Here is a 57,671-nt window from a genome sequence, read left to right on the forward strand (position 1 = left end):
AGGTGGCGCTAGTTGTATCACTGCTTCAAATGGCATCGTTTATTGCGGAGGTCAGTACACCGAAGGAAATACCAATTATAGTTGTTACTGGAAAGGAACATCACTATTCAAACTTGAAAAAAAGCCCTTTCAAACTCATCTAAAATGCATAGGTGTAACTGAGTCAGGTACAGTTTATTGTGCAGGTAGTGCAGAGGCAGAAAGCTATGGTTCTCCATTTTACTGGAAGGATACAACTTTCCATCATTTGTCAAGACAAGATGTTTGGGTGAATTGGGCTGGTGAATACTGGCATCATGATGGAACTGTTTACAGCATGGATATAAAAGGAGAAAGAGTCTATTTCGGAGGCTGTGGTGATGGTAATGACCATGGTTCCAATCCCTGCTTCTGGGAGGATGGCTCTGTGGAAATGACCTATTTGCAGGAAGCAAGAGGTGAATGCCATGCTGTGAGTGCCAGCGGGAGTATATATTATGGAGGTTGGTACTATCCCAACCAAAATAGCGGCCCTAGAGCTTGTTATTGGCCTCAGGGTGGGGAAGTCGTCCAACTGCCTGAAGGTGGGAGAGTCATGGCGATTGGTAGTCGTAATACTACAATTTATTGTGTGGTATTGGATGTTCCGGGAAAAACATATCCTGTTTATTGGGACGGTTCTTTCTGGTACGATATGGTTGGTTCTGCAGATATGAGCAAATCTGAGATTCGTTGTTATGCAATTGCCAATTAATGACTAATTTGTTAAATAGTACAAAATCAATCAGTTATGAATAAACGATTTTTATTTATTGCCACAATTCTGGGAATTTTATTCTTTGGATGCAAGAAGGAATCTGATCCTGAAGGGTCGGATCCTTCTGAAAAAACCAGCAGTTTTGAATGGGTAAAACAAGCAGGTGGCACTAACACCGATTATGGTCATTGCATTGCAACAGATGACCAGGGAAATATTTATACATCAGGATGTTTTACCGGAACTGCAACTTTTGGCTCCTTTTCTCTGCAATCAGATGGGAATAATAACATATTCATCACTAAAATGGATGCCAGCGGTGAATTCAAATGGGCAAAAAAGTGTGGAGGAAACTCCTTGTTTACTGACCAGGAGAGGATGAATTCAATGGCCCTGGATGCAGATGGTAATGTTTATGTCTGCGGAACCTTCAGCGATACTAGCTATTTTGATACTACTGCGCTTTACACCACAAATAATGACATTTTCATAGCAAAGTTGAATAGCATTGGTGATTTCGTTTGGGCAAAACAGGCGGGAGGTGGCGGAAATGGCGATTTTGCATTTTCAATAGCTGTTGATAACCTGGGTGGCGTTTTCCTTGCAGGTGCATTTTACCACGAAGCGTGGTTCGGAGATATTTCCTTGAAGGGCCCGGCTCCTGGTTCATATTCCTTTATTGCCCGAATGAGCACTTCTGGTCAGTTTTCATGGGCAAAGATGGTTGCTGAAAGTACCGTTGTTGGTATTAGAGCAATTACAGCTGATTCGGAGGGAAATGCTTATTTCACCGGATTTTATAACCATTCTGCAACCATCGGGCCATTCCCGGTAGAAGCTATTAACCAGTTTTCAGATATTTATGTTGCCAAAATAACAGCAAGCGGAATTTATGAGTGGGTAAATATTGCTCAAGGAGCAAATTACGATGTTGCAGAAGCCATTTGCGTTGATAATCAACAAAATGTATGCATAACCGGAACTTTTATTGATAGCATCCAATTTGGAACAGATCGGCTGCTGACAAGTGGCAAAGATGCTTTTATTGCAAAGATGAATTCTTCTGGCAACTGGTTATGGGCAAAACAAGGTAAAACCACGAAAACAATTCCCGAGAATCTTTCAATAGGCACTTCCGTTAGTGCAGATAATAACGGCAATGTTTATGCAACAGGCTATCTTATGGGTACCTCCATATTGGGTGCCGACACGATTATTTCTAATGGGCATACCAATGCATTCATGATTAAACTCGATCCCAACGGGGATTTTGTTTGGGTAAATCATTCCACAACCAAGGGTAATTCGGCGGGGGCATGCATTGTCCCTGATAACTCCGGGAATTGCTATGCTACAGGCTATTTCAGCAATAGCACCACTTTTGGTGATCAAGTATTACCCTGGTCAGGGAGCACAGATATTTTCATTGCAAAAGTAAAAGAGGTCAAAAACTGAATTAATCAAAAAGGGAATGGCCATGAAAACAATCTGGTTTTTTCAGGCATTGGTATTAATTGCATTGCTCTCATGTTCTTCCGGTGGAACTTCTGACAGTTCTATAAACCCGGAAGAATTTGCTGGAGAGAAGCCCATGGTATTTAAATTAAAGAATGAACCCAATGAGCATGCATTTTCCTTCTTGTTACCCGAAGGATGGTCTGTTACCGGAGGTATCACACGTGTCGATCCTAATACAGCAGGTGGCTCAGGCAATTCCATTGAAGCTAAGCTTTATATGAAGCTCCGGGCACCCGATAACAAGGCTGAAATCGGATGGCTGCCAGATACCCGCTTTTTCGATATGCGCCGCTACCAGGGTGTAAATCTTGCCGCTCCAATGTTCCCCGATGGCAGCAACTATAATGGCATGACAGTGATGCCAATCCCTTCTCCGGAACAATTTCTCCGATCGGTGGCTATCCCTTTTGCTCACCCGCATGCACAAGGGCTGACTATCACTGACATAAAACCTCTTCCTGCCCTGGCAGAAGAATATGGTAAGATGTCGGCTCGCATATTACAAGGCTACCGATTATCCTACCAGGCCGCAATTCTCACTTTCGAATACAGCGAAAATGGAATCCATTTCATGGAAAAAATGGTCTGCACCATCGAGGATTTTGGTCAGCTGGGAGCAGGCCTTTGGGGTAATAAGGAGTGCTGGTATGTAAGGGCAGTAAAAAGTGACTTTAACAAAATGGCCCCGGTTTTTGCCACCATCGGTCATTCAGTAAAAATTAACCCCGAATGGATCGGGCGCGAAATCCGCAGTCAGCAGGTTAACAGCAATATCGCCCTGCAAACTCAGCAAGCCATTGCTCAAATCGACAAGGAAATCACAGAACACCGGGCTTTGACAAATTCAGAGATCAACAACAATATGTATCTGAACCTCACGGGGCAGGAAGATTACACTAATCCATTCACAGGCGAAACTGAGAGAGGTACAAATGAATGGAATTACCGATGGGTGAATGAGCATGGAGATGTGATCTGCTCCGATAATCAGAATTATGATCCTAATAAAGATGTGAATATAAAAATTCAGGGATTTAAAAAATCTCCGGTCAGAAAAAGGTAAGTAAAACTGAAAACTATGAAAACTAAGAACAGTTTACTTGTTGTGCTGCTGTGGTGGATGTTGTGTGGAAGATGTGGGCCCCCCCATTTCTGTTGTGCTTTGCTTGTGAGGAAGTTCATAAAGAAATAAATCAAATTAAATAATACACCAAACTATGAAGATAAAAACAAACCCTTGGATGATTCTAGTGGCTGCAACAGGTATTGCCTTAATACTGCTTTCAGGCAGCAGTTGTACTAAAGAAAATGATGACAATACCATTCCCACCGGCACTTTTACAGACCCCCGCGATGGCACTGTTTATAAAACAGTGACAATTGGGAACCAAACATGGCTGGCAGAAAATTTGAAATATTTGCCGGCTGTATTCGGCCCTGGCACAGGTTCTCAGACAGAGGCCCGGTATTATGTATATGGATACGATGGCACTATCGTTGCCGAAGCTAAAGCTACAGCCAATTACTCTACTTACGGTGTCTTATACAACTGGTCAGCAGCCATGAGTGCTTGTCCGTCAGGCTGGCATTTGCCAACTGATGCAGAATGGACACAATTATCAACATTCCTGGGTGAAAGTGATGCTGGTGGAAAGCTCAAGGAAACAGGAACAACTCATTGGAATGATCCCAACTTTGCAGCGACCAACGAAACCGGCTTTACTGCCTTGCCGGGTGGATATTGTTTCAGCGGTGTATCATTCACTGATATGGGAATTGCAGGTTGCTGGTGGAGTGCAACAGAGGCTAACAGCAGCGGGTCCTGGTATCGGGGCATGGGCAGCAGTTACAGCGAATTAATCAAGATAAGCAACTTTAAAGAATTAGGGTTCTCAGTACGCTGTATTAAGGATTAATCCTCTGAATCCCAATCATGTATTTCCGGACTTTCTCTTAAAATGTTAACATACAATTTCTAATCAAATGAAAACAAAATCTAATTCCTGGATGATTATTGTGGCAGTCACAACTATTGCCATTCTATTGACAGTTAACAGTAGTTGTAAAAAAGATAATGATGATGATAATACCATCATCGCCGGCACCTTTACCGACCCCCGGGATGGCACTGTTTACAAGACACTGACAATAGGTGGCCAAACATGGTTGGCAGAAAACCTGAAATACCTGCCATCAGTAGTTGGCTCCGGCTCGGGTTCGCAAACCGATACTTACTATTATGTTTTTGGTTATCAGGGTACTTCTGTCACCGAAGCTAAATCTAACTCCAATTACACTACCTACGGTGTCTTATACAATTGGCCGGCAGCTATGATTGCATGTCCGGCTGGTTGGCATTTGCCAGGCGATCAAGAATGGAGTCAATTAATGGATCATTTGGGGGGACAAGACATTGCAGGTGGAAAACTAAAAGAAAGCGGAACCACTCATTGGAATGATCCAAATACCGGGGCTACCAATGAAACCGGCTTTTCTTCCCTTCCGGGTGGCTACCTGAATGGCGATGCCGAATTCCTTTACACCGGCTTTAATGGATATTGGTGGAGTTCTACTGAGTTTGGCTCCTCTGCAGCCTGGGGCCGTGGAATGTATTACAAAAGCGAAGCAGTCTCAAGAGATGCCAGCTATAAATCCTATGGTTTTTCTGTCGTTTGTGTGAAGGATTAATTCCGGTGTGTGCTGGTATTGATCAGTGAAACAAATTAGACATCATGAACAGCCATGAAAAAACTACTCTTCAATTTGCAATTTGCAATTTGCAATTTACACTTTGCATTTTGCATTAAACATATGTATAGGTCTTAAACCTGAGGTGCGAAGCTCCACGAAGGAAAAGATGCGGATTAGGGCTATATTGCTTTCCGGAACAATTACAGTTTAAAATGAACATATTTAAAAAACTAAATGTTTATATTTTAGGAATCTAAAATTTTTTTCCGAACGGAAAGAATTGGAAAAGATTTGACACTAAAACACCCTCCTAAAAGCTATCGGGATGCACCAAATGATAAAACAACCTGGTGATTCCTGGTGAACTGATCGCTATCGGGATTCTACTTTGCTGTAAAGAAGTAAAAAGCAAGGCCCCCGTTATCATAAATTGCTCTAATGCGCTATTCTCAATCATTTCAATGCATTAGCAAAACTTTTCCCAAACACTAGTGCTTTAAAATGTAGTTTTATGAAAACAATTTACGCCCTTCTTGTTTTGGCTTTTACTTTTTTACTTTTTTCTTCTTGTAAAAAAGAGAGTAATAATAGTGATCAATCTTCAAAAGAAGAACTCCTTTTTCAGTCCTTTCAAATGATGAATGCTGCATCTGTTCGCTTTATTGAAATTGGCGACTCTATGAATATTACACCACCGGAGGCGCTCTATTATACCAGCTTATGGGTTCAAAATCAACCTGGCGTTGCAGAATGTTTCACAATGGACAGCACTTACCTCTTCATACACATGGCGAGCGGGTATAAGAGCACAATAAACCTGCGTGAGATGACTCCCGATGGCTTGAGCGTATACCGCGGCAGCGGTGCAGGTACAGGGAAAATGACAGCTGCAGTATCATCTGCCGGTGGCACATGTTCCAATAAACTGCAAAATAAAAAAGTATTGCTCTATTCTGCTTTTGTAGCTCAGTTTTATTGGGGGAACGAATTTCAAACCGATGTTGTTGATATGATTGAAAATGGCGATGTAGATGTAGAAGTCACCGTTCTGAAAAACGAACAATGTACCATTGATGCGTTGCTCACCTGCGATCAGTATGGCTTGGTTATTCTTGACACACACGGGGGGCAGTCGGCAATATATACAGGTATTGGTTTTACTCTTGATGCTGGGGATATTCCTGATAATCTAGACGACTATCTTACCTTTATAGGACAGAAAATAGGATCACAGCATGTACAGTCCATCATAGATAAAAAAGTTGAAATCGCTCATACATTTGAATATGATCCTCAGCTTCAGAATCAGGAACAATGGGATAAGTATAAACAAAATCTCGATGTTACCTATGAAGTAGCAGTCACCTCAAAAGGTATTCGCGAAATGATGCCCGACTTGAGTAATACGATTGTTTTCGCTAATGCATGTTTCAGCGGGTTTACTGCCACTTCATATATGACTACCAACCCTAAGCCTTGGGAAGTAAAAATTCCCGACCCTATCAAGGTAGCCTGGATGACCAGAAATCCTTTAACCTATTATGGATATGAAGCAAACGATGGAGTATCCTACAAAGCCCCGAATGATGAATTATGCAGACCTGTCGAAGACACGCTAATTAAATCCTTTTTTTATGATGGTGACAGTACCGGCAATGCGCACATGCAGGAAGGCGGTGGTTCACCTATTATGGAATATCCCTGGGATCATAGTGTTGCAATGTGGAATGATCATGGCCCTCTCAAGTTCAATCAATATGGAAACCCTACATGGTGCTATGGTACGTGTGGCGAACCTATAACCGATGCGCGCGATGGTCAAAAATATTCTACCGTGTGCATCGGGGAGCAGGTATGGATGGCTGAGAATCTGAGGTACGACGCTCCTGGCAGTCTTATAGCTAATGATGACCCAACAAAGTTGTTAACCTACGGCAGATTGTATGATTATCCAACGGTTTCTGCAGGACAAGGTGTAAGTCCCGGAAATCAGGTCTCAACAGTACAGGGAATTTGTCCAGATGGCTGGCATTTGCCCAATAACTATGAGTGGGAATTACTGATGTCTTCTTTCGGAATACCCAATAGCAATGATCTTGCAATTCAACTCAAATCGCCATACGATTGGGTGGGAGATGGTTTTACGTCAGCCCCGAAAAGAAACGCTTCTGACTTTGATGCATTGCCTTCTGGCGGTGCCCTTAAAACAATTTCAACTGGGGTAATAGAATATTATGCACAGTATAATTTTTTTGGAATGTGGCTTAGTTCTTCTAATTCGGATTGTCCATATCCAAATTTTGCTGGAGTAGCAAGGCTTCTCTCAGCAGATGCAACTGTGCAATACAACTGTGGACCATTAAACCCCTATGACGGCACTTACCAGGCAGTGAGTTATTCGAGCTGCCGCTGTGTGAAGGATTGAATTTCGGGTAATAAAACAATTTTTCAAAAAACAAAAAAAACTTCCTATGGGATCAAGAATATATTTTCTCGCTGCCCTGTTAATTATAATGTTTGCTGCTTGTAAAAAAGACGGTGACAATAACAATACCAATGAAGAAACTGTCGACAAACTTACTACCATTTGGAATGTGGGAGAAGGTGCCATGCAAGTATTCAGCGACACGCTGGAAGCCACGCATGATACCGTGGCTGCCATCAATGCCGCAGGCCACTGGCTGGTAGACCAGCCTGAAGTAGCGGATGCTTATTACTGGAGCAAACAACTCATAGAAATACGGTTTAAGAATGGCTTGCGAAGCTCGGTTAGCTTTACGTGGGAAGACGATAATGGACAGCATCTATCACGTGGCGGAAGCACTGGCAGCTCTAAATTATTCAATTATCATGGAGTAACTTCAAAAGAAGCAATTAAAAACGAAAAAGTATTAGTATTGAATCCTTATACAGATGAATTTAATACTAATGGTTACAATAAGCGCAACCAATTTAATGGCGGCCCTAAAGTACTGGAAGTTTCTATCTTTAATGATGAGGCAGTCACCTATGACCTCCTGAGTACTTTTGGCGATTATGGATTTATTATTCTCAATACACATGGCCTGCCATGGGGGTTTTTCATTAATTCTATGATTGCAGTGGCCGGCGATGTAGACTTCCGGGACTGGACCCGGGAAGATGTTCTCAGTGTGCTGACAACTTGGTTCGGGCCCAATATCCCCCTGGAAAAATTTGAGAACGGAGAACTCGAAACTGGTGTCAATGCCATTTTTCATGATTTCACACATACTAAAACATATATACAACTGCTTGTCACAGACAAGTATATACGTAACTCCACTTTAGACCTGAACGGAACCGTTGTTTTTAATAATTCATGCTATAGCGGAAATACCAAACAAGGGCCTACAATCGACAATCAACCTGAAGCTTTTAAAAGCAAAGGGTGTATTTCCTATTATGGATATGCGTTTTCCGATAATAGTTCCGGTTCCGCTCCAAACGATTTTGCAAATAAAATGGAAGATTCGCTTATTGCAAACCTAGTCAGAAGAGGTGATACAACTGCAGTTGCACATCTGATAGATGATGTCACACTTCAATATTCCATCGAATCAAAAACAAAGGATCATGACGACATACCTATACATGTCACCCGCGAAGGACTGGTATTTAAACCCACTCCTCCGAATGTTTATCATAAACTTTATTTTCAACATTTCTTTGAGCCTAACTATTGTTATGAAAAATGCGGAGACACCCTGGTTGACAGCCGTGATCAGCAAAAGTATGCGACCGTTTGTATCGGAGACCAGGTGTGGATGGCAGAAAACCTTAACTATGCAGACGGGGGAGCCTGCTATGATAACAACTCTGCGAATTGTAATACTTATGGACGGATTTATACCATCAATGAAGTTACAGGACTTAATACATCAGAAACCAATCCCAGTGGCATTCAAGGGATTTGTCCTGAAGGCTGGCATGTCCCTTCAAAAGCGGAATGGGAACAATTGATCGCTTATGTCGGTGGAACTGCAGCGGCATCTACGCAATTGAGATCTACAACAGGATGGCCCACACCCAATGAGAATTCAAATTTATCAGGATTCAATATGCTGCCTTCCGGGCATTTTGCAGCAGATAATATGAACAGTTTATTCCGGTTCCTTGGACAGGATGCCAAGTTTTGGACAACCAGCGCATCGGATGGTTATTATTATGCAGTAAATGCCTACCATCCTGATTTAAATATAAGTACGTATAGTTCACCCCCCTCGATAACCTTTAAATTTTCTTGCCGCTGTGTAAAGGATTGAATTTTACATAATATAAAACTCTATTACACTACAATTCTTTCATATCGATTTCATGCTGTAAAAGGCTGATGACAAGGATTGCGCCCAGGTTACTCATTTCGAGATCGTGAAGTATCATCAGAAATTGCAAAACCAGGTTGATTGCGATTAAGCACTTAAAAGGTATTCCTGTTAAGGATACAACTTCTGGTCTGTCTCACAATAAATGGGGGATTCTCCTGAATTATTCATAAACCACCAACTTTTGAATACCTCTTTTACCAGGTTTTTCTAGACTTATAATATAAACTCCCCCCACAAGTGCTGAAAGATTCAGGTAAATGTATTTTTCCGGCACCAGATTGAGTTTTATTTTCATGACTTCATTCCCTAACAAAGATTGAATGGTGAGTGTTTCCGGAATAAAGGCAAATGTATCCCACTGAATTTTCACTTCTCCGTTTGTGGGATTAGGTGAAATCCGCATTGTATTGTAATCTGTTTTTGAAATTCCTGCCGGATCATAAATCAGGGCCGCATAAGCATTAATTCTCCCATAACCATAATATGGATCCCATCCCGGGGTATCCTCTGCTTGGTCCCCAACCTGGTCTTCAGATGTATTTTGAATAATCGCTTTAATATCGGCTGGTGTCCTGTCAGGATCCTGTGAAAGTAATAATGAACTTAATCCTGCAACATGCGGGGCAGCCTGTGAAGTGCCACCCCAGTAGGAGTTGTAGCTGGTATTGCTATTATAACTAAGCCCGTAAATGTAATTTCCCGGGGCAATTACCGAAATGTGCGACCCATAGCAACTGCCACTCGTCCCCGACCAAAAAAATGGATTCGACCTCGTATCATCAGGATCAGTCGCACCTACAGCAATTACCCCGGGATAGGATGCCGGGATATAAGGAACATCGTTATTGGCATTCATCATCGAGGCTACCACTATTACATTATTTGATAGGGCATTGGCTATCGCATCCTGTAACCCCTGCGACGGGTCAGTACCCCCTAAGGAAAGATTGAGTACATTAACTCCTTTATCTACTGCATAATTGATCCCGGCAATCCACCAGGAATAATATCCCCAGTTGCTGCTGTTTATTCCTTTCAGAATCATGAGTTTGCAGTGCCAGTCAACTCCGGCAAAACCTAAAGAATTATTCCCATTACACCCAATGATGCCTGTTACATTGGTCCCATGACCAAAATCATCAGTGGGATTATTATCAGTATTCGCAAAATCCCAACCCCTCCAATCATCAACATAAGTATTCCCGTCATCGTCAATTCCATTCCCGGGAATTTCCTGGTAATTCACCCATATCCGGCCATTTAACTCAGGATGATCCAGCTTACAACCACTATCAATGATTCCAACAATAATATTGGTATCCCCTTGCTCAACAATCCACGCCTCTGTCATATCAATATCTGCATCTGCAACTACGGGTGCTGCCCAAAAACTACCATCATTGTAGAGTGACCACTGTAAATTAAACTTGCTGTCATTGGGAATGAGGGAATCATTCCCAATCCCCTGGACACTTCCCAGATAATCACACTCAACATAGTTAAACACGCCACTCGATCTGTATGCATACATGAGACCTTCTGTAATCCTGGCATCCTCGAACTCAAAACAGTATATAGGTATATTGCCTGGCGATAATTGAACTACTTCTGCTTTCCCATAAATCTGGCCTAAAGCTTCCAATTGAGGTATACTTTCAATAATTTGAGAAACCGCTCGATGAGATATAGATTGGTATACCTCATCCGTTAATCTTGCAATCATCCTGTTCGGGGCATAATTATTGCCCTCTTGAGCAAGTAGGAGATTGACACTTGCCCAAAATAAAATGAATAATAAAGGTCGCATCTTGTTAAAGTTTTATATATCGAGACTGAATATCTAAAATTAGTCCAAAAAGCAGAAAAAGGCAAGTATTGCTCACAATTATAACTATACTGTGCCTACTTCTAGGTGGATATCCCAGATGTCTGGATAGTATTTTTTTCCGGAGTAATCTCAAAAACTAAAATTGCAGGTAAATCGGCATCACCTGGTCCGAACATTTTATCTGGTAAAAAATGAACATAAATGCCAGGAAAATCAGGATAAAGGTCGCAAAATTGAATTTTTCCATCCTCATAACTATTCCATCACTTATCCGCTGTGGAATAAAGTGTAGTGCAAAACCAAGAATCATCATCAGGAATACGGTATCATACCCGGCATACAATACCTGGATGGCTCCGGCATCAAAATTATACCATATCTGCTGAAGTATTACTACTGAGTCATGCAGCGATGATGCCCTGAAAAAGATCCAGGTAAATCCAACCAGGTGGAAGGTAAATAATACTCCTAATACTCTCAGATACCATGTTTCTTTCACCTTTCGAAATAAGGCAATCCTTCCTTTGTCAAGGGCTAAAGCTGTTCCATGCATACCTCCCCAGATAATAAAGTTCCAGCTGGCTCCATGCCATAATCCCCCTAATAACATGGTTATGGCTAAATTAATGTATTGCCTCACTTTCCCTTTCCTGTTCCCTCCCAGGGAGACATATAAATAATCTCTTAACCAACTGGAAAGGGATATATGCCAGCGCCTCCAGAATTCTGTGATACTGGCACTCTGATAGGGTGAATTGAAATTGATGTTTACATTAAAACCCATCCAACGGGCCAGGCCTATTGCAACATCTGAATATCCTGAGAAATCACAGTAAATAACCATGGCATATCCATATACTCCTAAAAGACACTCAAGTCCTGTATGCTTCGATGGGTCATCAAAAATGTAACCTACATAATTCACATTGATATAATCCGAGATCACCAGCTTTTTAAATAACCCGGTTACAATGAGAAAAAAGCCTAATGAGAAATCATGCGGACTCACATTATATTCTTTCCTGATCTGGGGAATAAAATCTGCCGCCCTTACAATCGGTCCCATGACGAGTTTAGGGAAAAATGAAAGGAAAAACAGGTAATCCAGGAAACTTTTTACCGGTTTGAAATGGCCTCGGTAAACATCAATGGTGTAACTCAGATTTTCAAAAGTATAAAAGGAAATTCCAATGGGTAAAATCAGGTTTAAAGGACTTATTTCACTGAAATTCAAATCATTCACAATGGAAATGAAGAAATTGGTGTACTTGAAATAAAAGAGTAACCCGAGGTTTAAAACCAAACTCAGGACCAGGAGCGCCGTTTTTCTTTTTTTTGTTTTCTGAATGTAGATGAGGTTGGAAATAGCAAAATCAACCACAGCCGATAAAAGGATGAGGGAAACAAACCATCCGCATGCCTTATAAAAGAAGTAAAGTGAAAACAGGGTGAAAACGGCTGTCCGCATCCTGTGATGCCGCCTCACTGCATAATATAGCAGAATGAAAAAGAACAGGAAATAGACAAAAAAGCCTGAATTAAACAGGAGCGGATTCTCCGGATCGTAAAGGAGTTGCTTTAGAATACCGTCAATTATTTCCTTCATTCCTTAATGCTGTTTTGTCCGTCAAGTACATCCTTTAATGCCATAACAAGTAACCTTGCCTGCAACCGGTATCCTTCCCTGGTCAAATGTATCATGTCACCTTGTGCATAACCAGCCTTATTCCAGTCCCTGATAGAATCTTCACCTCCCATCACAGGGAAGAAATTCCATACTGCAACATCCATCTTTTCAGGTATCTGGTTGTAATAGTCTATCACATCCACAAGGTATTCATTGGTTTGGTAATTAACCACCCGCTTATATCTTTTCTTCTTCTTCGAAACCCGTACTCTTGTATAATATCTTTTTAGCCCATCTCCTGGGGTCGTAAGTACGATGTCACAGGTGGGAGCATCTCGGAACACTTGCTGAATGAGTGCCTCCTGGTAAAAAGATAAGGTGTCAAGTGACAATCGGTTATAAGCCTCATTTGTGCCCAGTGAAATGATTACCAGGTCAGGACTGAATTGCTGAACTATAGTATCAGAATAAACAGAGTTCAAAATAATTTTAGCAGTGGCTCCGTTTCTGGCCATAACCTGGAGCTTTACAACAGTTGAGTCAGAATCATGCACAATTACCTTTGCCGTATAATTTCGGATAATTGAGTCAAGTAGTATCGCAACAGTTTCTGCATAGAATCCCGACTTCACATGGGAGTCCCCAATATGAAGGACTCGTAATGGCCTCGACACACTATCTTGAATGGAATGGAAATATTGTTTCAGGTGGTTAAGTGCAGTATCATTTTCTATGTAGTTGTAATCAAAGTTCAATGGTAGTTGTGTCGAATCCGGTACCTGGGCTTCAGATACCACGCGAAGCAGCAACATACCTGACAATAGGCTGAATTTGAGAGCGCGAAGCAGCTTCCGGGTCATAAACTTGTATGAGTTTGTCAAATAGTGTTTTGGCCACCATAGTGGCACCTTTATGCGTTAGATGTGTATAATCAACATTTGCTAATGGGGGATTGGATTTTACCCAACGGATCATCGAATTTCTGCCTCCCATCGCATTGTATAAACTCCAGAAATTGGTTTGTGTTGCTAATGCAACCTTGTGCTGAATATCAATTAATGGGAGTACTCCTTTCTGAGTCCTGTATTCTCCATCATACCTGCTTGCTTTGTCAGCCGAACCAACTACCAGGATACTTGCATGCGGGAAACACTTCTTGAGCGAATGAATTGCCCTCGCAAGGGGCTTCTCATACCAGGAGAAATCAATGAGATCGGGCTTGAATAGCAGGTTTGGGCCGTATTGCAAAATAATAAGGTCATAAGGATGGGAATCATTGATGCTGCTAAGCATCTCCTCTGAAATTCGCTGTAATTCAATGCCACTGATTCCTCTGAAAGAAAAATTGTCTACAAAAATTCCTCTCTGACTTTCAAATGAAAAACCAAAAAGCTGGTTCTCTCCTCCATTAAACCTGGCTTTTAAACTCTTTTGATCAGTCGCTACAAGTTGCTTATTGAAAACCCCTTCTCTGTTGAAAATGATCATTGAATCATTCACATTGAAAGTGGATGTGCTGTCAGTTTTTCCATAAAGCAGATAACACTCACTGAATGTATTTAGATGTGACCGGTTAACTCCTGAAAAGGAAACCGCTGAGCTTTCAGATGGAATAAAACTATGCCCGGACAGAAATAAATCACCTGCTTTAGAAGCAGCCGTATTCAGAAAATTTCTGTCTCTCCAGCTTTCACTGAAACTATGAATGATCGTCTGCCTGAAACCGGCAACTATTGATGTAATTGGAACATACCCAACACCATTCCCGCCAAAATAATCCTGTAATTGGCGGCGAACATCCTGGGTTACAAGGTCTCCCTCTATCATCGAATCACCAAAATAGGCTATTCTAACCTTCTTCCGCTTTCCATCCCTTAATTCATGCAGAGCTTTGATAAATGCCTGAAGAACGCCTCCTTCTTCATAACCCACAATAGCATCACTGCTGTGATAATCTGGAACCGCAGGAATCGAATCCGCTAAAACAACCGGCTCGACAAATGCTATTGTGTCTTCATCAACCTCTTGAACCAGGTCACTTACGATATTGATGTTCTTAAACTGGAGCCCAAAAACAGTAAATGATTTGCCTAAAAAGGATATAGAAAGCACAATAATAAAAGTGACCAAAATAAAATAAAATGGCTTTGAGGTAGATGACATTTGAGAATGCAGGTTTTTAAACAAGGATGGCAAAGATACTAATTCCAATATACTCAATCGCAATGAATTTGCCCCAAAGGGGAGCCTTTGGTTCAAAGCAAGATTCTTGCAGATTGAGTTATGCCGTTGCGCTCAGGTATCCTCCGCCAGCCGGCGGATCGCAAAATGATTCAGCAACGGTATAAATAGTTTTTGCCCGGATGAGTGGTCGAATGATGTTGTCTAAACTGCTTCCAAATGGTTTTTATTTACCAACAATCATGAAATTATTCATACATATGACATATATATAAAATAACAATATATTAACAGGTATTTGGTTTGACTATAAATTATTTACCTTTGTGTTATGTTGCAGAAATTTCGCACGTTCATTCAACGAAACCAGCTTTTCAGGCAGGATCATATGATCTTATTGGCTATAAGTGGAGGTGTTGATTCTGTTGTAATGTGTGAGTTGATGCGCCAGGCAAAATTTAAGTTTGCGATCGCTCATTGCAATTTCCTTCTACGGGCCGAAGAATCAGATGCAGATGAAGCCTTCGTTGAACACCTGGCACTCGCAATGGATGTCCCAATTCACATCAGGCATTTTGAAACTGCAGCATATGCCAGGGAAAATGGAATTTCTATTCAGATGGCTGCCAGGGAATTACGATACGCCTGGTTTGAGGAGCTAATGGACCAACATGGTTATAAGTATGTAGCCAATGCACATCATCTCGACGATCAGGCTGAGACATTCTTTATTAACCTGCTTAGAGGTACTGGCCTTAGTGGTTTACATGGCATTATGCCCAAACAAGGAAGGATTATCAGGCCACTCCTTTTTGCTACAAGAGAAGAAATTGCTGAATTTGCATTCGTCGAAGGACTCAGTTGGAGAGAAGATTCATCAAATAAAAGCAAAAAGTACCTCAGAAACAGGCTTCGGCACGAAATAATGCCACTTCTCAAGGACATAGACCCTTCTTTCAGCAAATCTCTCAACAATACCATCAGGATTATTCGGGAAACTGAGACAATTTATCGCCAAAAAATTGATGAAGGGAAAGCAGACCTTATTGAAACAAATAAAAATGATGTCAGGATTCTCATTAGTTGGCTCGAAGAATTCAGTCCAATGGAAACATGGTTGTATGAATTACTGAGACCCTACGATTTTTCATTTGCTGTAGTAGAAGAAATTGTAAACTCTCTCGGTTCTATCTCCGGAAAAATATTCTTCTCCTCAACACATCGCCTGATTCGGGATAGAGATTACCTGATCATTGAATCGTTCAGCCAACTGGATCAGAAATCAACAGAACCAATAGTAGCCTTCGACCCTCTTCTTCAAAAACAACCACAACTTCCTATCCCTCTTTCATTTAGTATCGAAAGGGCTAAAGATTTCGTGATACCGGAAGGCCAGGAAATCGCCTGCCTCGATTACGATAAACTCCATTATCCTTTGATGTTAAGAAGGTGGAGAAAAGGGGATTTCTTTTTTCCTTTCGGAAGCAGTGGGAAAAAGAAAATGAGTGACTTCTTTGTCGATAGGAAAATCTCGATCGATGAAAAAGAAAGCATTCTGCTGCTTACATCAGGTGAGGATATCATCTGGGTCACAGGAATGCGAATGGATAACAGGTTCAGAATAACCGAATCCACCAAAAAAATCCTGGTAGCTACCCTCGAACTCCCCCCGGAACCCAAAGGTTGTTTTCTCGGGATTCAAATCTAGTGTTATACTCAGGTTAAATTGCTGTAAACAAACAGGTTACTATCCTGAATTCTTTTTATTTTGACCTTTGCATTTTGCATTTTTAAAGGAGCTGATTACCTGAGGAAAGAAGTTTATCATATTCAACCAATTAGCCAATAGCCGTGATCGGTGATGATCCGTCCACCAGCCGGCGGATCCGCGTTCCATTTGCCGTGCTAAGGCCAGTTGCCCCAAAGAGAAGCCTCCAACTCATTTTAATTTTGCATTTTGCATTTTACATTTTACATTTTACATTTTACATTTAACATCACCCATTCATCCACATTTTAAAGTCACTGGTTCTTAATTTGCTCACCACAACATCCTCATCTGAAATGGGTGAAAGATCCAGTTTAAGCTTGTAATTGAAATAATGGTGCACCTTTTTGATCGCATGTACCGAAACAAGGTATTGCCGGTTCACCCTGAAGAATTGTTTTGGATTTACTCTATTCTCTAAATCATCAAGGGTATAATTAACAATGTATTTCGACCCTTCCGATTTAACAAGGAATACAACCTTGTCCTCTGCATAAAAATAGGCAACCTCTTCTGCCTGGACAGGGATTAGTGAATCTGCCTTGCTAACCAGGAATCGACTCTGGTATTGCTTTTCCTGTTGCGATTTAAAAGAAATCAACAACTCATTAAGAAAGGCTGAAGTCTCTCCATTGCCGTAAACTTCCTTCATCTTCTTAAATTTAAGCAGTGCAGTCTTTAGCCTTTCCTGATGAATGGGTTTTAATAGATAATCCACACTGTTTAACTCAAAAGCCTTCACAGCAAACTCATCGTAAGCAGTGGTGAAAATCACCGGATTATTGATATTTATCTGTTCAAATATGGAAAAGCTTCTGCCATCAGCAAGCTGAATATCCAGGAAAATTAGATCATAATCCATCTTCTCCTGTAAATGCAAAACCGAATTTTTGATGGTATCCAATGGGCCGTTTATCTCAATACCAGGCTCCAATTCCTTTAACATCTTTGATAACCTCAGAGCTGCATGCTCTTCATCTTCAATGATCAATACTTTCATACCTGCTAACTTAATGGCAATAAAACCGAAAATTTGTTTTGATCCTCCTGGATTATGATCTGCTTTCCTAAAAGAATTAAATATCGATCCCTGATATTCTTCAGTCCGATTCCGGTGGAGGGTTCTGAATCAATTTTTCTCTTCAAGGTATTCTCTACAACCAGGTTATTTAATCCATCCACAAAGACCTTGATATTCAAGGTGTTTTCATTTGAGATTTCATTATGCTTTATAGCATTCTCAATTAACATTTGTAAGGTGAGCGGAGGTATCATCTTCTCATGGTAAACTTCAGAAACTTCAAAAGAAATCATCAATCTCCTGGGAAACCTGCTCTGTTGAAGAAAGGAGTATTGTGCTGCTACCTCCAGTTCTTCTTTCAGACTCACACCTTGCCTTTCCCTGTTCTTTAATATATACCGCATGAATTCAGAAAGATTCTCAATATATCTTTCAGCATTTGCATTTCCCTCAACAATACTGAGCAATGTGTTGAGGCTGTTGAAAAGAAAATGCGGATTGACCTGGTTCTTCAGCGACTCATATTGGGCTTCAATAGTAGCTTTCTCTAATGATTGCGCTCTGATTAAATTCTGTTTCCATTGCATAAAAAATCCCACTGATGCATAAATGGAACTGATCAGGAATGTAATCAATTGAGTGGTGATGATGAGTTCCATCTTCGTAGCAAAGGGTAATTCTATGCCGGTAAACCATTTCATCGACATAATCTCTCCTTCAGCTACCAGGTATACAAATAAGGCCAGGGTTAAGAACTGTGCCGCCAAAAGCCTGATGGGCTGCTCAAAAATTGAATACCTGGTTGTCCAGTAGTTTATGATGAGCATACTCCCATGCCATAAGGCTATGGTACGTAGCAAGGATATGATGAACAAACCCAAATACTCATCTGATCTGAAATCATATCCGAAAAAAACAAGCGGTGAGAGAACTGAGAGGAATAGAATGGTCAAAAACCGGATCACAACCTCCCTGTAATGAAATGATTTGGGAGAAGGGCCTTCAAAGATGAAGTCTTTTGGCTTGCTCTTAATAGGCAAAAAGAAAATCGTTTGGAAACATTTGTTTAACATAATACACTTTTTCCTGTCAATAGAGTAAATGTAGTGTTTTCACCCGAAATAGAAACGGCACAATTAAAACCTTATCCTGTACAACATCATTGGAAATACTCCTAACTGATAGGTACTGCTGATCTCATTCTTCGATTTACTGTAGGATTGTAAAAGGATATTCTTGTGATTCGTAAAATTCTCTACATAAAACTGCCATTCCTGAGATACTCTTTTACCGTTTAACCTGTATCCAACTTTTATATCAGCTTTTAGGAAAGGATCATACTTAAGGCTAAAGGCTTCATCTTCCTTGTATTTTGTTTCCCCGGCACTCTGGGAAGCTGCCAGATCAATGGGAGTATAATAGCGTCCACCGGCTACCGACATTTTAAAATCAAGCGTAAGTGCCGAACGCTCACCAATAGTGAATTCTTTGCCAACTAAACAGTTAAGTACATAATTACTGTTAAAGGCTGTATTCCTTTCTATTCCATCACTTCCCTTATACTTCGATTGGAATAGGGAAAGGGTCGCGAGGTAATAATAATTCCTGCTGAAAAACTTTTCAAATGTAACTTCAAGCCCATAGTTCCTTCCAAATCCTTCATTTACCATACTATCCTGTGCTCCAACTCCCCAGCCTGCACCTGTATTCAAAATACTGTAGGCCGATGTCCTTTGTTCAACCGGAACATTATACAAGTATTGATAGTATAACTCAGCCTTTAACCGTTTTGTTGATGATAGATTCGCATCATAAGCTACAACCCATTGGTGTGCCTTGGTGAATTCCAGGTTGACATTCGTCTCGTTCAGACTCCCATCTTCCATTCTTGATCCATAAAAATAAGTCGATAAAGCCTGGATATTTGAATGTAACCCATAACCTGCACTAAACTTATGACCCGCTGAAAGCTGGTAACCTATTCCAAGCCTGGGCTCAACAGCATAGGATTCATTGAAATCCAGGTAAATAACATGTATCCCCGGGTTGAAACTCAGTTTTTCTCCTGCTTTGTAAGTCGCCTGGTAATAGATGCGGTATAATTGGTTGCCGTCTGACAAGCCTTTGTTGTAATCTATTAATGTGCGGTAATCCTCATCCGAAGCATAATATTTTCGGGTATAAAGATCAAATCCCATGCGATCAATTGTAAATCCGCCTTTAGTCGATAACCTTGAGCTATACTTGGTGTTAAGGAAAGCACTCACCGAACCCCGGTAATCCATAAAGTTATGATCAATCGAGTTATGGGGTATGTTAAGCTGGTCCAGGGTGTCGATGAGGGTTCCACCATCCTGAATCAAGCCTGATAATGAAATCTTAAAATACATCTTGTCATTGATGAACCTAGTATAGGAGATACCTGATGCAGCCATTTTTGACCGGTTATACAAATCTTGCCCCTCATCTGAGTAAAGATCTTGCTCATTATTCTTGCTGTCAAGCATTGCGATTTCACTATTGCCGCCAATCCCAAATACGGTAATCCTTCCTTTTTTCACAGGAAAATTCAATTTGAAGGATACATCCTGGTATTTTGGAATTCCTGCGGTGCCCATATCAATGATATTGCCCATCAACTGCAGGGTAGAATAGCGGAAGTTTACAAGATATGATGATTGTTTTTCCTTGCTGATTGGTCCCTCAGCCCCCACCTCAAAACCATTGAAACCGGTCTGAAACAGAAATTCATGCTTGCTGTTGTTCCCATTCCTGAGTTTGAGATCAAATACTCCACTCATAGCATTTCCATATTCTGCTGGGAATGCACCCGTAAAAAAGTCGGAATTCTGTAATAAATTATTATTGAGCATCCCAACGGGCCCGCCGGTGGTTCCTCCCTCAGCAAAATGGTTTGGATTCGGGATGTCAATGTCTTCAAGTTTCCATAGTAATCCACTGGGAGAGTTGCCCCGAATAATGATATCATTGCGCTGATCATTGGCAGCAGAAACACCTGCATAATTCATTGCCATCCTGGCAACATCACCGCGGCTTCCGGCAAATTTTTCAGTCTCTTCAACTGTAAACGATCTTGCACTTACTGTCGCCATCTTATTGTTCGATTCATCCTTTCTTACATTGGCTGTTATAACTACTTCCTTGCTTTGCATGACTCTCTCTGTCAGTCCAACTTCAAGTACTATCTCCTGGGCTGAATTAAGGATCAGGTTTGAGATCACAACAGTCTCATAACCTATAAAACTGACCTGGATACTTTGCCGGCCCAGTGGAACATTCTTCAACATAAATTTCCCATCTGAATCAGTGGCTGTTCCAATAGCTGGGCTTGAATTTAGAATTAGAACATTGGCTCCTGGTAAACTTACCTTAGAATCATTATCCAGAACTACACCTCTGATTGTTTGTGTGATAACCGGAGGGGTTTGCGCAAACATCCTTGCACCAATGATTAGAAATATAAATAGGAGAATTTTTGCTTTCATTTTTATGGTTTTTATTTGTTTATGCTGCAAATTTCTGCAGTCACCAACTTTTTCAGGCTAAGAATTCCGATGAAGTGGATAAAATCGCCACTGAATTGTCAAAAAAATGTTAAAGTTTCAATTTTTATATCCTTCAGGATGTGCTTAATTTTAAGCCAGACAAGTGAAATTAACAGTACTTCAATGAGTTATAACCTTTTATGATTACTTTTAACTTGAATTGAGATTTGTGTAATTCAAAACCTTTGATAATCAGTGTAAACTATATTTATAAATTTGCAGTTCAATAAATTACTTGCTTTTCCGTTCATACTTGTTAAAAAAAATTCTAATGAGGGCAATTCATCCATTATTGAAGAGGTACAGGCTAATATTGATGCTTTTGATCATATTCATGAGTTCAACAGTTTTCTCACAAATACTTGAACCTGTAAAATGGTCATTTAAAGCGAATCGCTTAAGTGATACTGAAGCTGAATTACAGTTTATTGCCACAATTGATAACCACTGGCATGTTTATTCACAAGATGCTCCGGTGGGTGGCCCAAGGCCTACAATTTTTACTTTCGATAAGGGAACCGGATTTCAATTATTAGGGAAAGTTATTGAACCTAAAGCAATTGAAGAATATGATCCTAACTTCGAAATGAAGGTGAAGTATTTTTCAAACAAAGTGATTTTCAAACAAAAGGTGAAAATTACTTCAGATAAACCGGTTAAAATATCCGGGTTTCTGGAATTCATGTGTTGTGATGATCATCAATGTATCCCTCCGACAGAGGTTCCTTTTTCTTTTAACCTTGAGGGTGCCAGGGTTCTTGATACTGCAGCTCCTCCAACTGATACACTCACTGCACAAACTGAGCCCAACGATACAGCCTCTGCTTCACAGACCGATTCAGTCGCAACAACAGCTGTTTCGAATGTAAATCCTGAGCAATCCTCAGGTTTTGATGGTAAGGATATGTCACTGTGGTGGTTCTTCCTTCAGGCATTCGGATGGGGACTGCTAGCCATACTTACTCCCTGTGTTTTCCCCATGATCCCAATGACGGTTTCCTATTTTATGAAAAGCGGATCCAAAGGGAAAGTCCAGGCAATCATTTATGGCGCTTCTATCATTGCAATCTACGTTATTTTTGGAGTACTCATTGCAGTATTGTTTGGAGCAGATTTTGGAAACTGGCTGAGTACACATTGGATTCCGAATGTGCTCTTTTTTATCATTTTCATCGTTTTTGCAGCCTCTTTCTTTGGGTATTTCGAAATTACTATCCCCAATTGGTTGGTAAATAAAAGCGTTCAAAACGAAGAAAAAGGCGGAATACTCGGGACTATCTTCATGGCTCTTACCCTCGTACTGGTCTCTTTCTCCTGCACCGGTCCGATCGTGGGAACAGTGGTTGTTCAGGCTGTGGGCGGACAGGTATTGAAACCTGTGATTGGAATGTTGGGCTTTTCACTCGCTTTCGCCATTCCTTTTACACTCTTTGCTTTTTTCCCTCAATGGCTTAATAAAATGCCAAAATCGGGTGGATGGCTTAACTCTGTGAAAGTAGTCCTTGGTTTTATTGAACTTGCTTTCGCTCTCAAATTCCTGAATGTTCCGGATCAGACTTACCATTGGGGCCTCCTCGACAGGGAAGTATACCTGGGTTTCTGGATCGTGATTTTCACTATGATGGGATTCTACCTTCTTGGTAAAATCAAATTCCCTCATGATAGTGAATATCCTATCGTTAAATCTTTCCCACGTCTCATTCTTATCATAGCCACCTTCACTTTTGTAATTTACCTGATCCCCGGGCTCTGGGGTGCCCCTCTGAAAGGAATCTCAGGTTGGTTGCCGCCAGCCGAAACTCAGGATTTCGACATTACTGCTATTGTTAGAGAACATGGAGGTGCTGGTAGTAATCAGCAGGGAAATATCTCAGAACCTCCTAAATATGCAAATACAGATTTGAAATTCCCCCATGGATTAAAAGGTTATTTTGATTATGACCAAGCATTAAAAGCCTCTGCTGACCTGAAGAAACCTGTCTTTATTGATTTTACAGGACATGGTTGTACAAACTGCCGTGAAATGGAAAACCGCGTTTGGAGTGATCCTCAGGTACTAAAAAGACTCAGGGAAAACTTTGTTCTGGTAGCACTCTATGTCGATGATAAAGTGATTGAAATGCCGAAAGAAGAATGGTACACAAACTCAAAAGGTCGTGAAGTAAAACTTCTGGGTAAGAAAAATACCGAGATTCAAATCGAAAAATTCAAAGCGAATGCCCAACCCTATTATGTCATTCTTGACGAAAAAGGCAACCAATTGTTACCTCCAAGGGCATATGACCTGGATATTGATGCTTTTGTAAAATTCCTGGACGAAGGAGTTGCTGCTTTTAACGCAAAAATCAAATAATCCTTTAAGATTTTTAACAATTATTGCCGGCTGATCAGTGAGTATATTCTCACTTTTCAGCCGGCATTCTCGTTTTTGCATGTAACATATTTGCAACTATTCTCGTCTTTCCTTGTCTTTAAACGAAAAATAATAATGCAATAAATCAGATAGTTATAAACCAGCTAAAGAAATTTATTTGAAATATATAAATTCTGGCACGCAGGTTGATAATTTTCTCCACAGAGCTCTATACCCTTTTACGAATTAGTTGCAAATCAATGTTAATACTTAAGGCCATGAAAAAGATATTTTTAATCCTGGTTTTTGCGATGGTCACCATCATTAGTGTCGATGCTCATTCAAACAGACGTCCTCATTCATCCATCACATTTCAATCCTTCTATGATGAACTGTCTCCTTATGGGGACTGGATCTATATGCCAGACTATGGTTATGTCTGGCGTCCTTTTTTTGACCGTCCTGATTCTTTCAGGCCTTATTCCTCCGGTGGCGATTGGGTCTATACCGAATATGGCTGGACCTGGGTTTCTGATTATAGCTGGGGTTGGGCTCCTTTCCATTATGGTCGCTGGCAATTCGACGACTATCTCGGTTGGATGTGGTTACCTGGCTATGATTGGGCACCTGCCTGGGTTACCTGGGGATCCTATGGAAACTACTGGGGCTGGGCTCCACTCGGACCTTCAATCAATGTAAGCATGAACTTCGACTGGAATGCTCCTGATATCTGGTGGACATTTATTCCTAACCGTCACTTCAGGTCACATCACTGGCGCTCCCATATCTATGATCGTCATGTACATGTTACCAATATTACCTACATCAATAACATTTACATCAATGATAATGACAGGGACCACCAATCCTGGTTCCGTGGACCAAGGGTCAATGATGTTGAGAGACATACCCGTACCAAAGTTCGTCAAATGGAAGTAGTTCGCAGTGACAGGTCCGACGATGTAAGGGTTAGCAACGACAGGGTTACCATTTATCAACCCAGGGTCGAAAGAGGGGGTGACAACTATCGTCCATCTCAATCAAGAAATGCTGAAAATGTTCGTGGTAATTCCAGGGTTGAACAGAAAAATCCAAGGTCAAACGACCCAGGATTGAACAGGAGAAGTGAAGATCGGAATACCGGTCGTCAGGAAGAGATCCGGAGGGAAAATACCGAAAGACGCGGCCAGCAAGGTGTTCAGCCTTCAGAAAGAAACAAGGAAAAACAAGGTGCAGTAAGAGGCACAGAAACTCCACGGAACGAAAGAAAGAAGGAAAATAATGTGAATCCTGGTAAGAGAACAGAAAACCAAAATTCATCTGCAAATAATAATGTCAGGCCTTCACATGGGAAACAGGAAAGTAGAAATTCACAAGGTGTCGGACAACAGAAAAATGAACAAAAGCAGAATGTTGGATCTGGAAGTCGCACAGGACAAAAAACAGAAGCAAATCCTTCAAAAAACAGGACCGAAAAGAAATCTGAATCTAAATCAAATGAGAACTCCTCCAGAAAAAGTAATGGAGACAGAACAAGAAGATAGTTGTTAAAGATGTATTGAAAGGCGGTATATGGGATTCCATTACCGCCTTTCTCTTTTTTAGAAAAAAAATGTAGATGATGAGGATAATCGTTTTTTGTTAATTTTGGGAAGCGTCAAATCTGGCAATTTAAAATTCTCATACCATGAACGGTGCCCATTTTCATCTGCTGGTAAATCATATTCCTATTGTTGGGACAATCTTTGGAATGTTGATCCTTCTCGCCGGGATTATCCTAAAAAACACAACTGTTAAACTTACCGGACTTGCAACTCTAATTGCTGCTACTATTAGTGTCAGTTTTGCCCTTTTGAGTGGCGATCCTGCCGGAGAAGCTGTTGAAGGGTTACCCGGCGTTACCGAAGCCATGGTTGAACATCATGAATCCATTGCTTATTCATCATTATGGGGAATGATTCCCATGGCACTGATCGCCGGATTGAGTTTTTACAGTATTATAAAGAAAGAAAAGGCGGGGAACACACTTTCAATTATAACCCTGTTTCTGGCCTTAATTGTTACCGGGTTAATGTCTTGGGTAGGACTCACAGGTGGAGAGATCAGGCATACAGAAATAAGGAATTCAGGGGTTGTCCAGCCTTCAGGAACTTTGGATGCTGATGAATCTGAAGAAAATGAATAAAATGATTGTTAATCTTTATAATAAAACCCCGATGCTCAGACAAATAACTTTTATTATCCTCGTGATATTTCAGTTTCCAATGTCAGCCAACTCACAGCAATTTGAAGTCATTAATGCCGGAATTGTTGGTGTTGGCAGGAGTTCAGTCTCATGGGCTGATTACGACAAGGATGGAGACCTCGATATTCTGGTAACCGGAAATACGGGAAGCGGACCTTATGTAGCAGCTATCTATCGTAACGACTTGGGGAGTTTTATCAATATTAATGCAGGACTAACAGGTATAGATAATTCCTCCGTTGCCTGGGGTGATTACGACAACGATGGTGATCCTGATATTCTGGCTACCGGCAGAAGTACAGGAAGTACAAATACCTGGTTGTATAGAAATGATAACGGGGTCTTTATTTCCATAAATTCAGTTTTCCCGGAAATAGGGTCGTATGGCTCTGTTTCCTGGGGTGATATTGATGGGGATGCTGACCTCGATGCTCTGATATCCAGGTAATTACGAATCAAAGTTGTATCGCAATGAAAACAATGCTTTCACAGAAATCCCCGTTCTATTGCCTGCAGTTTCCAACTGTTGGACTAACATTGGGGACTATGATAATGATGGCGATCAGGATGTTTTTATTATGGGTGATGTAGGAGGTTGGCCCGTTTCAGCAATCTGTAAGAATGAAGATGGTTTCTTTTTTGAAATGGATAGCACCGGTATCATGCCTCTTTCAGGTGGATCTGCTTCATGGTGTGACTATGATAAAGACCAGGACCTGGATATATTAGTCACTGGCTTCGATCTGTACCTGGAACCAAAAACCTATATCTTCAGAAATGATGGGGATATGGTTTTTACCAATATCTGGCCTGGTTTGGCAGGTGCTGCATTAGGTACTGCTGCCTGGGCTGATTATGATAATGATGGAGATGCAGATATTCTGCTTACAGGACAGAATGCCGCCTGTGGAAGCTTATCAAGCCTGGTATACAGAAATGACGGCAATGATAATTTCACTGATATCAATGCCCCACTTGATGGTGCCGAAAGAGGCTCAGCTGATTGGGGAGATTATGATAATGATGGTGATCTGGATATTATAATCAGTGGCTTTAATGGTTCAGGACTGGCATCAACAAAGCTCTACAGAAATACCAATGGCAGTAATAGTTTTACAATGAGCGGGGCGCCAGCTGCTCCTGCTGATTTACATAATGTAGCTACTGATCACTCTGTACAGCTTTCATGGAATAAATCTTTGGATAATAATACACCCGAAAATGGGATCACCTATAATTTAAGAGTAGGAACTTATTCGGGAGGACAAAACGTATTGTCTGCTTCAGTTGACGCTACAGGATTCTTACTATTGCCTCAGTCAGGTAATATGGGGAATGATACCACATGGTTATTGCACCTGCCTGATGGTAATTACTTCTGGAGTGTTCAGGCTTTGGATCACAGCTTTGGATATTCCAGCTTTGCCGAAGAACAACAGTTTACGCTTATGAACGTAGGTATTCCCGCGACTATAAAAAATGATGGATTTAACGTGTCTCCCAACCCTTTTAGCAGTATTTTGGAAATTTCGACATCCCGATTTAGCAAGATAAATATCTGCAATTCTGTAGGAACAAAAATATTTGAAGATGAATATACTGGTGTAAACAAAATTAATACTTCAATATGGACACCTGGAATCTACTATCTTACAGTTTCTGATGGGAAACAGAAATTCTCTGCAATTATCCTGAAAAAGTAATCCAAAAATTTATTTCTGAGAAAAATTCAATTCTCAGTAATGCCAAGGAAAAAAGATGCCAGGTTTAGTTTTATAAAACCCGGCATCTTTTTTTAATTCAATCACTGCTTCTCACTGAAGAGGAACAAACTTATTTTATCTCAGCTGAAAAGTCACCGGCAAAATACCTGTAAAACCATGAGATAGTTTCTATCCCTTTGTAAAAACACTCAAGATGATAGTTTTCATTGGGTGAATGAGCAGCATCTGTATCCAGGCCAAATCCCATGAGGATACTTTTAACTCCAAGCACTTGTTCGAAGGTGCTAATGATCGGAATACTACCACCACTTCTGACAGGAATGGGCTTTTTACCATAAACATTTTCATAGGCTTTTGCAGCAGACAGGTAAGCCCTTGAATCAACAGGAGATACATAAGGAAATCCGCCATGATGTGCTTTTACTTTCACCTTGACAGTAGGAGGGGCAATACTCTCAAAATGTTTTGCAAACAATGCTGAAATTTCGTCAGGGTTTTGGTTTGGGACTAGCCTCATACTGATCTTGGCAAAAGCCTGACCTGGTAAAACGGTTTTTGAACCTTCACCTGTATAACCACTCCAAATCCCATTCACATCAAGGGTGGGACGAATGCTGGTCCTTTCATTTACTGTAAACCCTTTCTCTCCCCATACTTCATTGATGTCCAGTTTTTTCTTGTATTCATCAAGGCTGAATGGCGCCCGGGCCATATCTTCCCTTTCCTGGGCACTCAATTCCAGAACATCATTATAAAATCCGGGTATCGTGATATGATTATTCTCATCATGCATTGAAGCTATCATTTTAGCCAGAATATTAGCCGGATTAGCAACAGCACCACCATATAAGCCTGAATGCAGGTCCTTATCAGGTCCGGTTACTTCCACTTCCATATATGCCAATCCTCTGAGTCCAACAGTAACACTGGGAATATCTATCCCAATCATGCTGGTATCACTTACCAGGATTAGGTCAGCAGCCAGCATTTCCTTGTTTTCCCTGCACCAACTGCCTAATGACGGGGATCCCATCTCCTCTTCCCCTTCTATCATGAATTTTACATTACACGGAAGAAGGCCTTCTTTTAAAAGGTATTCAAAAGCTTTCACTTGCATGAACAGTTGACCTTTGTCATCAACAGCCCCCCTGGCATAGATTTTTCCATCACGGATTTCAGGCTCAAAGGGAGGTGAATGCCATAATTCTATGGGATCTACAGGCATCACATCATAATGGCCATAAACCAGGATGGTTGGCTTTGAAGGATCAATGATCTTACTTCCGAAAACAACAGGATGTCCGCTGGTCGAAAATACATCTGCTTTGTCGGCTCCTGCTGATATAAGTTGTTCTGCAAGGTACTTCGCTGCCCTAGTCATGTCTTCTTTATGGTCACTTACAGAACTTACAGATGGGATCCTGATTAATCCAAATAACTCCTGGAGAAATCTCTCCTTATTTGTTTCGATATAATCTTTTATGTGAGTCATGAGATATATTATTTAGGTTTTGATGGAAGAGGTTTATTTATTAATTTTTTTAAGAATAAATCCGGAAAGTGCATCTGCAACTATTGCTGTATTGCTGATTATCTCACCATTGAGTAAGTTTCTATATTGTCCTTTGGCTAAATGAAAAGTGTAAGCATTACTTCCGGCATTCAGAAGTACAACAATCTCATCCTTGCTGTTATAGCGTTTATAAGCAATTGCTTTCCCCTGGGTTTCAAGGAATCTGATCTTTCCGTTGTTCAACTCCGGATTTGCTTTCCGTATGGCAATCAACGATTTATAATACTCAAAGAGGGGTTTATTGAATCCTACCTGGTCATTATACAACAATTTCCCGTCTGCATCTGTTCGGCTTTCATTTTCGAAGGCAAATGACGACCACCAGAGTGGCTTTCTGCAATCCGGGTCATCACTTCCCCACATACCCATCTCATCCCCATTCCAGATATGTGGTGCACTTAATGATGTAAACTGATGCATGAGGTAAAGTTTCACCCTTTGATAGGTTTCTTCATCCGGTTTTCCGGTTTTATAAGCAGGATCCTCCTGGTGCTTTGCTTTGTACTTGTATTTGCCCGGATTATTAAAGCATGTTAAGAGTCTGGGAGAATCATGTGTCGCTGAAACACCCATCATAGCCATCACGAACTCAGGATCCAGCCTGTTCCACTGGTATTTTAGGCTATCCTTAAATTGTTGGGCATTAATACTAAAATCAGAGTTTGAAAAAAAGTACTTGGCTGGGCGGTAGACCTGGTAAAACATGATGGCATCGAACACATCCCCACTCGTATAAGGAACAGGGTTCATCAATCGGTTTGGATAGGTTTCCCACCAGATTTCTCCTACCAGATAAGCTTCAGGATTAATGGATTTTACATATGAATGATAGTCTCTCCAGAAAATCATTCCAATATGATCAGCCACATCAAGTCGGTAACCATCGATGCCATCTTTCACATTGCCATTTGGGGCAAGCCATCGTTTGCTGACTTCGAAAATATGTTGTTTAGCCTCAGGATTGATGTCTCCCTCATAAGGACGACCGATAATACGTTCAGTAGTAACATTTACTTTTTTTATTTCAGGCAGGCTCTGAATATTCAACCAACCATGGTATTTAAATTCACTCCCTGGAGTTGAAGGGTCATCAAACGTCTCAACATTAAACCAGTCCTTGAATGCTGAATTCTGCTGATTTTTGATAAGGTCTTTCATAGCCCAGAACTCCACTCCGGTGTGGTTCCAGGAATAATCAACAATCACCCTGATATTTCTTTTATGAGCCTCTTTTACAAGTTTCAGGAATAACTGGTCAGCAGAAGTCCACTGCCATGTAGAAGGATCAGCTGGGTTTTCACTGGCTATTATTTCCATATCCCCTTTAGGATCAGGGCCAAAGCTTACATCAATATGATGGTAATTCCGGGCATCATATTTATGTAAAGATGGTGCATCATTAATGGGATTAAGGTAAATAGCATTTATCCCGAGTTCCTCCAGGTAGCCTAATTTATCAATAACACCTTGCAGGTCACCACCATATCGCCTGAGTTGCAGCGTTTGATCGAGTGTCCCACCGGTTTTCTTTGCCCAGTCCTCCTGATTGTACCAATTTTGATTCCAGGGTGTAATGTCCCAGTCAGCAGGGATCTTAAAAAAATCAGAATGAGTAATAATGGTCTCAGGGGTTGGGTCATTACTCTTATCACCATTGCAGAATCTTTCCACGAAAATTTGATACCAGATGGCTTCTTTAGCCCAGGTAGGGGGCATTATTTTTTTTGAAACAGGGGGTTGAGCTGTCATCTGAATTACAATGAGAAGGAAAATGCCTGTACTAACAGTTAATAATTTCATGATCAATAGAATATTATGCAAATATAATCGAAAGGGCCTTGCTCTAATGAGAAAGACCCCTTCTGAAATACATATTTTAATCAAACTTTATTCAGGAATATTGTATTTCTTACAAACTTCCAGATAACTCATCTGACGGAGTTCATTTGCAAAAGCCTCTTTTGCAGCAGTTGACTTGAGTGAATTATTGGAAGGAATAATGACAAACCTGAAGTAATAGTCAGTGGTTCCCGGCCTGTCTAAAGCATCTGAAGTAAATTCTATTTCTCCATAATCAGGGATCAGAAAATCCCAGTTAGCTCCAATGGCGTATGCAGGTAATGGCCTGACTGCTGAGGGATACAAATCACCAGGCAGACTGGTATATGCAAGTATTACACCTGCTTCCACAACACCCTCACTGATTGCATTATTAGCTACATTAAAATACCAGTCACCGGTTTCACCATTCCAGGCATTTGGGGTATACCATTGGGAATAGATCACATTTGCGTTGCCATCACGGCCATCCTGCCCTGCAGGACCTTCTTTCGCACATCCGATCCAAAATAGAGCAAGAAATAATAGGGCACTGGCTGCTAAACTTATTTTCGTTTTCATAACGTAAGAATTAATTAGGATAAAAAGTTAATCCTCAAAATTATTCAATTATTATGCCATAAATGTGAAATATATTCAGACACCCGAAAATACTCTTATGGATGAACATAAGAAATCAACGATGAATGGGAAATCAGGGAACAGGCAATCCAATTGGCCAAATTTATTGCGAAAAAATAGCGATGGTTCTGATTCACCATGTTGATTTATTCATGTTTACTTACCGTCTTTTAAAGAATCCATCCTGATCAGGTCAGAAATGGAAGTCTGTGCTAATTTTTCATAGGTATAATCCCTGATATCCTTAAAAACACGTTTAAGATTACAAGTAGTTTCATCCTTACAAAACTCACATGGTTGATAGGCTTTTTCCGAAACACAGGGGACTAATGCTATAGGACCTTCAAAATGCCTTACCACCTGCGATAAATCAATATCCTCAGGTTTTCGGATCATATAATAGCCTCCATTCTTTCCTAATTTACTGCCAAGCATGCCTAATTTCTTAAGATCAAGAAGAATTGCTTCAAGATATCTTTGTGGAATGTTCTCTGCTTTTGCTATCTCACTTATCATTATTGCACCCTTACCAACTTCCTTAGCCAGATAGGTTAAAGCCAGCATTGCATATCTTGTTTTTTGTGAAAGCATCTTTATCTGTTTAATATCATTACAAAATCTTTTGTCTAATCCTGCACCATTTAAATCTCGAATTTGTGATGCATTAATGAAACCTAAAAATCATGAATTAGTGTACCTGATCAGCCATGTTTACTGATTTCCATCAACTTAGGGAGATTCAATATTTCAAGCTTCTTGCCTTCAAAAGAAATAATGCCTTCTTTATTCATTTTTGATAGGGTCGTAATGACATTTTCATGCGAACAGGCTGCAAATTCAGATATTTCTTTCTTGGTGAAGGATAGGGTAAAACTTGTACTCTTATAAACCTGGCTGGATAAGTATAACAATATATCTGCTACCCTTCCATTTACTTGTTTATGTGCAAGGCTTATAAAATTAAATATTGCTGATTTGAACATTTCCGTTGATTCTTCGAACATCATAATAGAGTATTTACCATTATTCATCAGAAGTTTCTTCATTGCCTTACTATCAATGAGGCATGCTTCACAATCATCCAGGGCAACCAAGGAGAATAAATTGATCTCCTTAAAAAAAAGATTGGCCCCTCCTAACAGAATTGGACCGGCTACAATAGTGAGGATTACATTTTTACCGACCTCATTTTCAAAGTTGAACTTGACAATGCCCTTATGCAAATAGACCAGACTTGATGCTTTTGCCCCTTGTTTAAGAATAATTTCACCTTTCCTGAATAACAATTGCTGGGATGTTCGTCTGACCAGTTCAAAGTCCTCTGGTGTTATATATTTGCAACTTAAATTCCGAAATGTACATTGTGTACAATCATACCGGCTGTGATAGCTGTCAGTCATTTGAGAAGAAATTAAGATTCCAACCTATAAATTTTAATATTTAGGTATTGATTCTTTCATACAAATGTACGTAAACACGACGTATATTAAGTATATTTTTACCATGCGATAGTTTGATGGGAGGAATATTCCTTTATGGTATTTCTCTTAAGCCATTCTAAAGATTGATTATTTAAATAATTTTTTTCAGTTTGTTTGTAACCAATTGAAAGCTAGAGTTTTTATAGGTAAAACTGGGGGAAGTTGCAATTTTTTAAATGAGCATTTTCTTTGTCTGAGGCACATACGATTTAAAGACTGTTCTGAAATGACGAATTAGGGAAATCGGTTTGCTTTTGGTCACTATCGGACGCATAATTAATTCTCAATCCAACCAAGATGAAAAAGTTCTATTCAGGAATTGCAACATTATTTCTTTTTGTATCCATTTTGGTTATTGTGCCAGGATGTGAAAATAAAAAATCAAAAGGATACTATCTCGATCTCCGGTGCATTTGCGCTTTATCCCCTTACTGTAAAATGGGCAGAAGAATACCAGAAAATCCACCCGGAAGTTTCCATTGATGTTTCTGCGGGTGGGGCAGGAAAAGGAATGACAGATGTGCTTTCGGGAATGGTCGATCTGGCCATGTTTTCGCGTTCAGTTTCCCCGGAAGAGGTAGGAAAAGGGGCATGGAGTATATCTGTTTCCAGGGATGCTGTTGTGCCAATGGTAAATGTTTCAAATCCTCACCTTCAGGTTTTGAAAAAACGCGGGGTCAAACAATCAGAGTTCGAGCAGATATTCATTGATAGGAAGATTGTTTCCTGGAACCAACTGATGAAAAATTCTGGTTCAGATAAAATCAGTGTGTTTACTCGTTCAGATGCTTGTGGTGCCGCTGAAATGTGGGGAAAGTACCTGGGGAAAAACCAGGAAAGCATTGAAGGAATTGGTGTTTTTGGTGATCCGGGAATGGCAGATGCAGTAAAAAAGGATCGCTTAGGCCTTGGCTATAATAATGTAATATATGCCTATGATATTAAATCCAGGAAATTCTATCCCGGACTTGAGGTGTTGCCAATTGATATCAATAATAATGAAATGATTGACCCGGAGGAAGATTTCTATTCCAGCCTCGACTCTATCATGCTTGCAATAAGAGATGGAAGATATCCTGCCCCCCCGGCCAGGGACCTTTTCCTGATTTCAAAAGGAGAGCCCGTTAAACAATCGGTGAAAGATTTCCTTTTTTGGATACTTACAGAAGGCCAACAATTTGTACATGAAGCAGGCTATGTTCAGTTAAAAGATGAGCAGATAGAAACGGAGAAATCCCGCTTGAACAAATAAAATACTCGGGTCATGCGTAATCGTTTCGTTTTTTTAGTCCTCATGGTTTGTTGCTTACAGCTCCTACTTAATGCACAATCCCCATCTGCCCAAACCCTGGATTCGCTGTCAAAGGAGATAAGTAAGATTTCTAACGCTCTTCAGAATCTGGAGAAAATTAAGATCTCAGGATATATACAAGCTCAATATCAGTGGGCTGATACCCTGGGATCCAGATCATTCAACGGTGGAGATTTCCCTAAAACCTCTGCTCAACGATTCATGGTGCGTAGGGGGTATTTCAAGTTAGCTTATTCTGGTTTGAATGCTTCCTATGTTCTTCAGTTCAATGTGAATGAAAAGGGTTTTTCTGTACGAGATGCATATTTTAATCTGAAAGAGCCCTGGCTGAAATCATTTATGCTGACCGGAGGCATTTTCTACCGTCCTTTCGGCTGTGAATTGACTTATCCTACGAACCAAAGGGAAACTCCTGAATTGGCCAGGGTTACACAGACACTTTTTCCCGGTGAACGTGATCTGGGAGCTGCTGTTACTTTCCAGGCACCCCGGGAATCTGCCTTACACCCGTTGAAAATCGATGCCGGATTATTTGCAGGGAATGGAACATCAGCAGAAACGGATGATAAGCTTGATTTCATCGGTAGAATTGGATGGGAAGATGTGATTTCAAAAGGTAAACTGATTTATAGCGGTGGTTTTTCGTTTTACAACGGATCCATTTATCAGTCGAAAAAGCAGGTTTACCAAATGGAATCTGTGAATGAAATTCCTTTGTTTACCCAGGTATTGACTGATACCATACCTGGCAACTATCAAAAGAGACAATATCTTGGTTTCGACGCATCCATAGCATGGGAACATTTATTGGGAAAAACCAGGTTGAGATTCGACTACATGACAGGTATTCAGCCGGGAGCAGATACTTCAAGTATGAGTCCTACCGAGAAAATCGGTGCTCCCATTTATAACAGGGATTTTCAGGGTATAGTGATATATTTTATCCACAATTTCCCGGGATCCATACATTCCTTTGTTATTAAATATGATTCATATGATCCTAATAAAGGGGTCAGTGGCGATCAGATAGGTTTAGCTTCTATAGTGGGTAAAACTACGAATGCAACGGATTTATCCTATACAACCTGGGGGTTTGGTTATTTTGCAGATATAAATAAAAATCTTAGGCTCACAGCTTATTACGACCTGGTAAGAAATGAGAAAAGTAAGTACCTGTCCAAATATAGTGGAGATGTTAAGGACAACATCTTTACCTTAAGGGTTCAGTATAAATTCTGAGTAAGCCTTGATTCTTTGAGGGTAATGGGACTTTCTTAGGAGGGTCCCATGTATTTTTAATCTCTACCATATTCCCGTCAAATTGTGCATAGGTAAAGTGAATCACCCAATCGCCCAGAATAACACAACTCGCTTTTTCGGAAACAGGTATGATTTGCGGGATATGTACATGACCGAATACAAAGTAGTCAATGGATGGATCGCTTGCAGCTCTCTCCTTACTGAAAATAATTATAGGTTGCCTGGCCACATCACTGCTTTTCTTCATTTCCAAGCCTTCCTTCAGGATTTTGGTAAGCCGGCTTCTCCTTGAGAAATAGGACCCCAGTCTTGTACCTATATCTGGATGAATCCATCGATAAAGAAATTGGTTAACCCGATTCTCAAAAACCTTCTTAAGGAATTTATATCCATTATCTCCAGGGCCAATTCCATCACCATGGGACAGAAAAAATGTTTTCCCTTCCAACTGATGGATTTCACCTTCTCTGTGCAGGATTACTCCCAATTCTTTCTCAAGGTAATCAAAGGCCCATATATCATGATTTCCCCGAAAGAGATGAATCTCGATACCTGAATCTACAATTTCAGCAAGTTTTCCCAGCAGCCTGGCATATCCTTTTGGAATGACTGTTTTATACTCAAACCAAAAATCGAAAAGGTCCCCCATCAAATAGATAGCAGTTGCATCTTTTCTAATTCCTTCAAGCCATTGGACCAGTAGCTTTTCCCTTTTGAGACTGCCTTGATGGTCGGGGATGCCTAAGTGAAAGTCACTTGCAAAATAAATCATAGGTTTTATAGGTCGGGGGTTTCAAAGATAATCATTCCTTTTCAACCAGATGCTTGTTGAGGTAAAGTCGCAATTCACGGGGTGAAAGTCCAGAGTTCAGGAAGTTTGCATTTTTATCAATCAGGATTGTGGTAGGAAGTGCTTTAACCCCTAATGCTGATGCATATCCTGAGTTTAAACCTTTGGGATCATTTACCTGTATCCATTTCATCCTGTCCCTGCGGAGAGCTTCCAACCATGCCGACTTTTCCTGGTCAAGAGAAATAGCATATATCTCAAATCCTTTTGGGTGATATTCCTCATAAATTGAATTGAGTTCCAGGTTCATTTGCCTGCATGTTGTGCTCCATGAAACCCAGAGATAAACAAGCGTGATTTTAGCATCTGCCGGTGAAAGCAATTTTTCGGATCCTGAAGGGCCAGGTAAAGTGATTGTGGAAAATAGTTTTGTTGAGATTGCAGTGCCAGACTCATTTTCATTGGTTCCTTTTTGTTTCCGGATTTCTTCGAGTTTGGAATGATAAGCCAGGTAATGAGGATTGGCGGCATAATTCACCTTAAGACTGCTGTCGATATGTTCAAATACTGAAAATTCATGAAAGGGCGAGAGAGAAGGAAGCCGGCCTGAATTCCTGTTTAAGACCAGGATGGATGCCAGGGATGAGGCATTCTGTTTAACAAATTCCCTTGTTTGCGCGATATGATTTTCTGCTATTGAATAAAAAATAGAGTCCAGTTCCTTCTTGATAAAAAGAAAATCTGGGGAGGATTGATAATCTTTTAATATGACTCCTAAAGAATCCAATAGAAACTCATTTCGCGCTTCGAGCCACAAATATTCCTGGAAAACCCGGGAATTTACTGAACCTTCGATGTTATAGAGCATACGGTTCAAAGTGTCCGATTCCGAAAGTTCAATCTGTTCTCCTTGCCCGGTGATCAGGGTAATCAAGGGAGTATTCCCTTTCCTGATAATGAAAATACCCATACTATCAGGTTTGAAGTTGATACTGAAACCCCCATCTTTACCCGTTCTGAAACTCATAATATATCTCAGACTGTCGGGGAAGACTTCCATAAGTTGAAGCTCCGTTCTTCTCAAATCGCTGAAATTGCCAATGATGCTTACACTCTCCGGATCCTTCCTGTTGCAGGATAACAAAGCCAGAACCAGCAAAAAACAAATAACTCCAGGATTTCTTCCCCGCATTTGATCAATTTTAAATAAGAGAGGTCAAATTTCGCAATTATGCTTGAATTTGGAGGTACTTTTCCTTTACGATTCCAGTTTAAGAGAATTTAACAATGCTAAATCATAATCTGGATTACATTTGTTATTGAAAGCATTTCTTCATTATGAAAGTAAGTTTATCGGCACTTTTAATCATTCTATTAAGCTGTATCCTGGCCCGGGGGTTTTCACAACCCAACCTGGTATTGTCCAAACCAGGAAGTACAAAACATTACTTTTACCAGGTAGGGGATAGGTTCAGTTATCGTGACAGGGTTTCCGGGGAAAAGCACTCCGGTGTGATCATTATTTTAAATGATAGTACTGTTGAACTATCGAGGGCCCCAAGGATTAATATTGCAAATATTGACCGGATATACAGGACCCGGCATTTCCTGGCTCAGTCAGCCGGTGCAGGAGTGGTTGTATTAGGGATCTATTTTCCGATCAGTGTAATTAACAGGGCAATACAGCAGCAGCATCCAATCATTGATGACGACATGCTGATTGTGAATGGCACTATGCTGGCTGTAAGCGGTGTTTCCTGGGTTTTTCTCATTAAAAGGCTTAAAATCGGTGACCCCTGGAAACTGCAGGTGCTGGATTTCGGGAAACCGATTTATGATTAATTTTTATATGGATTATCCTCCCCAGTTTTCCCTGTCGAGGCTTCTGTAATGGATGGCTTCTGCCAGGTGATCGGTGCGGATACCGGGACTTGCGTCCAGGTCAGCAATGGTTCTTGCAACTTTCAAAATACGATCATAAGCTCTGGCAGAAAGATTTAGCTTTTCCATTGCATTTTTCAACAATATTTGACCATCCTCTCCTATTTGGCAATAAGTCCGAAACAGTTTGCTGTTAATCTGTGCATTACAGTATATCCCTTTAGAATCAGAGAACCTTTCTTCCTGAATCTGCCTGGCTTCCACCACTCTTTGCCGGATACTTTCACTTTTTTCTGATGATCGCAAGCTGCTTAGTTCCCTAAAAGGTACAGGAACCACTTCTACATGGATATCAATCCTGTCCAGGAGGGGGCCACTGATTTTATTGAGGTACTTTTGTACAATGCCAGGGCCGCAAACGCATTCTTTCTCAGGATGATTATAGTAACCGCAGGGACAAGGATTCATTGCAGCGATAAGCATAAAACTTGCAGGGTAGGTAACACTAAACCGGGCCCTTGAAATAGTAACAATCCGGTCTTCCAGGGGTTGTCGAAGTACCTCAAGCACTGTTCGTTTAAATTCCGGTAATTCATCAAGGAACAGAACTCCATTATTCGCCAGGGAAATTTCTCCTGGCTGAGGACTCCCTCCTCCGCCAACCAAAGCAACATCACTAATCGTATGGTGAGGGTTCCGGAAGGGGCGGACAGAGACCAGTGACACTTCATTATCCATTTTACCTGCTACTGAATGAATCTTTGTTGTTTCCAGGGCTTCATGCAGGTTAAGTGGCGGAAGAATAGACGGGATTCTTTTGGCCAGCATTGTTTTTCCTGAACCCGGGGGCCCTATCAGGATTACGTTATGCCCTCCGGCAGCTGCAATTTCCAGGGCCCGTTTAATGTTTTCCTGTCCTTTTACTTCCGAAAAATCGAATTCATAGTCATTTAAATGCGCATCAAATGCATCTTTTGTATCTATAATGACCGGTTCGAGTGTTAGATTGCCTTCCAGAAATCCAATTACATCCCTTAGGTTATCGACTCCATAAACTTTGATATCATTTACAAAGGCTGCTTCCCTGGCATTTTCTTTCGGGAGTATAAATCCTGTGAATCCCTTGTCCCTGGCCTCAATAGCAATTGGTAAGGCTCCACGGATAGGTTGGATGCTTCCATCTAGTGATAACTCGCCCATAATGATATACTTGTCTAAAAAATCTGTTTTGAGTTGCTCTGAGGCCGCCAACATTCCCAGAGCAATAGGCAGATCATAAGCCGATCCTTCTTTCCTGATGTCAGCCGGTGCCATATTTATAGTAATTTTTTTGTGTGGGATTTTATACCCGATGTTGATAATTGCAGCCTCAATTCTTTGATGGCTTTCCTTGACCGCATTATCGGGCAAGCCGACCATTGCAAACTGGATTCCCTGATCAACATTGACCTCGATGGTTATGGTTGTGGCACCAATTCCCTGGATGGCACAGCCGTATGATTTTACTAGCATAGAAAATAATTAATTATGTTTAATATGAAAATTGTAAGTTACTTTGTGGTGTTGAACAAATGAATAGATGAGGGGTTATTACTTTACAATTAAACGCCATGCTTAATAATACTGAAGGTCATAGTAAGGAGGTTAAATCTCCCTGTCGGAATGTCTGTACTCTTGATGAGAAGGGGAAGTGCATCGGCTGTTTTCGAAAATTGGATGAAATTGCCAATTGGAGTGTTTATACCGCTGACGAGAAGCGTAAAATTCTCAAACTTCTGGAGTTAAGAATGCAGTTACCTGAATATTTTGATTGATATTGAGTAATTAATTGATATTTAGTAGTTTATAAAAATATAGATTTCTTTTGATATATTTCTGGTTCAATTTTGGCATTCTTTGTCAGTTAGAAACATTAAGGTGTTCCTTTTTTGAAAGGTTTTATGATTAATCGAAGGGATTGATCGTAGGTGATATAGTTCCAGAACCAGTTGATAAAAATAAGCAATCTGTTTTTGACGCCAACGATAGCCATCAGGTGGACAAACATCCATGTGAGCCAGGCAAAGAAGCCCTGGAATTTCAGAAAGGGGAGGTCCACTACAGCCAGGTTTCGTCCGATAGTAGCCATTGAACCCTTATTCGTATAGTGGAATTCTTTAGGTTTAAGTTTCCGGTCGAAGGCTATTAAGTTTTTTGCAAGCAATTTAGCTTGTTGTATTGCCGGCTGAGCCATTTGGGGATGCCCGAATTGGAAATCAGGCTCCGACATGCTGGCGATATCACCAATGGCGAAAAGGTTATCAAATCCTTCTACCCGGTTAAACCGGTCTACTTTTATCCTGTTTCCTCCTTTATATACATTGTCAGGTAACCCTATGATCCTGTTTCCTGTGATTCCTGCAGCCCAAACAAGGGTACCCGTCAGGATGGTCGTACCATCGTGAATGGAGACTATTTTTCCGTCATAATCGCTAACCTGTGCATTTGTTCTGACTTTAACTCCCAATTTCCCAAGGTAGGCTGTTGCTTTTGCTGATGAAACATTACTCATCCCATTCAATAGTTTACTTCCGGCTTCAATCAGGTGAATGTTCATTTTACTGAAATCAATTTCCGGGTAATCTTTAGGAAGGATATATCTTCGCATTTCAGCCAGGGTTCCTGATACTTCAACTCCAGTTGGGCCTCCGCCGACAACAACAACAGTTAGTAATTCAGAAAGAATAGCAGGGTCATCGCAGGTGATTGCATCTTCAAAATTCTGAAGTATATGATTCCTGAGGCTCAAGGCTTCGCTGACTGATTTCATAGGAATGGCATGTTCACTGATATGCTTCATTCCAAAGAAATTGGTATTGGCACCGGTGGCAATTACAAGGAAATCATAGTGAATACTCCCTAAACCGGTTTGGATTTCCTGATTGTCAGTGTTGATGGAGAGTATATCAGTTACCCTGATAATAATATTTGATGACTTCTGAAAGATCTTTCTCAGGGGAAAGGAAATAGCGCTGGGCTCAAGTCCGGCGGTAGCAACCTGGTAAAATAGAGGCTGGAACTGGTGATAGTTATTTCTATCAATCAGAATTACCTGGAAATCAGAATTGTTAAGTCTGGTGGCAAGTTTCAATCCAGCAAAACCTCCCCCTGCAATAACGACACGTTTTTTATTTGTGTCCGGAATCTTGATTGACATTGATAGAATCAGTAATAAAGTAAATAATGCTACTGTAAAATTAACAAATATGGAACAGATTTGATTCCAAGACCGATGAATATTCCCAAAGAAAGAGAATGACTAAATTTATGATCTAATTTTCAATAAAATAATAAGGACTTCTGGTTTTGGCAGAAGTCCTTAATGAGTTGTACATGTTAGAATCTGAATCCCAGAGTCATTTGGAACTGATTGGATTTGACGGTATTTTCTGCAAAAGAAGTACCGTAGAGGTATAGGTTATCTTTTGAAACCTGGTGATTGAAAGCGAAATCGAGGAAATAATTCTTTTCCCTCAGGCCCAAACCGGCTGAATAACCCATTCTTGCTCCCCTGGTAGTTTCATCTTTGTAAGGCGAACCATAAAAACTTGAACCCACTCTAAAAGCCAGGACATGATATTTTATTTCAGCTCCGAATCTTAAATTATTAGCTGAGCCCAGGGTTGATTTTATAGATTCATTTTCGTCGAAATATTCCCAATCATTTGATCTGAGTTTAGCGGTAGAATAATCGACGAACTCATAGTCGGCAGTAAGGAATCCATATTTCCCGATTACGATTGCCAGGCTGCCAATGGCCCTCATTGGAGTATTGATTCTATAGTCATATACGCCTACTCTGGAATCTGAAGAGTAAGTGCTTCCATTTTCGAAGTATGAAACCATTTTTGTACTCCATTCATCTGTAAGATTATAGGAGGTAGGGGTGTGGAAAGCACCACCAATCCTGATAAACTCTACCGGTTTCAGAATAAAGCCGAATTTCAGATTAAACCCATTCCCTTTGGTTAGCAGGTTTTGTGATCTTTTGGCTGCATCAAAATTATAGTCCGGATCAGCATTAGAACTAAGATGTTTACTATCCTGTTCTGAGAAATTACTCTCTTCTTCATACCTGATACTGGGGAATGAAAGGCTTAAACCCAGGTAAAGTTTATTGCCAAAATTGGCACCACCACTTAGCATCATTTCCCTGGTATTGCCACTAGTCTGAATAGTTTTTCTCTGTAAAACATTACCATCCGGCATATCCACCCAATAGTGGGCAGGATTATTTACACTTCCGGAGTCAAAAACCATCAGGTTGGAGTTATAGGCCAATAGCGTAGAGAACTCGTCCAATTGATCAGCGTTTGTTGGATTCCCTCCATTATTTGCCAGGTCTTCGTAATAACCCAGTAATGAGCTATTTGTATTGAAACCTTCTACCAATATACTGTTACTGAAAGTATTCATCCGATTCATACCAAATCCGAATTGAAGTCCTTTAAGGAATCCATCTTCATTGTTTTCATTAAGTGAAGAGGCGAATACCATTCCCAGGTTTCCCAGTGTAAGGTTATTCCTGAAGTCGGATTTTTTTTCTCCAAAGTAATCAGCCTCAGAAGAAGCGCCATAAAACCCTGGTGTAATCATGAATTCGGATTTTCGGTATAGGGCGATACCGGCAGGGTTTTGGCTAAGGCTGGAGAAATCAGCTCCAAGCGCACCATAAGCACCGGAAAGACCCATAAACCGGGCTGTTCCACTATAGGAAATCAATGAATAGCGGAGTGCATCATTCGCATCCTGTGCAATACTGCTAACTGAGAGAAAGGTAACTGCTAATAAAAATATGATCTTTTTCATTTTTTATATGTGTTGAATTCTTAAAAGAAACCTGCAAACCAAAGGTCAACTGCTGTTAACTAATAAGGGATGCAGGTTTCGTACTATATGAGCTTTAAGAGACTACAGGATTCGGATTATCTCCTTCGACCTGAACCACCGCTACTATTTGAAGAACCACTACTCCTGGATGGGCTGGAACTTTCACTTGAGCGGCTGGGAGCTGAATAACTACTGTTCGATCGCGAAGGGCTTGAGCTTTCACTTGATCTGGAAGGAGTTGAATATGTGCTATTACTCCTGGCAGGGGTAGAACTCTCTGATGACCGATTCGGAGTTGAATAGGTAGATCTGGATGGAGTGGGTGTTGAGTTGTTACTCCTGTTTGGTGTATAAGTAGGTTGTGAACTTCTGTTATTATTGGAAGGTGTGGCGTTGGATTTATTTTCCTGGCGTACGGGTGCCTGGTAATTTCCATTTGAGGAGGGCCTGGTATTCTGCTTATCCCCTGAAGGAGTGGTGTTCCTGTATTTTGGTGCGGTATACTCCTGGCTAGACCTTGGTTTTGTATAGGATGGAGAGTTATAAGGCTGAACTTTACTTTGATTTCTCACCCCTGAATTAGCAGGTGCATTCCTGGTACCCTGATATGAATACCTTGGAGGGCGCTGTGTTTGGTTGTTAGCATTTGTCCCTTGCTTTGACGAGTTACTGTTTGTCCGAACCTGTCCGGGATTCTTTTGGTTACCGGCGGAAGAATTCGAATTGTAACGAGTGCCTTCCTGCCTGGTACCTGAATTGATGACATCAGAATTCCTGTTGTTACCTGGAGTGGATAAATTATTTGTTCTGCTGCCAGCTAACCTTGTGTTATTATTGGTAACATCAGAGTTCCTTGTTCCCCTGGTTGGATTGAGTCCATCAGTGGATTGATTTCTAATGCTATTCTTCAGGGTGCCTGCATTGGCAGTACGGTTGGTCCTGACACCGCTTGTTCCGCTGGTAAGGTCATTGCCTGAGTTTCTGACAGATGAAAGGTTTGAGTTTCTGACATTGATATTTCTTTCACCGGAGACATAGTTTTCATATTTTTCGGAGAAACTCTGATTCCTGGTATTTCCGGCTATTCCACCTGAAGAAGAAGCACCGCTTCCCCTGTGACCATAGTAGTGAGAGTTGTCATCATAGCTGTTGTAGTAATAATTACCATACCAACTTCCTCCATGAAGGCCATTCCAGTATCCGTCATAATAGCCGCTCCAATAACCATTGTAATATCCGGATCCATAACTATTCCATCCATAATAAGGATAAGGATCCCACCATCCAGAGTGTCCCCATGACTGATAAGGCCATCCCCAGGAAGAATAATAGGAAGGATACCACCAGTTATAACCCATATATATGCTTACTCCATAATTCCATGGATTATAATCATACCAATAGGAATTCGTATAATAATCTGAGTAATAATTATTGTAGCTATAGTCATTATGAAACCTCCTTAATCTTGCAGAATAGGCGTAATCATAATAATCATCACCATAAAAATTGGTGGTGATATATGAATCTCCTTCAGGTGAGGTATACTCTTCAGTTTCCTGGACTAAGCCTGAGTTTGCTAATTCTTCATCGGTATATTGAACTTCGAGGCTATCAACAGGCTCTTCTGCATTTGGCTTGGTTTGTGTATACTGAGAAGGTTCAACCTTTTGAGGCTGAACGATTTTTGTGCGATCATCAGCTTTTTTGTCTTTAGCTGAATAATACACATCATCATAGTTTTTTGATTGGTATTGAGCGCTACAAGCTGTAAAGATAAATAAGCTTGCTGCGATAAGACTAATGTAGGATTTCATAGCACCCTCCTTTGGATTAACAAGCTCAAAGATAAAGCTTGGTTGTTGAGTTTTTGCGAGCTTCCCGTTAATTTGTTACTTTTGCAGGGAATAAAAATGCAGGTTGAAATATACAATTATCATACCATTTAAAGCAATATGGCGAAAGATTTTATTAGTCGGGAAGAGAATTATTCTCAATGGTACAATGACCTGGTTCTGAAAGCGGACCTGGCAGAGAACTCAGCTGTTCGGGGCTGTATGGTTATCAAACCTTATGGTTATGCTATTTGGGAGAAAATCCAGGCACAATTAGATAAGATGTTCAAGGATACAGGGCATGTGAATGCCTATTTCCCTTTATTTATTCCAAAATCATTTTTTAGCAAAGAGGCTTCTCATGTGGAGGGATTTGCGAAGGAATGTGCGGTTGTGACTCATTACCGGTTAAAGAATTCTCCGGATGGTAAAGGGGTTATTGTAGATCCTGACGCCAAACTGGAAGAAGAACTGATTGTCCGGCCTACTTCAGAAACGATAATCTGGGATACATACAGGAACTGGATTCAGTCATACAGGGATTTGCCCATACTTGTAAATCAATGGGCCAATGTTGTGAGATGGGAAATGCGTACGAGGCTTTTTCTCAGGACTGCAGAATTTCTTTGGCAGGAAGGCCATACCGCGCATGCTACTGAGCAGGAAGCAATAAAGGAAGCAGAGCTTATGCTTGAAGTGTATGCCGAATTTGCCGAGAAATTTATGGCTATTCCTGTCCTTAAAGGTGTGAAGTCACCGAATGAGAGATTTGCAGGTGCGATAGAAACATATTGTATTGAAGCATTAATGCAGGATGGGAAAGCATTGCAGGCCGGAACATCACACTTTCTAGGTCAGAACTTTGCCAAGGCTTTTGATGTTCAGTTCCTTAGTAAGGAAAATAAACTTGAGTATGTTTGGGCCACATCATGGGGAGTATCAACCCGCCTGATGGGTGCCCTTGTCATGTCGCATTCTGATGATAATGGTTTGGTTTTACCTCCGCGCCTGGCTCCAATTCAGGTGGTTATTATACCAATTCATAAGACTGAAGAGCAGCTTGAATTAATTTCAGTAAAAGCAAAGGAAATAATGAATGCTCTTAAGTTAAAAGGGATTTCAGTCAAATATGATGACAGAGATACTTATAAACCTGGCTGGAAGTTTAATGAATATGAATTCAAGGGTGTACCTGTAAGGATTGTTATGGGTCCAAGAGATCTTGAAAATGGCACTGTTGAAGTAGCAAGACGTGATACTCTTGAGAAAAGTGTTTTTCAACTCACGGATATCGAGAATAAGATTGAGCATCTTCTGGATAATATACAGGAAAACCTATTTCAAAAAGCTCTTTCATTCAGGGAGAATAACACCTTTACTGCTGATACATGGGAGGAATTCAATCATATTCTTGATAACAGCGGAGGATTTGTTTCCGCACACTGGGATGGTACTCCTGAAACCGAACAGAAAATCAAGGAGGAATCGAAGGCAACTATCAGATTGATACCCCTCAACAATAAGAAAGAAGAAGGGTTGTGCATATATAGCGGGAAGCCTTCTACTCAAAGGGTTCTTTTTGCAAGGGCTTACTAGGATATATTGCTGAACTCAGTTGGGTCGATGATCCATTCATAAAATTGATTATTCTTTCAGTTGATATAATTCCATGATCCGATGGCTTTAAGAGTATTGGGAGTTATTCCTGCACGATATGCCTCCACCCGATTTCCGGGGAAACCTTTGACAATGATTGGTCAGAGGAGTATGATTCAATGTGTGTATGAGCAGGCAAAGAAATGTGATGCATTTTTGAAAGTACTTGTTGCTACTGATGATCAGAGGATATATGATCATGTATTAGGTTTCGGGGGTGAAGCAATGATGACTTCTACTGAGCACAAATCAGGTACCGAGCGAATCGGAGAAGTGGTAAGTACACTAAGAACCCTGAATCTGACTTATGATGTAGTTGTAAATATTCAGGGTGATGAGCCTTTGTTGGATCCTGCCCAAATTGAAAGCCTACTGCATTGTTTTTCAGTTCCGGGAATAGAAATTTCTACACTGATCAAGGAAATTAAAGATTATGAGGATATTATAAATCCTAATGTTGTAAAGGTGGTCACGACTCAGGATGGTCTTGCACTTTATTTCAGCCGCTCACCCATTCCTTATGTAAGAGATTATAAAGATAAAGATTGGTTATTGAGAGCAAGGTTTTTCAAACATTTAGGCTTATATGCTTATCGTTCAGATATTTTGGAGAAAATAGTGAAGTTAAATTTGTCTGTCCTTGAAAAGGCGGAGTCTTTGGAACAATTAAGATGGCTGGAGAATGGTTTTCGCATAAATGTGGTTCATACTGATATTGAAACTATTGCAATCGATACCCCCGAAGATTTATTAAAACTTACTAACAAAATTTGATTGAAACCCCTATCTATAGCTATATTCGCTGACTGATAGTACGAGTTCGATATATGAAAGTGCAATACATAAGTGAGTTACTTTACAGGCATGAATGCGTAATAGTTCCTGGATTTGGGGGATTTATTACCAGTTATGTTCCTGCTCGTGTTGATTCCTTAACTCACAGGTTTTATCCTCCTTCATGTGAAGTAGCTTTTAATGAGAGTCTTTCTACGAATGATGGGATTCTTGCCAATCATATTTCGAAAGTAGAGGGGATCACTTATAGGGAGGCCATTGATGAAATCAGGTTCTGGGTTGAGGATGTAGTTGTGTTGCTCAGGTCAGGGGAAAAATTTGAAATGGCCGCTTTAGGTGTTTTCGTGATGGGTCCGGTTGGAAACATTCAATTTGAACCTGAATCCGGACTCAATTATTTAGGAAATTCATTTGGGCTCCCAAGTTTTGTTGCACAATCCGTTACCCGGAAAAGAGATAAGGTTGAAGAATCCCCGCGTCGGGTTCAGCCTCGTCCGGGGAGAATTATAGCAGAAACACTCAAATGGGCTGCAGTTATTGTTCCTTTTGTTGCTTTTACTTTATGGGGAACCATGAATACTGATAAGCTTGGGAATTATGTGCAGAATTATTCAGGTTTCTATTCCTGGGTAAAATCTACACCCGGTAAAACATCGACCCACGACATAAAGCAAGTAGCAATAAATCAAACTGTTGTTGAAGAGCCTGTAGTTGTCTCTCCTGGTGGTTTATTGAATGCTGCAGGAATTGAGCTTTCACCTGCCTCTATTTCATATGATGCGATGCGGTTATTAACCGTAAGTGAAACAAAAGCTGCTGTTGCTGTATCTCCTGTAAACAATGCATATTATATCATTGGTGGTGCTTTTAAGGAACATAGCAATGCTCTTAAGATGGTTTCTGAACTCAACCAGAAAGGCCATCCTGCGATGATAGTGGATACAACAGCCAGGGGTATGTATGTTGTAGGCATACAAGGTTTTGTCAGCCGGCTGGAGGCTCTTCATGCTCTTCCGGGAATTCAGGAGGCTGGTTATACAGGAGCCTGGATCATGCGTAAAAAATAACCTTTCCTTATTTTTTTATTAGTTTTGCGGTCCATTCTGGCCAGGTATTTATACTGTCCTGTTTCGAAGATTAATTTAAAAGCACATCAAACAAACAATTCTTGGCTAAGCGTAAACTTGAACGATTTGCTGAAAATGCAACATTCCCGCATTTTTTTCAGCCCACCTGGGAGGAACTTCAGGCTGGTTTTCCATTAAGAGGTAATTGGAAGAAGGACTATTTTATGAATGATCACCCTCTTATTATTGAAGTTGGGTGTGGGAAAGGGGAGTACACTGTTGACCTCGCGGGCCGGTATCCTTCAAATAACTACATTGGATTGGATAAAAAGGGAGCAAGGATGTGGAGGGGAGCTAAGACTACCCATATCATGCAAAAGCGGAATGTAGCTTTCATAAGGGTACTTGCGGAAAATCTGCCTTCGATTTTTGCTGAATCAGAAATAGATGAGATATGGATTACATTCCCGGAACCTCAGCCTAATAGTCCCAGGGCAAAGAAACGATTTACTTCCCCCCAGTTTCTGGCCCGGTTCAGATCGGTACTCAAAGCCGGTGGAGTTATACATCTCAAGACAGACAACGATGTGATGTTTCAATACACACTTGATGTAATCAGGGAATTCGGTCATCAATTATTATATCAGAGTGATGACCTATATTTGAACCCGGATGATCAGGAGGTCAAGGATGTTATACCGGTGAAAACACATTATGAAAAGATCTGGCTGGAGCAAGGATTGAAAATCAAGTATCTCAGGTTTTCATTAGGTCCTTTGTAACGAGATCAGTTTATGAGCGATATCAGTTTTTTCGAAAGAGTTTATGAGGTTGCAAAAATGATCCCTTATGGAAGGGTCACCTCCTATGGTGCTATTGCCAGGTTTCTGGGTTCAGGAGGATCAGCCAGGATGGTCGGATGGGCCATGAATGCTTCTCATCACAGTTTACAGGAAATACCTGCTCATCGGGTAGTCAATCGCAACGGACTTCTATCAGGGAAGCATCATTTTGGTGGACCAGATGTAATGAGACAGTTGTTGGAAAGTGAAGGCGTTATGATCGTAGGTGACCAGATACAGCAATTTTCCGTACTTTTCTGGGATCCTTTGAAAGAAATCGAAAGAGTATAGACTTTATAGGGAACCTGTCAGGAAGGTATAAAGATTTAATTATTATTGATTACAGGTATTATATCAAATCCTTTGGATGCCAGGTCCTTATGATTATCAAGGATAAATTGCTTTATATGATTTATGGGAATCACGAAACTCACTCCATAATTAATGTCTTTCTTCTGATTAACATATAGGGGACCACTATATGGGATTGATGGGTTATAGTTAAACTCATGGATATCTTTCTCCGGTTTGAGGAAATATTCATTCCTGGCTGATACTGAGCGGCTGATACCTACCAGTTCGAAATTGGGTACCCCATCTTTTATTGCCAGGACGATTCCTCCACTTAAACCTTCATTAAAGGATGCATCAGTCAGGAAATTAGAAGTCTTATCAGGCGCTTTGCTCACAATTCCTTTCGTTATCATTAGTTGTCCAACAGGGTATCCTGCAAGATAAACAAAACTTCCCCACTCAAGATGATCAGAATCACCAAAAGGGTAATCGAAAGGAGGAGGTATAGGGGTTGCTGCGGGAACTGAAAAGGTCCGGCCGAGAATAGCAATATCTTTCTTTCTGTCACTGCATAAAATCGAGAATCTGTTGTTTTCCGGCACATCCTTGATTACGATCTGTTGTTTTACTTTGAGAGAGATGCTATGGATAAATTGATTCTGGAGGTCGCCATATTCAGAATAAGAGATTAAAGTATCAGGCAGATCCACAATATGTGCACAAGTGAGCAGCAACATTTGCTTATCAGTTGATTGTATGATGACTGCTGTCCCGCTGGTAGCCTCATTGGTATAAATACTTGCTTCAGCTTTGTCCTTGACCTGACCGATATTCAGGTCATTAAGGGTTATATTGGAATTAGTCCCAAAAACATAAGTTCTGTAATTCGTATAACAAGTAACTTTTTTTACTGATTTAAGGATCGTTTCCAGTTGCTGAGAGCAATTTGCATAGGGGAATTCAGCATCATACCTGTTATCATGAAGCGCAGGATACACTGTTTTGTAGGTATGTTTTGAACAGCCGGCCAGTATTATTACAAATATAAAAGCTTGCAATAGCAAGCGGTATATGTGGGTGATTGGTCTCACAAGCTTCATTTTTTTTTGACGTAAGCAGATCATACCAAGTTAGTTAAAAACAAGATAAAAAATACTTAAATTATAAATTGTATGTGGGAGAATGAATTATCTTTACATGTTCTAAATAAAAATAACAATCTATTGAATGGAAATCACTAAGGATCAGATATTAAATGCATTACGTTCTGTAATGGATCCCGATCTAAATAAGGATGTGGTCACATTAGGGATGATTGAGGACATATCAATTGAAGGTAGCAAGATTGCATTCAGACTAGTTTTAACAACTCCAGCCTGTCCGTTGAAGGATAAGATGAAATCTGATTGCATTAAAGCTATTCAGTCCAAGATAGATCCATATGCTGACGTGCAGGTTGAAGTAACTTCCAGGACTACTACCAGGAGAAAAGAAGGAGAAAGCCAGTTGAAAGGCGTCAAGAATATCATTGCCATTGTTTCAGGCAAAGGTGGTGTTGGGAAATCGACGATTTCAGCTAATCTGGCGGTTTCCCTGGCTCAGTTGGGTGCAAAAGTAGGGTTACTGGATGCTGATATTTATGGTCCTTCCATGCCACTCATGTTTGGTTTGCAGGATGCAAGACCAGAAGCAAGGGAAGAGGATGGGCATACGGTGCTGATTCCGGTTGAAAAGTATGGCGTTAAGTTATTATCTATTGGTTTTTTTGTAGATCCAACGAAAGCTTTGGTATGGCGAGGTCCGATGGCTTCCAATTATCTGACACAGATGCTAACAGGAAGTGATTGGGGTGAACTGGATTACCTGGTAATTGATATGCCACCTGGAACCGGTGATATACATCTAACCCTCGTGCAATCTGTTTCAGTAACAGGTGCAGCTATTGTAACAACGCCCCAGGAGGTAGCTCTGGCTGATGCCAGGAAGGCTTATGGAATGTTTGCTACAGAGAGTATAAATGTTCCTGTGTTAGGATTGATAGAAAATATGGCCTGGTTTACTCCTGCAGAATTACCTGAAAACCGATATTATATTTTTGGTAAGGAAGGTGGGAAGCGCTATGCAGAAGAGATTGGAATTCCACTTCTTGGTCAGATTCCATTGGTGCAAGGCATTTGTGATTCAGGTGATTCGGGAAAGCCTGTATCATTGCAGGATCATTCAGTTGTGGCAGCAGCATTCAAAGAGTTAGCTGAGTCATTAGTCAGGCAGATTGCTATCAGGAATTCAAACATGGAACCAACGAAAGTAGTTGAGATGAAATCTTAACCTTGCTATCCGGTTGCTATTTCAGTTTTCGATCAATCAAAAGGAGAACCAGCCTGAAAGACCCGGTATAATTGTATCAGTAAATACTCCTTCTTGTCATTGAAATTAAGAAGGATCTATTGATAAGATTCGTAACAAAGAAAAAGTAGAAATCCATATAAATAACTTAGAAATGACTCAAAACCAGGATCTAGAAATCAAGGTAAAAAATGTGATTGAACAAATCAGGCCTTATCTTCAGGCTGATGGTGGAGACATCAATTTTGTAGAACTCACAAGTGAAAATGTTGTAAATGTTGAACTACAGGGAGCATGCGGTTCCTGTCCATTCAGTCGGATGACCCTTAAGAACGGGGTTGAGGAAGCTATGCGGAAAGCACTTCCGGAGATCAGGTCGGTTGAAGCCATCAATCTTTAGACAACGAACTCAGATGTTAAAGCTGTTGATTTGAATGAATTAACAGCTTTTTTTTATGAAAGGTATTTGGCTACGATAGGCATTCTTCTGCCGGAGCCAAATGCTTTTGGTGAGACTCTCAAGATAGGAGGGGTCTGGTGACGTTTCCATTCATTCATATTGACCATCCTGAGAATTCTTCTAACAGTATTTTCTTCAAATCCCAACTTTATCAATTCAGCCGGACCTTTTCTCAATTCAATATACTGATACAGTATTTGGTCCAGGATTCCGTATTCAGGTAATGAATCACTGTCTTTCTGATCCGGCCTTAATTCTGCTGAGGGTGGTTTAGATATTGAATTCCAAGGGATTATCTCTGTATTTCGATTGATATAGTTTGCCAATTCATACACTTCTGTTTTGTAGACATCCCCCAGCACTGAGATTCCACCGCACATGTCGCCATACAGGGTGCCATAACCAACAGCTGCTTCACTTTTATTAGAAGTGTTCAAAAGGATGAATCCAAATTTATTCGCGAGAGCCATGAGGATTACAGCCCTAACCCTGGCCTGGATGTTTTCTTCAGCAATATTGAAAGGCAAATCCTTGAACTGAGGGGAAAGCGTATCAACAAAGCTTTGAAAGCTTTCTTCAATACTTATAACTTCATGTGGGGTTTTGAGGTTAAGAGCCAATGAACGGGCGTCGGCTATTGAGTGATCGGAAGAATACCTGGAAGGAAGCAGGACGGCTCTTACATTTTCAGGACCCAGAGCTTCAGCAGCCAGACATAGAGTTACAGCTGAGTCAATTCCTCCAGAGAGCCCCAGGATGGCTTTTGAGAACCCCATTTTTTTGAAATAATCATGAATTCCCATCACCAGGGCATCGTGGATAAGCTGAGACTTTTCGGTTTTTGATATTTGGTGGTCAAAGCTGTTATCCGGAAATTTTCTGGTGTTTGTATCAAAGTCAACGATCCTGAAGTCTTCTTTAAAAGCGGACAGTACATGAATAATTTGTCCGGTTTCATCGAGCACTTTTGAATTTCCATCGAATAATAATTCTGTTTGGGCCCCTACATGGTTTACATAGATAAGAGGGATTTTATAATTGGAGGCATTCGTATTCAGTACTTTATTCCGTTCTTCCTCCTGGCCCCAGGTAAAAGGTGAAGCAGCAATATTGATAATTATATCAGGGTGTTGCAAGGATAACGCCTCCATTGGAGCAATTACATAAAGAGGATCAGGTCCGATGTTCCACAAGTCTTCACAAATGGTAAGTGCCATTCGCAGACCCTTGAATTCAATCACTTCGAATGTTTTGTTAGATTCGAAATACCGATACTCATCGAAAATGTCATAGGTTGGCAGGAGGGTTTTATGCGCGGATGCAATGATTTTGCCATCTGATAGCAGGAAAGCTGAATTCAGGAGATTTTTTCCTTTGATATCGGGATTATGAGAAGGAGATCCAACAATAGCGGCAATACCTTTACATTCATCTGCTATGCTTTGCACTGAAAACTCACAACGTTCGATAAAGTCAGAAAACTCGAGGAAGTCCCTTGGGGGATATCCACAGATTGACAGTTCAGCAAACACAACCAGATCAACCTGTTGATTTCGGGCATGCCTGATTACTTCAATTATTTTCTCCCTGTTTTGCTCAAAGTCACCGATGGTGTAATTAAGCTGTGCCAATGCAATTCTCATGATATCTGAATGAGAATACAAAAATAGAAGAGATTATCTCATAAGTGGAATTAATCTCCAACTTTGAGTAATATTAGGTTTTGCAGAAGAAAGTGGTCTGAGATGTGGGCAGATTTAGAAGAGAACTGCTACACTCAATTCAACAAAATTTAAAGTAGCCTTTTCTTTTTCAGAATTGATGGGGTTTTTACCGGAGAGCATATCCGTAAAGCCGTTATTAAGAGCAAGCCCAACGCTGAAGGTAGTTCCGGCATCAAGTGTATATTCTCCTCCTAAACCAATAATTAGTGATTCACGCAGGAAAGAAATATTATCATAGTTCTCTTTTTCTTCAGTGATTGTTGAGTTATTATAGGTAAACTCATCTGTTTTCTTTGCACCGAACCTAAATGAGGTACCGAATCCTATCTGACCATAATATTTCATATTTCCGATCGAATTTGTCCTCATTTTCAGTGTAAGAGGAAGTTCAATACTTTTAACATAATAGGAACGGCTCATGGTTCCGTTATTTTCACCGAGTATTGAAGGAAATTTCAGATTGCCACCATTAAAAACAACATTAAAACCAGTGGCCAGGCAATGATTTTCAGAAAATCCGATTTCACTTACGAATCCCCATGAGAAAGCCATTTTTGCTCCATTTCCTTCGTATGAATCGGTATTTGGTTTCATCCACGACACCTGGGGAGCCGCTTTTAAACCGAATGAGTATTTTTTAAATTGAGCATTTGCGGAAATTGAAGCAAATAAAACCAATGATATCAGGAAGAATTTTGTTTTCATATAGTAAGGTATTAGGTTAAACAAATCAGGTGCAAAGATCGCACAAAGAACAGATTTTTGCCATATAGAACGTTTTTTCTTTCAAAATGATTGTTTCATGGAGGAAATAGTTTAATAGATGAGCAGAACAACTGGCATAATATTTACCTTTGAATCAACGTTAATTCATCATGTTTGAAAACTCATATAAAATGAAAAACGTACTCATCCTCTTAATTGTTTTCCTGTTTGTGAATGAATCCGAAGCTCAGATTCCCGGATTCAGCCTGGGGCCAAAAGTTGGGTACAATTCGAACAGGTTTACAACAGATTTTGACTCAATTACCTCTGATCCTAATGGAGCTTTTAATGTAGGGGCATTTGTCAGGATTGGAAAAAAAATATATTTTCAGCCAGAGGTAAACTATGTGATAAAAGGCGGAGAATTAAAGATTGGAGGGCTTGGCAGTCAGCAGATCAGGCTTGAATCTATTTCTATTCCGATGTTATTAGGAGTGCGGCCGATTAATGCAGGTGTTTTTAACCTCCGATTTATGGCTGGACCTACATTTTCTTTTGTTTCATCAAAATCACTTAAGCCTAAAGAAGTGCTGGCGAATTGGCCGATTCAAACTGTTGATGATTTAAAAGAATCATTTTGGTCGTTCCAGATGGGTGGAGGTATCGACTTATTTTTATTGACTATTGATTTGCGCTATGAATTGGGGGTAGATAATATTTATTCCGGAGAGGACGATTTCAAACTCAGGAATAATCTTTTCAATATCAGTATTGGGATTAAGTTGCTCTAAAACACGATTTGGAAGAAAAATCCAGCAATGAGATTAAATCTCTATTTTTGCATCCAGAAACAGGTGATTATCATTTCTTAAGCAGAAAGTTCTTGTTTATTGCAAGAGCTTTTTCTCAGGATTGAATAACACTAATGGCAATTCACGAATAACTTTCTACTGTTTTTCAGCAACTCGTATGATCAGATTTTTTTTCTTCACTGTCCTTATCGTCATAATTTTCAGTTCTTGTCAAACAAAACAAAGCAATCCGGGAATTCAATCACCGGGTGGAGAATCCAAGCCGGAGATTCTTATTTTCAGGTATGAAAAGGAGCTATTTGGGATCAATCCAACAAATATTGAAGCAGGATTAGAACGCATATATCCTACTTATAAGTTTTTTCTGGGCGAAAGTTGGAAGGATACTATAAATCTTCTGAGGATCTATAATTATATCTCAGATCCCAATATCAGAGAGTTGTACAATGTGGAAATGATAAAGTACCCTGATGTGACCTTCCTGAAGAAAGGCTTAGAGGGGATTTTTGATAAAGTAATTAAATATTATCCTTCAAAGACCTACCCTATTGTATATACTTATGTATCTGGTCTGGATATTGAAATACCTGTGATTTATGCTGATACAGTCATGGCCATCAGCATGGACCTATTTCTGGGGAAAGATGTTAATGTGTATACAAAGGCTGGGATACCGGAATATATGATTTCAAGGTTTACAGAGCAAAATATTTTGCCTGAATGCGCAAAAGCAATAGCTGACAGCATAATTATTAAAGATATTAATAAGCAATCGCTTCTGGATCAAATGATTGTAGCTGGGAAACGGTTATATTTTGCAGATATCATGCTTCCTGAAGTACCAGCATTTAGTAAAATCGGTTATTCACAGGAAAAATACACATGGTGTGAGCAGAACGAAGGGAATATTTGGTCATTTATGATCACTAACCAGCTATTATTCAGTAGTGATCCCAAGATTACAGGGAAATTAATGACTGATGCACCTTTTACATCCGGCTTTATTGATGCATCACCAGGCAGATTGGGTGAATGGGTCGGTTGGAAGATTGTGAAAGCCTATGTCAAAGCCAATCCATCCGTTTCTATGCAGGATTTGATGAAGAACACTGATTCCCAGTCAATTCTTCAAGGTTCTAAATATAAACCAGGCAGGTAGTTACTTGTTTTTTAGTCTGTTAAGTCCAGCTTTAGCTTTTTGAGAGATACTGAAGTTATATTCAGAAAAATCCATTTCGAGGCATTTGCGGTAGTAGAGTTCTGCTTCTTTGAATTTTCCTCTGTTTTCCATTATCATTCCCATATGTAAAGCAGAATTTGCTGCAAAATATGAGGCATTCTGAGATCCTGTTTTAATGGTTATCTCGTAATATTTAATTGCTTCAGGCCATTTTCCCCATTCGTCGTATACCCTTGCTGATCTATAATTGTATTCCAGTTGCATGGATGGGTTTGATGCGGAAGCACTTTGAGAAAACCTGTTTAGCATAGCGATGGATTTATCATAATAACCTCCATCAAACAGGAGGCGGGCTTTGAGCAAATTGATATCCTGGACAGAGCCTTTTTCTGCATTTTTGAGAGCCTGGATATCATTATCTACCTGCTCGGCACCCCTCAGTGTAATTCGTTGCATGTATACATTATATTTTTCAATGTTATCCTGTATCAGGTAATACCAGGCAAGGTACTGATATGCGGACCGGATGTAGTTTTTCCCTTTAAAGGAGGCTACATATTTCAATAGTGGGAGGTGTGCATCTGCATCAAGACGATTCAATTTGCAGGTACCCAAAATGTAATCGAGGTATAGAAATGGGAATTGGTCAGCTTTTCTTTCCAGTGTTGTAATCTGTTTGATAGCTTCATCATTTTGACCAGTTTTGAGGTAGAGATTTGCCAGGC

At 40.4% G+C, this 57,671-nt stretch carries 47 protein-coding genes and 1 pseudogene (2 of these 48 cut by a window edge); 26 read left to right on the forward strand and 22 right to left on the reverse strand.

Annotation, left to right across the window (positions count from 1 at the left end; all coding sequences use genetic code 11):
• The 7 genes from IPH84_08885 to IPH84_08915 all read left to right on the forward strand — a co-directional run.
• Positions 1-733, forward strand: the 3' portion of a protein-coding gene (locus IPH84_08885; GenBank protein ID MBK7173336.1) for a hypothetical protein. Its footprint begins 338 nt before the window's first position; 733 of the gene's 1,071 nt are visible here — the last part of the coding sequence; its start codon lies beyond the left edge, outside the window; it ends in the stop codon at positions 731-733.
• A 36-nt stretch (positions 734-769) separates the two neighbouring features.
• Positions 770-2,191, forward strand: coding sequence for an SBBP repeat-containing protein (locus tag IPH84_08890; GenBank protein MBK7173337.1), 1,422 nt, complete (start codon positions 770-772; stop codon positions 2,189-2,191).
• 22 nt (positions 2,192-2,213) lie between these two features.
• Positions 2,214-3,317: a hypothetical protein gene (locus tag IPH84_08895; GenBank protein MBK7173338.1), complete on the forward strand. Its 1,104-nt coding sequence runs from the start codon at positions 2,214-2,216 to the stop codon at positions 3,315-3,317.
• Positions 3,318-3,495: 178 nt separating this feature from the next.
• Positions 3,496-4,170 (forward strand): fibrobacter succinogenes major paralogous domain-containing protein, encoded by a 675-nt coding sequence (locus IPH84_08900; protein ID MBK7173339.1) that lies wholly within the window; start codon positions 3,496-3,498, stop codon positions 4,168-4,170.
• A gap of 67 nt (positions 4,171-4,237) precedes the next feature.
• On the forward strand, positions 4,238-4,942 hold the full coding sequence (locus IPH84_08905; protein MBK7173340.1) for a fibrobacter succinogenes major paralogous domain-containing protein: 705 nt from the start codon (positions 4,238-4,240) through the stop codon (positions 4,940-4,942).
• A 514-nt stretch (positions 4,943-5,456) separates the two neighbouring features.
• Positions 5,457-7,370, forward strand: a complete 1,914-nt coding sequence (locus IPH84_08910) for a hypothetical protein (GenBank protein ID MBK7173341.1) — start codon at positions 5,457-5,459, stop codon at positions 7,368-7,370.
• 46 nt (positions 7,371-7,416) lie between these two features.
• Positions 7,417-9,228, forward strand: coding sequence for a hypothetical protein (locus IPH84_08915; protein ID MBK7173342.1), 1,812 nt, complete (start codon positions 7,417-7,419; stop codon positions 9,226-9,228).
• Positions 9,229-9,451: 223 nt separating this feature from the next.
• Here IPH84_08915 and IPH84_08920 read toward each other — a convergent pair whose 3' ends face one another.
• The 4 genes from IPH84_08920 to IPH84_08935 form a co-directional block, all read right to left on the reverse strand.
• Entirely contained in the window at positions 9,452-11,098 is a 1,647-nt protein-coding gene (locus IPH84_08920) for a S8 family serine peptidase (GenBank protein ID MBK7173343.1), read from the reverse strand.
• Positions 11,099-11,255: 157 nt separating this feature from the next.
• Complete coding sequence (locus tag IPH84_08925; protein ID MBK7173344.1) at positions 11,256-12,725, reverse strand: MBOAT family protein; 1,470 nt, start codon at positions 12,723-12,725, stop codon at positions 11,256-11,258.
• Positions 12,722-13,558 carry a hypothetical protein gene (locus IPH84_08930; GenBank protein MBK7173345.1) on the reverse strand — a complete coding sequence of 279 codons (837 nt, stop codon included), beginning with the start codon at positions 13,556-13,558 and terminating at the stop codon, positions 12,722-12,724. Before IPH84_08930 ends, IPH84_08925 begins: the two co-directional genes overlap by 4 nt.
• The gene (locus IPH84_08935; GenBank protein MBK7173346.1) at positions 13,533-14,909 is read right to left on the reverse strand and encodes a hypothetical protein; all 1,377 of its coding nucleotides are present in this window, start codon (positions 14,907-14,909) and stop codon (positions 13,533-13,535) included. The genes IPH84_08930 and IPH84_08935 overlap by 26 nt, the downstream gene beginning before the upstream one ends.
• A gap of 349 nt (positions 14,910-15,258) precedes the next feature.
• Between IPH84_08935 and tilS the strand changes: the two genes are divergently transcribed.
• Positions 15,259-16,635: a tRNA lysidine(34) synthetase TilS gene (tilS, locus tag IPH84_08940; GenBank protein ID MBK7173347.1), complete on the forward strand. Its 1,377-nt coding sequence runs from the start codon at positions 15,259-15,261 to the stop codon at positions 16,633-16,635.
• Positions 16,636-16,924: 289 nt separating this feature from the next.
• On the opposite strand, the gene IPH84_08945 is transcribed toward tilS, so the two are convergent.
• From IPH84_08945 to IPH84_08955, 3 genes are all read right to left on the reverse strand, one after another.
• Positions 16,925-17,695 (reverse strand): response regulator transcription factor, encoded by a 771-nt coding sequence (locus IPH84_08945; protein ID MBK7173348.1) that lies wholly within the window; start codon positions 17,693-17,695, stop codon positions 16,925-16,927.
• Positions 17,696-17,700: 5 nt separating this feature from the next.
• Complete coding sequence (locus IPH84_08950) at positions 17,701-18,756, reverse strand: histidine kinase (protein ID MBK7173349.1); 1,056 nt, start codon at positions 18,754-18,756, stop codon at positions 17,701-17,703.
• Between the two features lie 96 nt (positions 18,757-18,852).
• Positions 18,853-21,222: a TonB-dependent receptor gene (locus tag IPH84_08955; GenBank protein ID MBK7173350.1), complete on the reverse strand. Its 2,370-nt coding sequence runs from the start codon at positions 21,220-21,222 to the stop codon at positions 18,853-18,855.
• A gap of 331 nt (positions 21,223-21,553) precedes the next feature.
• Here IPH84_08955 and IPH84_08960 point away from each other — a divergent pair, with 331 nt between their 5' ends.
• From IPH84_08960 to IPH84_08980, 5 genes are all read left to right on the forward strand, one after another.
• Positions 21,554-23,635 (forward strand): thioredoxin family protein, encoded by a 2,082-nt coding sequence (locus IPH84_08960; protein ID MBK7173351.1) that lies wholly within the window; start codon positions 21,554-21,556, stop codon positions 23,633-23,635.
• A 278-nt stretch (positions 23,636-23,913) separates the two neighbouring features.
• Positions 23,914-25,179 carry a hypothetical protein gene (locus tag IPH84_08965; GenBank protein MBK7173352.1) on the forward strand — a complete coding sequence of 422 codons (1,266 nt, stop codon included), beginning with the start codon at positions 23,914-23,916 and terminating at the stop codon, positions 25,177-25,179.
• Positions 25,180-25,322: 143 nt separating this feature from the next.
• Complete coding sequence (locus IPH84_08970) at positions 25,323-25,820, forward strand: hypothetical protein (protein MBK7173353.1); 498 nt, start codon at positions 25,323-25,325, stop codon at positions 25,818-25,820.
• A complete protein-coding gene (locus IPH84_08975) occupies positions 25,798-26,328 on the forward strand; it encodes a VCBS repeat-containing protein (protein ID MBK7173354.1) in 531 nt (176 codons plus the stop codon). The genes IPH84_08970 and IPH84_08975 overlap by 23 nt, the downstream gene beginning before the upstream one ends.
• Positions 26,329-26,341: 13 nt before the next feature.
• Entirely contained in the window at positions 26,342-27,583 is a 1,242-nt protein-coding gene (locus IPH84_08980; GenBank protein MBK7173355.1) for a T9SS type A sorting domain-containing protein, read from the forward strand.
• Positions 27,584-27,713: 130 nt separating this feature from the next.
• On the opposite strand, the gene IPH84_08985 is transcribed toward IPH84_08980, so the two are convergent.
• The 5 genes from IPH84_08985 to IPH84_09005 form a co-directional block, all read right to left on the reverse strand.
• Positions 27,714-29,096, reverse strand: a complete 1,383-nt coding sequence (locus IPH84_08985; protein MBK7173356.1) for a dipeptidase — start codon at positions 29,094-29,096, stop codon at positions 27,714-27,716.
• A gap of 33 nt (positions 29,097-29,129) precedes the next feature.
• Positions 29,130-30,977, reverse strand: coding sequence for an alpha-amylase (locus IPH84_08990; protein MBK7173357.1), 1,848 nt, complete (start codon positions 30,975-30,977; stop codon positions 29,130-29,132).
• Between the two features lie 87 nt (positions 30,978-31,064).
• Complete coding sequence (locus tag IPH84_08995) at positions 31,065-31,577, reverse strand: hypothetical protein (GenBank protein ID MBK7173358.1); 513 nt, start codon at positions 31,575-31,577, stop codon at positions 31,065-31,067.
• A 216-nt stretch (positions 31,578-31,793) separates the two neighbouring features.
• Positions 31,794-32,228: an Rrf2 family transcriptional regulator gene (locus IPH84_09000; GenBank protein MBK7173359.1), complete on the reverse strand. Its 435-nt coding sequence runs from the start codon at positions 32,226-32,228 to the stop codon at positions 31,794-31,796.
• A gap of 110 nt (positions 32,229-32,338) precedes the next feature.
• Positions 32,339-33,037 (reverse strand): Crp/Fnr family transcriptional regulator, encoded by a 699-nt coding sequence (locus tag IPH84_09005; GenBank protein ID MBK7173360.1) that lies wholly within the window; start codon positions 33,035-33,037, stop codon positions 32,339-32,341.
• Positions 33,038-33,415: 378 nt separating this feature from the next.
• Here IPH84_09005 and IPH84_09010 point away from each other — a divergent pair.
• Positions 33,416-34,370 (forward strand): annotated as a pseudogene (locus IPH84_09010) (substrate-binding domain-containing protein).
• Positions 34,371-34,382: 12 nt separating this feature from the next.
• Positions 34,383-35,669, forward strand: a complete 1,287-nt coding sequence (locus IPH84_09015) for a hypothetical protein (protein MBK7173361.1) — start codon at positions 34,383-34,385, stop codon at positions 35,667-35,669.
• Here the strand turns inward: IPH84_09015 and IPH84_09020 are convergent.
• A complete protein-coding gene (locus IPH84_09020; protein MBK7173362.1) occupies positions 35,641-36,462 on the reverse strand; it encodes a UDP-2,3-diacylglucosamine diphosphatase in 822 nt (273 codons plus the stop codon). The two genes, IPH84_09015 and IPH84_09020, sit on opposite strands and share 29 nt — an antisense overlap.
• Before the next feature lie 31 nt (positions 36,463-36,493).
• Positions 36,494-37,672: a TlpA family protein disulfide reductase gene (locus IPH84_09025; protein MBK7173363.1), complete on the reverse strand. Its 1,179-nt coding sequence runs from the start codon at positions 37,670-37,672 to the stop codon at positions 36,494-36,496.
• A gap of 146 nt (positions 37,673-37,818) precedes the next feature.
• Between IPH84_09025 and IPH84_09030 the strand changes: the two genes are divergently transcribed.
• Positions 37,819-38,322 (forward strand): hypothetical protein, encoded by a 504-nt coding sequence (locus tag IPH84_09030; GenBank protein MBK7173364.1) that lies wholly within the window; start codon positions 37,819-37,821, stop codon positions 38,320-38,322.
• Between the two features lie 12 nt (positions 38,323-38,334).
• Here IPH84_09030 and IPH84_09035 read toward each other — a convergent pair whose 3' ends face one another.
• Positions 38,335-39,873, reverse strand: coding sequence for a YifB family Mg chelatase-like AAA ATPase (locus IPH84_09035; protein ID MBK7173365.1), 1,539 nt, complete (start codon positions 39,871-39,873; stop codon positions 38,335-38,337).
• Positions 39,874-39,971: 98 nt separating this feature from the next.
• On the opposite strand from IPH84_09035, the gene IPH84_09040 reads away from it, so the two are divergent.
• Positions 39,972-40,175: a DUF1289 domain-containing protein gene (locus tag IPH84_09040; GenBank protein ID MBK7173366.1), complete on the forward strand. Its 204-nt coding sequence runs from the start codon at positions 39,972-39,974 to the stop codon at positions 40,173-40,175.
• Between the two features lie 98 nt (positions 40,176-40,273).
• Here IPH84_09040 and IPH84_09045 read toward each other — a convergent pair whose 3' ends face one another.
• From IPH84_09045 to IPH84_09055, 3 genes are all read right to left on the reverse strand, one after another.
• On the reverse strand, positions 40,274-41,557 hold the full coding sequence (locus IPH84_09045) for an NAD(P)/FAD-dependent oxidoreductase (GenBank protein ID MBK7173367.1): 1,284 nt from the start codon (positions 41,555-41,557) through the stop codon (positions 40,274-40,276).
• Between the two features lie 179 nt (positions 41,558-41,736).
• Positions 41,737-43,209, reverse strand: coding sequence for a hypothetical protein (locus IPH84_09050; GenBank protein ID MBK7173368.1), 1,473 nt, complete (start codon positions 43,207-43,209; stop codon positions 41,737-41,739).
• A gap of 116 nt (positions 43,210-43,325) precedes the next feature.
• Positions 43,326-45,047: a hypothetical protein gene (locus tag IPH84_09055; GenBank protein ID MBK7173369.1), complete on the reverse strand. Its 1,722-nt coding sequence runs from the start codon at positions 45,045-45,047 to the stop codon at positions 43,326-43,328.
• Positions 45,048-45,185: 138 nt separating this feature from the next.
• Between IPH84_09055 and IPH84_09060 the strand changes: the two genes are divergently transcribed.
• The 5 genes from IPH84_09060 to IPH84_09080 all read left to right on the forward strand — a co-directional run bounded on the left by IPH84_09060 (position 45,186) and on the right by IPH84_09080 (position 49,716).
• Positions 45,186-46,661: a proline--tRNA ligase gene (locus tag IPH84_09060; protein ID MBK7173370.1), complete on the forward strand. Its 1,476-nt coding sequence runs from the start codon at positions 45,186-45,188 to the stop codon at positions 46,659-46,661.
• Positions 46,662-46,742: 81 nt separating this feature from the next.
• Positions 46,743-47,495 (forward strand): 3-deoxy-manno-octulosonate cytidylyltransferase, encoded by a 753-nt coding sequence (gene kdsB / locus IPH84_09065; GenBank protein MBK7173371.1) that lies wholly within the window; start codon positions 46,743-46,745, stop codon positions 47,493-47,495.
• A 53-nt stretch (positions 47,496-47,548) separates the two neighbouring features.
• Positions 47,549-48,583, forward strand: coding sequence for an SPOR domain-containing protein (locus IPH84_09070; GenBank protein MBK7173372.1), 1,035 nt, complete (start codon positions 47,549-47,551; stop codon positions 48,581-48,583).
• A gap of 101 nt (positions 48,584-48,684) precedes the next feature.
• Positions 48,685-49,365 (forward strand): tRNA (guanosine(46)-N7)-methyltransferase TrmB, encoded by a 681-nt coding sequence (trmB, locus tag IPH84_09075; GenBank protein MBK7173373.1) that lies wholly within the window; start codon positions 48,685-48,687, stop codon positions 49,363-49,365.
• Between the two features lie 12 nt (positions 49,366-49,377).
• Complete coding sequence (locus IPH84_09080; protein MBK7173374.1) at positions 49,378-49,716, forward strand: MGMT family protein; 339 nt, start codon at positions 49,378-49,380, stop codon at positions 49,714-49,716.
• 35 nt (positions 49,717-49,751) lie between these two features.
• On the opposite strand, the gene IPH84_09085 is transcribed toward IPH84_09080, so the two are convergent.
• Positions 49,752-50,810 carry a trypsin-like peptidase domain-containing protein gene (locus tag IPH84_09085; GenBank protein ID MBK7173375.1) on the reverse strand — a complete coding sequence of 353 codons (1,059 nt, stop codon included), beginning with the start codon at positions 50,808-50,810 and terminating at the stop codon, positions 49,752-49,754.
• A gap of 136 nt (positions 50,811-50,946) precedes the next feature.
• On the opposite strand from IPH84_09085, the gene IPH84_09090 reads away from it, so the two are divergent.
• Together IPH84_09090 and IPH84_09095 are read left to right on the forward strand one after the other, a co-directional pair.
• Positions 50,947-52,047 (forward strand): Mrp/NBP35 family ATP-binding protein, encoded by a 1,101-nt coding sequence (locus tag IPH84_09090; GenBank protein ID MBK7173376.1) that lies wholly within the window; start codon positions 50,947-50,949, stop codon positions 52,045-52,047.
• Between the two features lie 172 nt (positions 52,048-52,219).
• Entirely contained in the window at positions 52,220-52,465 is a 246-nt protein-coding gene (locus IPH84_09095; protein MBK7173377.1) for a NifU family protein, read from the forward strand.
• Between the two features lie 53 nt (positions 52,466-52,518).
• On the opposite strand, the gene IPH84_09100 is transcribed toward IPH84_09095, so the two are convergent.
• Both IPH84_09100 and IPH84_09105 read right to left on the reverse strand, forming a co-directional pair.
• The gene (locus IPH84_09100; protein MBK7173378.1) at positions 52,519-54,168 is read right to left on the reverse strand and encodes an NAD+ synthase; all 1,650 of its coding nucleotides are present in this window, start codon (positions 54,166-54,168) and stop codon (positions 52,519-52,521) included.
• Between the two features lie 114 nt (positions 54,169-54,282).
• Complete coding sequence (locus IPH84_09105) at positions 54,283-54,954, reverse strand: PorT family protein (GenBank protein MBK7173379.1); 672 nt, start codon at positions 54,952-54,954, stop codon at positions 54,283-54,285.
• Between the two features lie 191 nt (positions 54,955-55,145).
• Here IPH84_09105 and IPH84_09110 point away from each other — a divergent pair, with 191 nt between their 5' ends.
• Positions 55,146-55,745 carry a PorT family protein gene (locus IPH84_09110; GenBank protein MBK7173380.1) on the forward strand — a complete coding sequence of 200 codons (600 nt, stop codon included), beginning with the start codon at positions 55,146-55,148 and terminating at the stop codon, positions 55,743-55,745.
• Between the two features lie 178 nt (positions 55,746-55,923).
• Positions 55,924-56,925, forward strand: coding sequence for a hypothetical protein (locus IPH84_09115; GenBank protein ID MBK7173381.1), 1,002 nt, complete (start codon positions 55,924-55,926; stop codon positions 56,923-56,925).
• Here IPH84_09115 and IPH84_09120 read toward each other — a convergent pair whose 3' ends face one another.
• Positions 56,926-57,671, reverse strand: the 3' portion of a protein-coding gene (locus tag IPH84_09120; protein ID MBK7173382.1) for a hypothetical protein. Its footprint extends 754 nt past the window's final position; the window shows 746 of its 1,500 coding nt (coding positions 755-1,500); its start codon lies off the right edge, out of view; it ends in the stop codon at positions 56,926-56,928. It lies immediately after the preceding gene.

It is taken from the genome of Bacteroidales bacterium, from assembly GCA_016707785.1.
Lineage (GTDB): Bacteria > Bacteroidota > Bacteroidia > Bacteroidales > UBA4417 > UBA4417.

What these genes read in the sequence shown, in the direction of transcription:
- IPH84_08890 (MBK7173337.1), top strand. Translation starts at nt 770, where the DNA reads ATGAATAAACGATTTTTATTTATTGCCACAATTCTGGGAATTTTATTC.
- IPH84_08895 (MBK7173338.1), top strand. Translation starts at nt 2,214, where the DNA reads ATGAAAACAATCTGGTTTTTTCAGGCATTGGTATTAATTGCATTGCTC.
- IPH84_08900 (MBK7173339.1), top strand. Translation starts at nt 3,496, where the DNA reads ATGATTCTAGTGGCTGCAACAGGTATTGCCTTAATACTGCTTTCAGGC.
- IPH84_08905 (MBK7173340.1), top strand. Translation starts at nt 4,238, where the DNA reads ATGAAAACAAAATCTAATTCCTGGATGATTATTGTGGCAGTCACAACT.
- IPH84_08910 (MBK7173341.1), top strand. Translation starts at nt 5,457, where the DNA reads ATGAAAACAATTTACGCCCTTCTTGTTTTGGCTTTTACTTTTTTACTT.
- IPH84_08915 (MBK7173342.1), top strand. Translation starts at nt 7,417, where the DNA reads ATGGGATCAAGAATATATTTTCTCGCTGCCCTGTTAATTATAATGTTT.
- IPH84_08920 (MBK7173343.1), bottom strand. Translation starts at nt 11,098, where the DNA reads ATGCGACCTTTATTATTCATTTTATTTTGGGCAAGTGTCAATCTCCTA.
- IPH84_08925 (MBK7173344.1), bottom strand. Translation starts at nt 12,725, where the DNA reads ATGAAGGAAATAATTGACGGTATTCTAAAGCAACTCCTTTACGATCCG.
- IPH84_08930 (MBK7173345.1), bottom strand. Translation starts at nt 13,558, where the DNA reads ATGTTGCTGCTTCGCGTGGTATCTGAAGCCCAGGTACCGGATTCGACA.
- IPH84_08935 (MBK7173346.1), bottom strand. Translation starts at nt 14,909, where the DNA reads ATGTCATCTACCTCAAAGCCATTTTATTTTATTTTGGTCACTTTTATT.
- tilS (MBK7173347.1), top strand. Translation starts at nt 15,259, where the DNA reads ATGTTGCAGAAATTTCGCACGTTCATTCAACGAAACCAGCTTTTCAGG.
- IPH84_08945 (MBK7173348.1), bottom strand. Translation starts at nt 17,695, where the DNA reads ATGAAAGTATTGATCATTGAAGATGAAGAGCATGCAGCTCTGAGGTTA.
- IPH84_08955 (MBK7173350.1), bottom strand. Translation starts at nt 21,222, where the DNA reads ATGAAAGCAAAAATTCTCCTATTTATATTTCTAATCATTGGTGCAAGG.
- IPH84_08960 (MBK7173351.1), top strand. Translation starts at nt 21,554, where the DNA reads ATGAGGGCAATTCATCCATTATTGAAGAGGTACAGGCTAATATTGATG.
- IPH84_08965 (MBK7173352.1), top strand. Translation starts at nt 23,914, where the DNA reads ATGAAAAAGATATTTTTAATCCTGGTTTTTGCGATGGTCACCATCATT.
- IPH84_08970 (MBK7173353.1), top strand. Translation starts at nt 25,323, where the DNA reads ATGAACGGTGCCCATTTTCATCTGCTGGTAAATCATATTCCTATTGTT.
- IPH84_08975 (MBK7173354.1), top strand. Translation starts at nt 25,798, where the DNA reads ATGAATCTGAAGAAAATGAATAAAATGATTGTTAATCTTTATAATAAA.
- IPH84_08985 (MBK7173356.1), bottom strand. Translation starts at nt 29,096, where the DNA reads ATGACTCACATAAAAGATTATATCGAAACAAATAAGGAGAGATTTCTC.
- IPH84_08990 (MBK7173357.1), bottom strand. Translation starts at nt 30,977, where the DNA reads ATGAAATTATTAACTGTTAGTACAGGCATTTTCCTTCTCATTGTAATT.
- IPH84_08995 (MBK7173358.1), bottom strand. Translation starts at nt 31,577, where the DNA reads ATGAAAACGAAAATAAGTTTAGCAGCCAGTGCCCTATTATTTCTTGCT.
- IPH84_09000 (MBK7173359.1), bottom strand. Translation starts at nt 32,228, where the DNA reads ATGCTTTCACAAAAAACAAGATATGCAATGCTGGCTTTAACCTATCTG.
- IPH84_09005 (MBK7173360.1), bottom strand. Translation starts at nt 33,037, where the DNA reads ATGACTGACAGCTATCACAGCCGGTATGATTGTACACAATGTACATTT.
- IPH84_09015 (MBK7173361.1), top strand. Translation starts at nt 34,383, where the DNA reads ATGCGTAATCGTTTCGTTTTTTTAGTCCTCATGGTTTGTTGCTTACAG.
- IPH84_09020 (MBK7173362.1), bottom strand. Translation starts at nt 36,462, where the DNA reads ATGATTTATTTTGCAAGTGACTTTCACTTAGGCATCCCCGACCATCAA.
- IPH84_09025 (MBK7173363.1), bottom strand. Translation starts at nt 37,672, where the DNA reads ATGCGGGGAAGAAATCCTGGAGTTATTTGTTTTTTGCTGGTTCTGGCT.
- IPH84_09030 (MBK7173364.1), top strand. Translation starts at nt 37,819, where the DNA reads ATGAAAGTAAGTTTATCGGCACTTTTAATCATTCTATTAAGCTGTATC.
- IPH84_09035 (MBK7173365.1), bottom strand. Translation starts at nt 39,873, where the DNA reads ATGCTAGTAAAATCATACGGCTGTGCCATCCAGGGAATTGGTGCCACA.
- IPH84_09040 (MBK7173366.1), top strand. Translation starts at nt 39,972, where the DNA reads ATGCTTAATAATACTGAAGGTCATAGTAAGGAGGTTAAATCTCCCTGT.
- IPH84_09045 (MBK7173367.1), bottom strand. Translation starts at nt 41,557, where the DNA reads ATGTCAATCAAGATTCCGGACACAAATAAAAAACGTGTCGTTATTGCA.
- IPH84_09050 (MBK7173368.1), bottom strand. Translation starts at nt 43,209, where the DNA reads ATGAAAAAGATCATATTTTTATTAGCAGTTACCTTTCTCTCAGTTAGC.
- IPH84_09055 (MBK7173369.1), bottom strand. Translation starts at nt 45,047, where the DNA reads ATGAAATCCTACATTAGTCTTATCGCAGCAAGCTTATTTATCTTTACA.
- IPH84_09060 (MBK7173370.1), top strand. Translation starts at nt 45,186, where the DNA reads ATGGCGAAAGATTTTATTAGTCGGGAAGAGAATTATTCTCAATGGTAC.
- kdsB (MBK7173371.1), top strand. Translation starts at nt 46,743, where the DNA reads ATGGCTTTAAGAGTATTGGGAGTTATTCCTGCACGATATGCCTCCACC.
- IPH84_09070 (MBK7173372.1), top strand. Translation starts at nt 47,549, where the DNA reads ATGAAAGTGCAATACATAAGTGAGTTACTTTACAGGCATGAATGCGTA.
- IPH84_09080 (MBK7173374.1), top strand. Translation starts at nt 49,378, where the DNA reads ATGAGCGATATCAGTTTTTTCGAAAGAGTTTATGAGGTTGCAAAAATG.
- IPH84_09090 (MBK7173376.1), top strand. Translation starts at nt 50,947, where the DNA reads ATGGAAATCACTAAGGATCAGATATTAAATGCATTACGTTCTGTAATG.
- IPH84_09095 (MBK7173377.1), top strand. Translation starts at nt 52,220, where the DNA reads ATGACTCAAAACCAGGATCTAGAAATCAAGGTAAAAAATGTGATTGAA.
- IPH84_09100 (MBK7173378.1), bottom strand. Translation starts at nt 54,168, where the DNA reads ATGAGAATTGCATTGGCACAGCTTAATTACACCATCGGTGACTTTGAG.
- IPH84_09105 (MBK7173379.1), bottom strand. Translation starts at nt 54,954, where the DNA reads ATGAAAACAAAATTCTTCCTGATATCATTGGTTTTATTTGCTTCAATT.
- IPH84_09110 (MBK7173380.1), top strand. Translation starts at nt 55,146, where the DNA reads ATGAAAAACGTACTCATCCTCTTAATTGTTTTCCTGTTTGTGAATGAA.
- IPH84_09115 (MBK7173381.1), top strand. Translation starts at nt 55,924, where the DNA reads ATGATCAGATTTTTTTTCTTCACTGTCCTTATCGTCATAATTTTCAGT.